Source organism: Lactobacillus sp. IBH004, from assembly GCF_026185255.2.
In the GTDB taxonomy this organism is placed as follows: domain Bacteria; phylum Bacillota; class Bacilli; order Lactobacillales; family Lactobacillaceae; genus Lactobacillus; species Lactobacillus melliventris.
In genome coordinates this window covers 573,528-631,198 of the sequence record NZ_CP110217.2, presented here as the reverse complement: position 1 = coordinate 631,198, position 57,671 = coordinate 573,528, and the positions used below count along the sequence as shown (strand labels likewise).

Here is a 57,671-nt window from a genome sequence, read left to right as displayed (position 1 = left end):
TTAGAGCTTGCGGCTTTAACCAAATAGTAGCTGTATTGTCGTTGGGATGAATAGCGATTCTCGATTGTTGACTAAAGAGTCAAGGTAAAACGGTATTTCATGCTCAGGATTGTTTAACAAACCTAAAGTTGTGACTGAGCCAAGCTCTATGCTCAATTTTTTAAATCAAGCGGCGAGGCAAAACTAAGTCTGCGTGTGCCATTTTCCTCACGAAATTGCTCTAAGTTGACTCTTTTATCGCCCTTAATCGTCAAAAGGTAGTAGTCACGTTTCTTGTCATCCCTCACAAACAGATTTTTAGCATCAGCTTCAGTGTGTGGCAGAGCAATTTTTTCCATTTCTGCCATATTATAAACAGCCCGGTGCTCTACTATTTCATATTTAATTCCGAATTGTTCAAGGTAATATAATGTTTCGCTTTTGTTCATTTGGTGTTATTTTCTTAAAAGACGCTATTTTTAATCTTACTTCATAACTTACCAGTAGAAAGTTCCTTATGATTGGTGATAGTTACCATCCTTAAACGCTTTTTGGCATCCACCTGATAATAAATTACTAGTAAATCATTAAGAACATGAAATTCGTGGTATTCACTCCAGAGTTTTTTCAAAACTTTATGAACAGTATATTTTTTCAATAGCTAGGATTTCAAAAACATACCTAATTATCATCCTTGCATCTATTGTATCAACAGTAGATTGATTAAAAATACTTTGTAAATTATCCATCCTTTTTACAAGGGTTTTTCAAAACGTACTTCATATTTTAATTTCTGTCCACCGCTTTTTCCAATCATCTAGATTATCTACTTTAATACTACTATCCTTAATCAATCCTAACTCTTCAGCTTTAGCTATTACTATAGCCTTTTCAACTTCGGAAGGTAAATTTGTATCTGATATATTATCCTCTTTACGATTTACAGGATAACTAAATCCTTTATCATGGTTAAACTGAGAGATAAGCATTTTAACTGCCGTAGCAGCCGTCAAGCCGATTTGCTTGGCATTATCATCTAATTCTTGCTTTTCTTTCTTATCTAATCTAATTCCAAATTGTATAGTCGACATAGTATCACCTTATCTGTAAAGCAATAACGATAAATCAGTTAACATAAAGGTTGTTTAATCTTTATCAGTATAAAATGATTTCAACCGATACGTAGTCACAGGCTCCACGTAATAATTATATTTTGCTACCAGGTCACAGATTTCCTCACCATCAATCAAAGTGATAATTCTTGTGCCCTGACGTGCTGTCTTAATTGCACCGCGAGTAAAATCAGAATTCGTAATAAAAATACCAAATTCCGCGTTGTATTTATCCATTGCTCCGCGAAACTTATCTATTTCAGGAGCGGGCACATTGGATTGCCAGCGCTTTGCCTGCAATGCCACTCTGGTAGTACGGTAATCATTTGAACGAACATAGCCAAAACCATCAAGGCCACCATCAGCAATATAGTTAACGCCTACCGTCTTATCAACGTCGATTCCCATTTTTGTAAGTAAACCGCGACAAAAGAGTTCAAACTTTTTCGGACTCATTTTCATCAGAGCATCTAGCAAATCTTGTCTCCACTGATCTTCTTCTGTGACTTCATCCGTAGTATCTTTAGCAGAGTCAATTTCGGCCAAGTTCTTTTTCTTCAATTCCTGAGAATTATTATCTTCTAAAAAGGGACGAACATCCTTTTCCGGATCAAAAGTATCAAGATCAACTTTACGACCTTTTTCAGATAATTCTACTTGATGATCATCTTCAGTTAAAAAACCAGTTCTTACTAAATACATAACTGCATAATTAAACGTATAGTCAAAAGGTTTATATTTATTACCAGTTTTTTTAGACACCTTAATTTCATTCACTTCTTTTTCAGAAATTGCAGTGGAATTGTCACGAATATCTGAACAAATTTCACGCCTTGTTACCTGACCACCCAAACGACGCATTGCAATCAGAATTTCTTTCATAGTTAGATTTTCAATATTAATTTGTCGATTAGCCATTTAAATACTCACCTGTTTTTAGTTATTATTGTTTCATACACTTTAATTTAATTTTAGCAAAATTTTTTGATTCAAGAAAACATAGCAGATAAAATTAATTGCTATCTTGGTTCCATAAGAGCTGTATTAATCATCTGCTGCCATCAACTCTGCCTGCTCAACGACAGTGTCAACTGCTGCTGGAGCTATATCCGGTGGGTAACCGTATTTTCTTAATAAGTGTTTGACCGCAACTCTCATTTTTGCTTGGATATTTCTACGTTTTTCCCAATCAACACCAGCCTCTTTTTTAACTAGTTTAACAAGTTCTTGAGCAATTAAATGTAATTTTTCTTCTCCTAAAACTTCAACTGCCTTCTTATGATCAGCCAAAGCATCATAAAATGCAATTTCTTCCTGACTAAGTCCAAGATCTTTTCCTCTTTCTTGTTCAGCATTAATTTTCTTGGCCATTTCAATAAGCTTTCGGATTACCAGTTCACTAGTAATACCCCGCTTATTGTATTCATCAATGGCTTTTTGAAGCATTTCTTGAAATCTTGCTGACATTACCTTATTAGTTTTCATCATCGCTTTTACTTTACCTTTAAGTAACTTTTCTAATAAAGTGATCGCAATATCTTTTTCAGGCATGCTTTTGACTTTTTGCAAAAATTCATCAGAAATAAGATCAACACTTTGTCTTTTGATACCCAATTCATTGTAAATATCGATATCTGGTTCAGAAATAATTGATTGATCAAGCAACTGTTGCATTTGATATTTAATATCCTTATGGTTATTAAAGTTTGTTGAATTATCAGGCGCTTTTAATTTCATAATAAAAACTTTAACAGTTTTAAAAAAAGCAATTTCTTTACCATAAGCTTGTGCTTGAGGCTGCGTTGCAGTTAAAGCATAGGCTTTTTCTAACTCAGTAACCACGTCTAAAAACTTTTTCTGGCGTTGTTCATCCTCATGCAAAATTTCATTTGCGACTTTTTGCGTGACTTTCAGTCTAACTGCACCATTAGAAGAATTAAAGTCAGAATAGTCAATTCCATAAAGATAATCATTAGTAATAATGTCATATTTTTCTTTTAATACCGCAAGCGCTTTATCCATATTAATAGCAACTTGTCCTTGATCATCTGTAGAATAAACCTTTAAAGCATCCTTTAGATTTTCTGCAATACCAATATAATCAACTATTAAGCCACTGTCTTTATCTTTGAATACGCGATTAACCCGTGCGATTGCTTGAATTAAATTATGACCTTTCATCGGCTTATCAATGTACATAGTATTCAATGAAGGAACATCAAAACCAGTCAGCCACATGTCAACGACTATCACTATTTGTAATTCATCGTTATCGTCTTTCATTCGTTGCTGCAAGATTCGTCTTTCGGATTTATTTGTTTGAAACTTGGACATCTCTGGACCATCCGCAGCTGAAGACGTCATTACTAGTTTAATTTTGCCTTTTTTTAAATCATTACTCTCCCAATCTGGACGCAATTTTATTATTTCTTCATACAATCTAACCGCGTTACGACGTGACATCTCGACAATCATTGATTTGCCAAACGTTTCTTCTTGACGAGTTTCAAAATGATTCACAAAATGCTTTGCAATGCTTTTTAAACGTGGTTGTGCTCCTGCCAAAGCTTCTAAACGCGAAAACTCACGATTTCGTCTGGCATTATCTTCATTAGTAGGGTCATCATCTAAGTCAACTTGTTGTATAAGCCTTTGATATTTTTTATCCGCATCATTTTTTAACTTAAGGGGAAACACATGACTTTCATAATAAATTTTTACGGTTGCATGATCATTAACAGCCTGCGTAATGTCATATACATCGATGTAATTACCGAAAACAGCCACTGTTGACTTATCTGCTGTTGACAAAGGGGTGCCAGTAAAGCCTATAAATGACGCATTAGGCAGTGCATCTCTTAGATACTCAGCAAAGCCATATCTCAAACCATTACTAGTAAACTTGGGCTTTAAACCATATTGACTCCTATGGGCCTCATCAGCAATAACAATAATGTCGTTTCTTTTTGTCAATACAGGCATCTTAGTTTCACCACTATTAAAATCAGGCGAAAATTTTTGAATAGTAGAGAAAACTATCCCACCCGCTTGTTTTTTCAGCGTTGAACGTAATTCATCGCCAGATTCAACATGCTCAGGATTTTGACGCAAATATTCATGTGCTGCAGCAAAGGTATCAAATAGTTGATCATCAAGATCATTACGATCATTAATTACCACAAACGTAGGATTGTTTAATTTACGAGCAGCTATACTAGTAAAAAAGACCATTGATAAGCTCTTACCTGAACCAGTTGTATGCCAAACGACCCCAATTCTCTTATCATCGTGACTTTTAATTGCCTTGTTAGCAGCTTTAATTGCTTTATTTACCATATAGTATTGGTGATAGGCTGCAAGAATTTTGATTGTTTTGTCGCCGTCTGTTTCAAAAATTATGAAGTTTTCAATGATATTAAGTAAATCTTTTGGCCTGAGCATGAACTTTATCATTGTTACTAATTCCAGTTCATCTTCAGATTCACTATTCTTAGGAGCTCTCCATCTCATAAAACGATCAAATCCGGCAGTTAATGATCCAGCTCTTGCATTAATACCATCAGAAGTAATCAGGATTTCGTTATATTTCATATAGTCAGAAATATCAGATTTATAGGTTTGTAATTGCTGGTAACCACTTTCTATACCAACATGTATATTCCCAGCGTCCTTAAATTCAAAGGTAACTACAGGAATACCATTGATAAACAGTGTTGCATCAGGTCTACGTTCTCTCTTACCTGCAAAAGTAAATTGATTGGTAGCTATAAATTCATTAGCATCAAATTTTTCAAAATCTATCGGATATAGTGTATCTGTATGATTCTCTCCGTTTAAAGTGGTTCTTACTTTGATACCTTCAATCAATAACTTATGAAAGTAATGGTTGTTTATCATCATATCCGGATTATCAGCTAATCGAATTATTTGTCTAAATGCGTCTTTATAAATTTCTTCTTCGTAGCCAGGATTAAGTCTCCTGAGAGCTTTATTTAAGTTATCAAATAATATTGCTGAAGTATGATCATTGTCACGTGCAGCATCAATAATTGGATTAGGACCACTTGAAGTGGGACTTTTAAACACCTTATATCCTACAGTCTGTAGGGTATTTAAGGCTAAATTTTCAACATCTGATTCTAAAAGATATCCTTTTGACATATTAATTTCACTCCTTTCTATACAGATATTGGTTAATTAAATGATAATTTACTCGAATTAATGGATAACTTGTTTTATAACTTTTTTCCACAAATAAATGTTGGTAATGATCTAATAGGTTCTTTTATACAAAATTATGACAGATTTAGGAAACCACTTTCAAAAAAGCAAAGATCTGCAATATCAGGTAAATATAGATATATCGGAGCTGCATCAGTCATGGACTATATAAATAAATACAATTTTGACGGTATTTATTTACTTTTAGGCGAAGACGGAACCGTAGTAGATAATAAAGGTTATCCAATATTACAATATGTTTTTGGAAAATTTTGGCCTAATAACCATACTCATGTTCTAAAAGGAAAAAATATTTCTACAGAATGGTTATATTTATTTTTTAGACAAAGAAAAGTTTTAAATATTGTAACAGGTGCAGTTCAAAAAAAGATTTCACAAAAAAATCTAAATTCGCTAGAGTTTAGTTACCCAAATAAAGAGGATTATTTAAAATTTAACGAAATAATACAACCATTGTTCAGAGATATAAGAATACGAATAAAGGAAAACAAGAGGTTGCGCCAATTAAAGCAAGAATTGTTAAAGCAATATTTTTAAACAACTAAATTATCATTTATTCTTCCATTAATATGGATTTTCTTATCTAAAAATTGAAAAATACTTCCTATTTTGTTTTGCAACTCTATATTAGGTAGTTCAACTTCAATCTTTCTAAGATCTTTTTGCTTAATACCAACAACTGTAGTCCCTGTGGCTCTTAAAAGTAATTGATTTTTAAAGCTTTGCGAATTCATAAAAGCATACATATACCAAGGATTAACTATCTTTTTATTGAATCGTAATAGAAACAATCTTTGACTTAAAATAGCTTTAATTGGCTTAGAAACTAAATATACTTCGCCCAAAGGAGCCTCTGATGTCATTAAAATATCACCAGGTTCAATGTCTCCATCTTTCATCCAATGCTTATACAAAAGTTCGCTACCATAGTGACTTTTATCAATATTAACAATTTTATTATCTTTTATATTTTTAGCACTTAATGCAATAATATCTTTTTGACTTTCTGTCCAATTCATTCCTAATTTTTTGGGTGTTTTCCCTCGATAATCCATAATGAGTTGAACTATTTCATCTATTTTATACCTCATCAACCTATATACTTCCTATGCGCAATTTTCACATTTTGCTGTTTTACCATTGCGTAATGCAGTGTTGTGTCTATCCTTTTATGCCCTAAAAGCTGTTGTAATTGTTCAATTGGCATACCTTTATCAATTGCTTTCGTAGCCAATGTTCTTCTAAACTTATGTGGATAAACTTTTGCTATTCCAATCTTTTGACCTAACTTCTTTAACCTTGATTCGACACCACTTATAGTTAATCGTTCATGTTCTGCTCTCAAAGAAACAAATAAGGCTTCATGGTTATCATGTCGCTCATTCAAATATTTTCTTAAATGCAACTTCGCTCTAGCGTCAAAATAAGCGATCCGTTCTTTATTACCCTTACCAAAAACAATACACTCACGTTCTTGAAAGTTGATATCACTGCGGTTAAGTAAAACCAGTTCCCCAACACGCATACCAGTTGAGGCCAAGAAGTCTATCATTGCTAAGTCTCTGACATTTGTACAACTATCACGTAATTTTTCAAGTTCTTCATCCGAATAAGTTTCTTTTACTGTAGTAGCGACTTTTACCTTATGTATTCGCCTTATAGGACTTTTAATAATGTAATCTTCATCTTCGAGCCAATTAAAAAAACTAGATAAAATTCTACGAATATTATCAATTGTCACTTTACTAGAGCAATGAACTTCCTGATATGTCATTAAATAGTCCCGCAATTCATCGGTACTTACTTCTCTGGCATTTTTATTAATTTCAATTAACGCCTTTGTAATTGTTACTTTGTAATATTTAAGAGACTTTTCCGAACAACCTTCGGCTCTTTTAGCGGCAAAATACTTCTTAAGCAAGTTTTTATTATCATATTTTGATTTAAATTCGGTTTTTGTCGTAACTAAATTATTTAAAATAGTTTTTAGTCTCATTAAGTTTAGATTGTTAAGATACGGCAACATTTCGCGAATTATTGTTTCTGATTCATCTTTTCTCATTGTAAAATCTCCGTTTTTAGAAAATCATACAATAAAAACCGTATTTACAGAAATAAATGATAATTTAATGCTTCAAAAATACTTTTCTAATAAATTTTCCTTAATTTTAAATAATAAAATATTTTCTTTTTCCTTAATCCAAATAAGATCAAATAATGATAAATTTTCTGCATCAAATTTATTTATTTCATTAGCATCAGGTATTTTAATTTTTAATTTTCTTAAATACGGTACAGTTATTTGTTGCTGAGTTGAGCCATATCCTTGTATATTTAATGATCGGACCAGTAAGTATAAAAAGTTAATAGGTACAGATTTATAAGTTAAATAGACTAAGCGTACTATCGGTACAAATGGCTTATTATGAAGTACAGTGAACCCTATTGTTCCTCTTGCAGATACAGTTACAGCTCTTTCGTTAACTTTTGCCTTATTAGTAAATCCAAAAAGCCCCTTTTTTGATACACCATTTGAATAAACTGGAACAGAATACTCGTTTGTTTTTACTTTAGAGAATTTTTTAGGTTTATTACCGCCTGAATGTATAATGGCAATATTATGTAATGTAGTATCAGTTAACTTACTACTTGAAATAAATTGTTTAAATCTGGTATCTAACAACTCAAGTAAATTATCATTTATCTGGTTATTTACATAAATTTTAGACGAAATTGTTTCAATTTTTCTTACAATTAATTTTTGCTCAAATAAAGGAGGTAAATTTATTTCAATGTTAGCCATAGTACCTTCAAACGTAATCTGAGGAAAAGTGCCCGATCTAGATTCAGCTTCACTTTGTAAATACCTCAGCATTATTGGAGAGGTGAGATAAAAGTAAAAATAACTTGTATCTAAAATATTTGGATTACAATTTCTTAAAACCATTAACTTAGTTGAAACAACATAGTTCTCAGCTTTAATATTATTAACCATAGCAAATCTTTTGTTTTTGGGACGTATTTCAGAAAATAAGATATCACCATTTTTTAAGCTTTTTTTTGCTTGTCCCGGTAGATTTTGTGGTTTTATCTTTGTTCCCGATATATGACCATCATAAATATCACTTGTATTTAAAAATATAACGCTGTTTTTTCCATCAAAATTGAATTTACTGGAAATTGATTGTATTAGATCTTTTATTTTATATTTCATATCCAAGCTCCTTTAAAACGTCTTTTATTTGAGCTTGAAGTTTATCACTTTCAGCAAATTCCTTTTTTAATTCGCCAGTAAGGCGTGCCATTTTAACTTCATAAGGTTCACCATCATTTTCTTGTTTGGCTAAACCTACATAACGCCCTGGGGTCAAAACATAATCGTTTTTTGCAATCTCATCTAAAGAAGCTATTTTGCAAAAGCCTGCAACATCTTCATATTTTTGCTTGTTAGTTCCACGATAAGCATGATAAGTATCAGCTACCTTAGCAATATCGTCTTTAGAAAATTCTCGGTGAGTACGATCCACCATTTCACCAAGATTACGTGCATCAATAAATAACGTTTCGCCTTTACGAACCCGTTCTCCTTGAGAAGCTTTATCCATGTCAATAAACCATAATGAAACTGGAATTCCTGTAGAATAGAACATCTTATCAGGCAAAGCTACAATAGCATCAATTTTATCGTCTTCTAAAATTGCTTTACGAATAGCGTATTCATCTTTTGTAGAAGTCGATAACGCTCCGTTTGCCAAAACAAAACCTGCCTTGCCATTAGGCGCTAATTTACTAATTATGTGCTCTATCCATGCATAATTAGCATTACCGGTTGGGGGAACTCCATATTTCCAACGTGCATCTTCTCTTAGCTTTTCTCCATTCCAGTTTTTAACATTGAATGGTGGATTAGCCAGAATAAAATCAAATCTTTCACCTTTATGTAGATCGTTGAGAAAAGTATCACCCTGATGAGGTCCAAGATTATTATCAATACCACGAATAGCTAAATTCATCTTAGCCAATTTCCAAGTTGTAGGGTTTGATTCTTCTCCATATACCGAAAGATCATTAATTTTTCCTTGATGTTCCTGCACAAATTTATCTGATTGAACAAACATCCCACCAGAACCGCAACAAGGATCATAAATTCTGCCTTTATAAGGTTCGATCATTTCTACTAGTATTCGTACAATAGACCGAGGAGTATAAAACTCCCCTCCCTTTTTTCCTTCCTGCGAAGCAAACTCATTTAAAAAATACTCATAGACACGTCCCAGCACATCAGATTGCTTAGCTTTTTCGTTTCCTAAACTGATATCGGAGATTAAATCAACGACTTCGCCCAACCGGGTTTTATCTAAGTCAGGCGAGGCGTAATTCTTACTCAATACACCGCGCAAAGAATCATTATTTTTTTCTAAAGCATCCATGGCATTATCAATAATTTCGCCTATTTTAGGTGATTTAGCAGAATCTTTAATTAATTCCCAACGTGCTTTTTTCGGTACCCAAAAAATATTTTCAGAAAGGTACATATCCGGATCTTCTGCATCTTCTGGAAATTCTGTTTTTAATAATTCATTTCGTCTAGCTTCGAAAGCATCGGAAACATATTTTAAAAAAATCAATCCTAAAACTACATTACGATATTCAGAGGCATCCATACTTCCTCTTAATGCATTTGCAGTTCCCCACAGTTTATTTTCTATATTTAGTTCTTTTGTATTTGCTGCCATATAATAAATTTCCTTTTGTCTTCAACTTTAATCATTATGTTAAAAACCTTAATTAAATTATACACTTTGAATATATACGTGTGTTTAGATTATTTTTATTTTTTAAAATAGCAGGTATTCAATAACAGTTTTTTTGATTTAATTTATGTTTTTATTATTTGTATCCGCTTAATTGTTTATGGTATTAATATTTTTAAAACTAAACATTTTAGTTTTAAAATATTAAAATTTGCTTTTCTAAATACAATTAAATACTATTTCGTATTTATTAAGTCATAAAAAAAGAGCAGATGATTAATATCATTGCTCTAAATATAGTTTTTATTTGTTTAAAAATTATATTTTCCTATTTTCCCAAACTAAAGCCAAAGAAAAGACTATTTCAATTCCCATCATTGTCAAAGCCAAAATTGCTGGCTCAAAGTTTAGTCCAATGATTAAAGCCAAAAAGGTTATTAAAATCGACCAAGTAAAATAAACTCTTGACTTATAAAGCCAACTATATGGCAATAAGTGTGCTCCAAAAATAATTGCTAAAATCATAAGCATTTTCTCTGGTATAGTTGGATAAATCCACATCGCAATTAGCAATTACAGTACTTGGTTAACAGAAAAGAGTATCCCTAACTCAGTTAATGGATTTCCTCTGTTTTGAAAATCAACCTTATTTAACTTAGAGACAAAATAAGATAAAGGCAATAAAACTGCAGCGCAAACAAAAGTAAAAAGATTTTTCGTTAATATTGGCATAGACGAAAAGTGAATAATTGAATAGCTAGCCAAATAATAATTGAAGCCAGTATTATATGCAGTCCTCTTTTTTGTTTAAGTGCACAATCTAACCTTAATTCATTAATTTCTTGCATTCTCTTCATCCTTTGTTGGGTAATTTAAGTAAAACAACTTTTCTTTAAATTATACTTTAGTATATTCATGCACTCAAACCCTCTTTTAATTATAAAAGCTAAATTTGAACCTGAAACACAAATTTTATAACCATTAATGACATTTATTCCACCATTTGCAGTAATCTGGGATAAAAATGAAATTCATCTACTATACTTATTTACAGAAAGGAGCGCTGGGAATGAAAATAAATTGTCACGTCGACCCCAATATTAGCGAAGAACACGGTGAATTATGGATCAAAAAAATGACACCAGCAATTAATGAATTTTTGCAAAAATTATCACGGTCCGAAAATTCATTATGGTGCCATTATCAGTCTCAAATTTATCCGATTAATTTTGAAGATATTTATTCACTTGAAGTTGCTAATAGAGATATTAACGTTTATACAGAAAAGCAGCAACTTACATATAATGATCGTTTATCAAATTTGAAAGCAGATCTACCGAACTATTTTATTGAAGCTTCACGCAGCGCTATATTTAATTATCAACACATCGATCACCTTGAATTACTTAATAATGGGTTAATCGATGTTGTTCTGACTAATAAGCATCGCGTACAAATATCAAGAAGAAATATTAAGAACCTGAAAGAGAGGTTAGGAATATGAAAAACACAAAGAGATTTATCAATTATTTGTTTAATTTTGCCGTTAGAGGCATCTTCATTGGCTTAATGATTTCTATCTTTTGCAGTTATGCATCACATAGCTCAGTTTACGTTCCATCCAGTCCATCTTTTACGACAAAATTTAGTAATTTGCTCAATGCTTTTAGTGTCTCAATTATTCTCTGGGCGGTCACTGGAATTTTTTTCGGTCTTGGCAGTTTTATCTTCACTATTAACCAATGGTCATTATTAAAGAAGACGGTTATAAATTTCTTTACCTACTATTTTGGCTTTGTTCTTTTAGCCCTTTTAGCTGGTTGGGTTTCTTTAAGCTTAATTAACTTAACAAAATTTACTGTAATTTTCGTCATCATCTATTTAATTTGCTGGTATTATAATTACCATAAAATTGTAAAGGAGATTGCAAGTATTAATCATAAAATCAAAACAAAGTAATCTAATTACAATGGCAAAATAAAAAGTTGAGCATTCATATCAATGTGCTCAACTTTTTACTTGTGTTTCTTAATAAAGAAATTTATGAAAATGTCATCATTCAATGTTAGTCTTCGGCTTTTAGTAAACTAAACTCAATATAAATCTATTCCTTTTTGGTGCAAATTATCCAAACAACTTTGTAAATATGCATCGTCGTGCTCTGGGTAAATTGGATCAGTCCACGGAATAGCTGGTAAATTTTCGTACTTATGACAATATTGTCCTCTATAATAAGGATCAAACCATTTAATATCTGGATGATAATGGCGCCGTTGCATTTCAGCTAATACTAACAAATGAAATTGATACAATTTATAGGGTGAATGTTGAAAAACATAGTTAACGGTAGCGTGGGGCTTGCCCCAGCCACGTCCGCGCAAAGCGGCAATTTCTCGATGTTGCCCCAATAACTGTTGCCTAGGCAATCGCCAAATTAAGTCTTGATGCCATAATCTCATAATTTTGCTTCGTTCTCCTGAATTAAACGTGAGTTTAATAAATAAGAAACTTGATACTTTTCAGCTAAACGACTTAAAAATGGACCCAATTCATCTTCTGCTGGTGATAATTCTTGCAATAAATGTAAGTAAGTTTGTTTTTCCTCTTCCGTACAAATTTTCTTAAAGTAGCCCCAGACATGCTGATAAGAGTTGGTTAAAGTTTTAACTGTTGGAGTTTGACTGGCCGCTTTTTCTAATAAGTTCTTGAATTCAATATTCTTTTGTTCCGACCATTCGTTGTCTTTAGCTAGCAGCCTAATCTGCTCATAGCACTGTTGCGAATGAGCCATCACCCAATATTTATTATGGGCCCACTCTTCTTGCCATTTATCCATTTTCATTTGTCCTATTTTTAGTGCATTTAAATGCATAGTTTTATTAATAATAAATTCTACCTAACTAAATTTTATTACTAAATAATATTTTACAACAAACGAATGAAACTAAATTTATTAAAACAACTTATCCAAAGTCAACAGCTATTTCATGTATCGTTTTTGAACAGTTTTATTCTTAGATTTACCCTGAAGTTGCTGTAAACCACCAGTAACAACTTTTCTTTGCCCAAATTCAATATCTAACACATCATAATTTTCATTAACAAAATCTTCAAAGTGCATTTCATGAATAAATTTTGGAAAATCATCAGTAAAGGAATCTAGCCAAATTTTAGTATTATTATTTTGATATGCTTTTTGCATTGGTGTTTTTTCACCCATAAAGTAAAGTTTCAAATCATATAACAAGTAATCAATGCGATCGTGATAAATTTGATAGCGATAAGTATTTATTGTTGGAACTTTGTGCTGAGGCCATATGAAATGTAACTTTACACTTGATCTGATTTTGGCATAGTTTGATAAAAATACTGGCATAGTTGACCCAAAATCTTTTAAACTTTTAACACCACAAACAATATCTGCTGACATTTTTATCTTTTGCTTATTGACGCCAACAAATAAATTACATTTCTTGCGCTTTAAATTATATTTAAGAGCTAGATCTTTGTATAATTCAACATCACAATCATCTGGATCTTCATATAGAGCATCTTCAACATTTTTGACCATTTTAGGATCATTAGTTTCCAACCAACTGTAATAATCACTTTGATAGAAATTTTTTAAACGTTCAATGTTTTTTAAGTATACTTGCAAAAATCATTCATTCTCCTGACTCTATTAGCCATTAACCATCCAGTCATGGAAATCCGGTGATTTTTTAGGGTCAAAATAACCATTTTCACCGATTTTGACATCCTCAACTGGAATTTGCTTAACCAAATTAGACCAATCTAATGCCGTTGGTAATTTTTTGATAGTGATTTCACCATTTTTTAGCTCGAATGACACTTTGCTTCCCTTTTTCAAACCTAAAGCTTTCCTGATTTGTATTGGAATAACTACTTGTCCTTTTTTTGAAACTTTACGAGTAAAAACGCAGTCCATAACAATTCCTCCTTGTAAAGAGTCTCTTGATTCAACCTCAAAATCATAAAGTTGATTTAGGATAAGAACTCTTATTTCAAATATTTTTTAATATAATTCATTTGATTAAGTATTAGCCGTAGACCACTGCATATGGGAATTGAATATTTGTTCAAACATTTGTAAGTATTGAGATCATAGTTAGTTGGTACAAAGTCGTTATAACTTAAAGCCCAATATTTGCTTGGTGAAATTCATCGTGATTCCAATAGAGTAATTTTAGAGGTGTTTTACCTGAAGTAAAATGTAAGTGATTAAAGAACTTTTGATAGCTTGATAGATATGGATTCTTGTTAACAGTTTCTTCATTTTTCTGCAAATTTAGTACATGACATTCTTTATTTGCAAAGTTTTTTAGTACCCTGAATCTGATCATTGCTTCGTCTTTATCTGTCATTGCCAATTTTTCAAGCCTAGAAGCTTCATTCACCATATAGTCTATCCGTTCTTGTAATTCTTCTTTGGTTGTATTATCGGATGGAATAATAGTTTCCATATTGTGTCTCCTACTTATATTTTCCAATTACTATGTCCTTTACTTCTTGAAGATAGTCGTCTGTATACTCAGGAACTAATAACTGACCGTCAATGGCATCAAGCATAATTTTTTCTTTATCCTTTAATTTTTTATAGACTGTATTATCAATGAAGCCTGTATGAGCAACATCACCTTTAGTCATTAAATAATAATATCGTGTATATTGATCAGCTGGTAACCCTAAACGATTAATACGATCTCTTGATTGCAGCATGAAGGTTAAATTGAAGTTATATTCGAAATAAACTGCATCATGAACTGTTTGATGCAAAGAAATAGACTCACCTAAAGTATTAGGATTGGAAACTAGTACTTGTACATCACCACTTCGGAAATCTTCAATCATTCCTTCACGATCCTGCTTAGGAGTTGCGCCGTAGACCAAAATTGTTTTGATACCTATACCATTGAGAGTATCAGTGATCTTCTTCATAGTGCCAATAAACATTCCCCAAACAAGTACCTTTTTCCCTTGACTGACTAATTTTTTGATCAAATCAATCCCTATCTCGAATTTTGGCGATTTCATTTTAGCTAGATCATACTTTTTATAAGTTTCTCCACTGCTAATATTTTCTTTTTCAATTTTTGACTCTTGTTTATTCCAGACACCAGAATCTATATCAATCAGTCCCAATTCTTTATAGTTAATTTTTGTTTTTAACAATTCGGGATTAGTCGATGCCTGTAACAATCTAATGAAAGTAGCTAAAGTCCCATTTTCATTTTCATATATAGCATGGGCCAAAACTAGTTGATTCTTTGAGGGTTCAACTTGTTCAATAATATCTGGATCTGGCTTGGGTACATGCAAATCTTTTTTATTAGTTCGCCAAAAGAAAGGCGATAATTTATGATTAACTTCTTTAGAATCGAGACCATTTAGTGTTGTCAAATCCCAGGAAAAAAATGAAGAGTACTCATTGGCGTACATGAGATGCAAGAAATTGTAAATATCTCTAAAGCCATTAGGAATTGGTGTCCCAGTTAATACATAACGATAGTACGGTACGTTACTTAAACTCAAGGCTGCCCTTGCGCGTTGACCTCCGATAGCTTTTACCCGATGGACCTCATCAAACACCAACATCGTTTTCAAATCTACCAAATCATTGATAATATTCAGCTTGCTTTGTAATGATTCATAATTGATATTGATTACATTTGCTTGAATCCAATCATGCGTAATAGCACCATAATTATTATTGTACTTTTTATCTCGCAAATTTAAGTAGTGTAATCCACGTTTCGGACCAAATACAGCTTTAAATTCAGTCCGCCAAGCCGCAAAAGCATTCAGAGGTGAGACAACTAATAATTTATCTATTTTATCTACTTTTGGACTAGATAAAAAAGCATAGGTTCCGTACATCATTGCTGTTTTTCCAGCACCAGGAACTGAGAAGTTTGCTGCACGTTTCATGATAGTCATAAAGAAACTAGCTTTTTCTTGTTCTACTTTTAATGGCCGAGTAATTTCTTGACTAACAATTGTTTTGAATATTTCAAATTCTTCATGCCAACGAGGATCCCCATCTTTAATTGTTAAACCAGCATGACTTTGTTTTTTAATATAATACTTCCGCTGTTGCACAAAATGATCAAAATTTTTGCTAGTCTGTATTTGAGGTAGCCCTTTTCTTTTCAAACGTTGATTAAGCTTGTTAACTAACTCCAACAACTGTACATATGTTAAATCTCTTTTAAAAGTTCTTTTTTCAAAATTTTCAAAATATGGAGAAAAGATAGCCAACCCACGCTTAGCAGTTTTTGTTTCCAAAGTACGGACTTTATCATCTAAAAGTTGAAATAACCCATTTTCATTCTTAATGATTATTGGACTGTTTGATTTCATTTCCATACTTATTGAACAACTCCTTACTTAGCTGATTCAAATCACGCATATATTTCTGTAAAGTTTTCAGTTGACCTTCACTTACTTCGCTATAGCGTAAATTTCCGAATAAGCCATTATTTTCATTCAAATCATGGTAGTACTTTACATTTTGCTTTATGTTTCGAATAAACTTATCTACAGACTCACTATTAAGAGCATTCTGCTTGTATGCCTCAAAAGTATCACCTATGGATTCAACTGTTTTATCTTCATCCGTCAAGCTTTGCATTAAATCGGAAGTTGTATTGATATCATTATTTTGTAGTGCATCAGACAAATCATCAACCATATTTGTTATACTATTATTAAATTTTCTATTATTATCACTGTTGTTAACCACATTTCTACCATATTGTCGAATATGTGTTCGAGCTGTATTTCCAATAACACCAACATGAATTTGATAAAGTATCACACCAAAATATGAATTCATAGTTTCATTTTTATGAACTTGAGAATCCGGACTGTTTCCAAAATTCTTAGAAAGTGATTTCCCCATTTCGTAAAATAAAGACCAAACCTTGCTTTCTTTCACTATATTATAGGCATTTTCTGGTGCTCCAATAAACTGAAGAAATTTTCGCATATAAACAGCACCATCATAGTACTTTTTAACCTCATTTAAACGCATATGGGAATCGGCAGCGTAATCAGCTTGAGTCATTATAGGATAATTACCACTAGTAGTTTGGTAAATATCCACAGCTAAATCAACTGGATCATAATCTTTCCGTTCCTCAACCCCCATCTGAAGAGCTAGTTCTAGTTTCTTAATTTTGACTCGTTCGGCTTTTTTGTTATATGAAAAAGGTAAAACAACGGCTTCAAAATAAACTGTTTTCCCTGTTGATTGCTTAATATCTCGCAAAGCGGTAAAACGGCGATTACCATCTACAATACGACCATCATCTAACACATAACCATATACTTGTTGTCCAGATGCAGCTATTGATTTCTCAGTTCTTTTAAGTGCAGCTAAATTATCTTTTTTAATCAAATTAGCTACAAAATTGTTATATTGAGGAGCATCTTGATCATTAGCAGGATTTAATTCATCTTGATATTGCGATATTCCTGTCGCTATCCGTCCATTTTTATCATTGTAATACAGATATTCGAGCGGAATTTTATAAACATCTAAGGTTTCAGAACTAACACCATTAACCTTGATTGGCAATTTTGGTTTGGCACCAGTTTTTTCTAATTTTCCTTCATTTGCTAGTTTAATTAATGATATCATCTTGGTTTAACTTCCTATTTTCCAGCTTATTAATCATTTGCTGTACTTTTTCCTCGCTCGTTGCCATATAATAGTAAACCCCTGTCTCTTTTAATTGATCAAAATACTTTTGCTGGATGATACGAATTTGTTCATCACCAAGTCGCATATTTTCAGCCTTAGTTTCAATCACCAAATAGGTTGGCTTTTTATTACCATTTTCAATCTTAAAAATAAAGTCAGGTGTTGTTGTTCCGTTATCAAAACGTGGAATTTTAATAGCTTGCTTTGGTAGTTTGCCAAAGACACTAATTTTTGGCCCATATGAACGTTGCAAAATTTTTAGCTCTGGATCTGCACTGTCATAACGTAAAGGTGGTCTATCATATAAATAAGAGGGATCTGAAGTAGAATTTGATTGATAAACTCCAATAGCATTCGCTGGAACTGAGTCAACAAATTCATGTTTCTTTGCATTATAAATTGATGTCGAACCCGAGAAATCAAGGGACTCATAACTATAGGATGTTTTTATGCGCTCATTAAATTGCTCATTAAAAGTCTGAACTAAATTATCTAATGTTTTTTTATTAATATAATTAGTGTTACCTTTTAAACGCTTAATGGCTTTAATCATAAGGTTATTAAGCAAATTAACTGGTAAATCCGTCTGCTTTGCTAAGATTTTAAGAAACTTGCCATAATTCATTGTCAGGTATCCACTTTTAAAATTAGACTTTGATCCACTAAATGAGGCATTATTTTTACCAGTTAATACTTCTTGATGATACATTTGTGGTCGTTCCAGAACAAAAATCTCATTATCACTATCATTAAAAACATTTCGTGCAACAATTTCTGCATTTTGATTAACTAAAGGATCAAACTTAATCATTTGCCGCCTAGACAGCTGTAGCCAAAGATCACTAAGTTGCTGCCAATTTTGTTTACGTAATTTAACTTTGGTACTTTCTTTTGAATTTTTATCTCGAATTTTTCCCTTTGTAATCTTTGATCGTTGTTCTAATTCTGGGTAGAAATAGCATAAAGCTTCATAACCAGACATTTTTTGATTTTCAATTTGCACCTGCTGATTAAACTCGTTTGATCGGTCAATCACGTTATGTGCCTCTAAATCAATAAGCAACTGATTACTATCAAATTTGGGATCAGTTTTGCTTCTTTCTTCCACAATTAGACTTATCATTTCTTTCGTAAGCTCTTTATGGTTTAGTCTGACTGGTGAGTCAGCATTAATTTCTCCCACCAGTTTTTCAGCAAAATCTCGTTCGTCATAGCCAATTAAAAAAGAGAGTCGGCTTTGCCATTCATCTTGATTTAAGCGATGGCCAGTTTCATCGACTGGTAGACGTAAACCACGACCAACTTCCTGAATTTTGCTAATTTCTGATCCAGAAGTCCTCAATTTTGCAATAGTAAATACATTAGGATTATCCCAACCTTCACGTAGAGTCCATTTTGAGAATAAAAAACGCCTAGTGATCCACTTTCCATTTTTGTCCTTAAAGCTCAACAATTTTTCTTTGTTACTTAATATATCTTTAACTTCGGCCTGAATATCTGCATCTGAACTTCCTAAATCCTCGCTAAAGTATCCAGCATAAACATCTTGATGTTCAGATTGCAAACTTCTTAAAGTTGCTTGTAAGAAAGAGTAGTATTCTTGCTCGCGATCGTCAATAGCCATTTCATAACGACTAATCAAGTTTTTTAATTTTTGCGTTAAAAGTTTCTCAAAGTGTTTGGCTAGCCAACCTCTTTTATTATTTTCGCCACGAAAACTAGTAATGCTATCAATGAAGAACAAAGATAGAGTTTTGATCCTTGGCGGATTATTACCTGAATTGGGCCTTAAAAAATTTTCTTCTTCTGCTTTAAAATGACAGTCTAAAGCTTGTGAAATGATTTCATCTTGGTAATTTTCCGCAAAAGTTCCTGGAATTAATTTCATGTCTTTAGATAGAGCTAATCCATTTGATAATTCACAATTAGTCCCGCCATCATAAGTAATATTACCCTCAAATTCGGAGTCAATATCTGCTAACTTTTCACCAACTTTAAGAGAATACTCCTTATTACCTTTAGAAAGAACTAATTCCCTTGCTTTAGCTTGCTTTACCTTATATAGGTTATTTGCTTGTTCTTTAGGCAAGTCAGGAAAATAAATGTCAACTCCCTTAACTAGACCCTGATTAAAACTGTCAATAGCATCAAGGTTAAATTGCGGTTTACCACGGTAATAATCCACTTTAGTTATCTTATTTTTACCACGACCCGTAGTACTTTCTGGAAAAGTAGCTCCAAAACGAATAATTAGCTGTGGCTCCATTTCTTCAATGTCATCATAAAACTTTTTGCCACGTGGAAAGCGTTGAGGTTCATCTATAATCAGTACAGGTCTAGTAGCGGCTATGGCCTTAATTGGTGAAGTTTCACCGCCCAGTAAAGTCTGGTCATAATCTGCACGATGCATTGATCTGGAATGGAGCATTCCTTGATTGACCAAAAGAACTTCAATTTGATTAGTATTTTGCCTAGTAGCTTCAACAAACTCAGATAATTGAGCCGGAAAATTGCGCCTACCTGAGCGTGAACTAAAATCACCAGCATTAATTACATTCAATTGTATCCGAGTGTTTTCATAAAATTCACTAAAATGCTGTTTAGCATAGTCACTATTAATGAAGCTTCGTGTTCCTTCTTTAATACTCGGACTTGGCACTGCAATGACAAACTTAAACAACCCATACTTTTGATGAAAATCGTACATCATTCTTGTATAAACATAGGTCTTACCTGTCCCAGTTTCCATTTTTATATCAATATTAGCTTTGTCTTTAAAACGATATCTAATTAATGGATTAGCATAGATATAATTAGCATTCGGATCATTACTCATGATATCCATGCCATAAAATGCTTCGTTAATTGCACAGAGAGCTTCAGTTTGATGTTTTAAAGTTTCAAGATTTATCTTCATGGTTTAGTACCTCTTTAATAAAATAACTTTACTATCTAGCTGCTTCAGGCCATTTTCAAGCTCGCGCAATTCCATAATATTAAATGAATAACCAAAAATAACCACACTTTGAATATTCAATTTATGACTACCAAGTTGGTTCAATAATTTCTTTGTCTCGCTGCTTCTCCAGCCCTCGCTAATCAAGTAAAGGCGATTATCTTCAACTTTATGAGCTGTGTAATCATTAAACTTAACTTCGTCAACTTTAGCATCAAAAGGATAGCCATCCTTAACAAGCCAAGTTGTGAGTATGGTTTCTTCACCAGTTGCTTCACCCTTTATACCTAAATTTTCACTTGAAAAATCATCAACCATATTAGTAAATAAGTTAATATTGTTTGGATCAAAAGAATTAATGTTTGCAAGAGTTTTTTTCGTTGGCTTTACAACTCTATAGTGTTTAAAACTGTCGTCGAAGTCTTTAGGTAAAGTTAATCTATTTTCTTGTTCAATTTTTTTTGCTGCGCGACGAATACGTTCACGGGAAATTTGATCGATAGACATAAATCCCGCGGTATAAGCTGCTTTACCACCCTTTGTAGGAATCTTATTGCCATCTTTATTTAACTTAGGTAAACCAGTCTCTTTGTCTACTTCATAAGTCTTTTCAGGTATCTGAACCATAATAAATTGACGATGACCGCAATCTTCAGCATTTAATTGCATTACTGCATCAGCAGTTGTTGAAGAGCCTGCAAAAAAATCCAGAACAATAGAATCATTATTTGTACCCAGATCAGTTATCCTTTTAATATAGCTAGTGGGTTTTGCAGTACTAAAAATTTTCTCCCCAAACAAATGTTGAATTTCTTGGGTACCATTAGTTGCCGTTCCCACATCATCCCATATAGATTTTGGCGTCTGTCCCTTATCTCTTACTTCGAAAAGAAATCTTTTCAACTGAGGTTTTGTTTTACCATATTTACCAAATACAATTCTATTTTCATTTAATAACTTTTTATACTCAGCTGGACCTGTTCTCCAACAACGTCCATTTGGTGGAAGAAAAGCTTCACCTGTATTTGGATTTATAATTTTAAAAGTTAAATTAGGTCTGATTCCAGGCGAATCGAATGGATCCGCTCTCCAGGGTCCCCTTTTATCATTATCAGGATTAGTGAATCCCTTATCATTTATACGTAATTTAAAGTTTGATTTGTTATTATTAAATGCCCTTATTTGTCTTGTATAGACAAGCAAACTATTATGATTTAATGAAACAACTGCATCATTTGAAACGGATTTTCTTGAATTCCAAATGATGTTGCTGATAAAGTTACTTTCACCAAAAATTTCATCACAAATTTCTCTTAGATTAGAAAGTTCATTATCATCAATAGAAATAAAAATTACACCACTATCTTTTAGTAACTGCTTAGCCAATTTCAATCTAGGATACATATATGTTAACCAAGCTGAGTGACTAGAATTACCTTGAATGCTCTTTAAATGTTGTAATTGATCATCATCTAATCCAAACATATCTTGAATTTCGCTATCCTTATATTCAAACTTATCAGGGTAAATAAAATCACCATTCCCTGTGTTATAAGGAGGATCAATATAAATCATATCAATTTTATTTTGGTAATTACTCTGCAAATGGCGTAAAACTTCTAGATTATCCCCAGTAAAAAAGAGATTGTCTGACCCAGCTCCAGCTCCTCTATTTTGTTTTTTATCTGGAACAATCACACTATTTGGCATCTCACCAGCCTGACGACGTGCATAGTCCTTTCCAATAAATTCTAATTGATAGCCCTCTCTAAGTTCATTAATATTTTTTCTTTTCAACTGATTCTTAAACTTGTCAAGATCAAAGGATCCATCTTTATTTATAAATTCTGGAAGCTTTTCTTTTAATTCATTTAGAAAAGCAGTATTTGGCTGCACAGCCTCATTATATTTTTCATTGTCTGTTTTCATTGATTATTCTCCTACTTTATGTTTTTACCCGTTTCACAAATATCTTAATACTTAAATTTTATTTAAATTATAATATGACTTTCAGTCTTTTTAAAATTCATAATCCTTATATTCTTTTATAACACATTTAAATTTAATTTTATAGTACTATAGTAGTTTCATATCTAATATATGTTTAAATAGATCTAATATTAATTAGAAATGCCGCAAACATTACTTCACCCGGTCCAGCACCGTCACTGCCTCAACATGTGGCGTTTGTGGAAACATGTCAACGGGATCGATTTGATTAAAGGTGTAGCCTTCATTCATAAATTCCTGCAGGTCACGAATCATGGTTGCGGGGTTACATGAAATATAGACAATCTTCTTCGGACCAGTTTTTACTGCTGCCTCAATAAATTCTGGTGTTAATCCTTTTCTTGGCGGGTCGACAAAGATGACATCAGCTTTCATCCCCTTAGCAGCCCATCTTGGCATCACTTCTTCTGCCTTACCAGTCACATATTTGGCATTATTGATACCATTCAACTTAGCATTATTATTGGCATCTTTCACCGCGTCAGACACGCTTTCAATTCCGTGAACAGATTTGACGTGCTTGGCAACGCTTAAACCAATAGTTCCAATACCAGAATATGCATCAACCATGATATCGTCCGCCTTTAAATCAGCTTTTTTAATGGCTAAATCATATAAGCGAGGTGTTTGCAGTGAATTAATTTGAAAGAAACTTTCAGGGGAAATCTTAAACTTTACATCACCTATTTGATCCGTAATTTGTGGCTTACCAAAGATTAAGTAATCAACTTTACCTAAAATAACGTTGGTCTTCTTCGGGTTATAGTTCAGGACTAGGCTAGTTACGCCTTCAATTTGCTTAATTGCCTCTGCTACTTTAGGTAGTTGCGGAAAATCCTTGTGCAGGCAAACCAAGATGACCATAATTTCGCCGGTGGCTTTACTGCGGCGAATGTCTAAATACCTGACTTCACCCTCATTATTAATCTCATCGTAAGCTGGAACACGATACTGCCTTAAAATGTCACGCACAGCCACTAAAACGCGGTCAATTTCAGGATCAGTTGTAAAGAAATTAGTCAGAGGCACTAAGTCGTGTGAATGTTTTCTGAAAAAGCCAATTTCAAGCTGGCCTTTAACTTCACGAACAGGCACTTGTGCCTTGTTACGGTAGCCCGTTTCTTCAGGACTAGGCAGGGTCTCGCCTACTTTTACATCATCCAAATGTGCTTTCTGCAGTAAATTTACTACTTGATTACGTTTAAATTCTAGCTGCTTATCATATTTGATGTGTGCTAAAGATGCTAAGCCTGTTTGAACCCACTGGTTAAGTTTAATGTTAACCCGGTCAGGGCTTTCCTTAATGATTTGCTCGATTTTAGCAAAAGCAAAGTGCTTTTTGACTTTTAAAATCTTAGCTTCTACCGTTTCACCCGATAAGGCATTATTGACAAATACTGTCATGCCCTCATAATGAGCTACTCCCATAGCTTCATATGATAAATCTGTAATTTCAAGTTTGATAATTTGATTCTTTTCCATATTTTGTCCTTTTTTACAAACATAATTAATATCTCTATTTTACTAAAAATCCTAGCAAAAGTAATGCACAAGTCGGTTTCTTAATATTGGATTAATTTCAACTTTATCCCTTCACACTTATTGTTGTCTGTGTTACTTTTAATACTAATAACTTAAAGAAAGGACGTTTTTCATGAACAATTATGATACTAATTCAGACAGGCGCCAAATCCACACCATCTCCGAAACCAATACTTTTTTAACTAAAATGTATGCCTTGATGGCTGGTGCGGTACTTGTTTCTGCGTTAGCAGCCTACTTAACAATGACTGTCTTCAGAAGCGCTGTGATGAACATGCCAGTGGCCATGATGTGGCTCATTTTATTTGTCCCATTTGGCTTGTCAATGGGTATTAGTTTTAAAGCTGATCGCAATCCAGTTGCCAGTCTAGTAATGTTAACGATATTATCAGCAATTTACGGTTTTGAATTTGCCTTAATTGCCGGCTTTTACACTGGTACGCAAATCACTTCTGCCTTTGTTTCAGCGGCAGCGGTGTTCATTGCGATGGCTTTATTTGGCACTTTTACTAAAAGAGATATGACTAACTGGAACTCTTACTTGAGTGCCGCTTTACTTGGCTTTGTTGTTGCCTTGATAGTTAATATGTTTTTACGTAACCCGGCCGTTACTTATGTCTTCTCATTTATTGGGGTCATTCTTTTTACAGGTTTAGTTGCCAGTGATGCTAACAAGATGAAAGCAATATACGTCAATTACGGTAATCAAGTTTCAGCCAACGGCTTGGCAGTTCTCGGTGCATTGCAACTCTACCTTGATTTCATTAACATTTTTATGTTCTTACTAGAAATCTTTGGTGGCAGTGGCAATAGTCGCAACTAACTGATTTTGTTACTAAACTAAAGAAGCAATTACTCGTGAAAGTAGTTGCTTCTTTTTATGCTTTATTTATTCACCAACGAAAAATTCAATTCGTTGTTGTAAATTTTTAAAAATAACAGGACAATAATCGCCAATTTCACCATCAAGGTTAACCGGCAACTTCTCGCCTTTGCTTTTACCCATTAATTCAATCTTTAAACTACGCGTCTTAGTGTAAATAATGTCGGGATCATCAACGTGCTTGCCGTTTAAAGCTAAAGCCATTAATTTTAACAACTTTACTGGATCTGATGGCTTAACAATTATTAATTGGAATAAGCCATCACTTAACTCAGCATCAGGCATAATTTGTTCAAAACCACCAATAGAATTAGTCATTCCGAGCAATAGCATAGACAGTTTGCCTTCGTATACGCCCTCATCATAGGTAAGACGAAGTTCGTTTTCAGTAAGATGAGGCAGCATTTCCGCACCCTTAATTAAGTAGGCAGTATAGCCAAGTGCAGACTTTACTTCCGACGGAACACCATATGTCAGTTCAGTCAATGAACCACAAGCAGCAATATTAACAAAATACTGAATATCCTTGGCAAAAGTTGCCTCACCAATATCCATTTTACGGGTTTTATTTTTGAGAATAACCTTTGTTGCTTCAGCAATATCATCTCGCGGTATATGCAGAGCACGAGCATAATCGTTAGTAGTACCGGCAGGAATAATTGCCATCTTTGGTCTTTTTTCCAAATTCGCAATACCGTTGACCACTTCATTAATGGTGCCATCACCGCCAGCGGCAACAATCAAATCAAAGCCTTCATTAGCTACCCGAGTTGCTTCTTTTTGCGCACTCTGCTTTTCTGGCTTGGTTCGAAATGCACTTGCCTCATACCCAGCTTGTTCCAAAACGTCCAATATATCCGCGACATTTTTAGGCATCTGTTCGTGACCAGATACAGGATTATAGATCAATCTTGCTTTTTCAGTCATAATTTCTACCCTTATTACTTCAAAAATTACTTAACGCTTCTGCAATTCTTCATTCAGCAACTTATTAATTATCTTTGGATTGGCCTTGCCCCTGGTTTGTTTCATCAACTGTCCGACAAGATAACCAATTGCCCGATCCTTACCGTTCTTAAAGTCTTCTACCGATTGTGGGTTGTTATCAACAACCTCTTTAACCATAGGTGCCAAGACGCTGGTATCAGATAACTGCACCATACCTTTGTCTTCAACGTATTTCTTAGGGTCTGTACCATTAGCGATTGTCTCTGCAAAGACCTTTTTAGCTATCTTAGAAGAAATCGTACCATCTTTAATCAATTTAATCATGGCAGCTAAATGCTCCGGTGTCAACTTAATATCAGCCAGTTCAACTCGATTATCATTCAAATAGCCATTAACCTGAGTGTTCATCCAATTAGCAGCAAGTTGCGGATCAGCTCCAGCAGCAACAGTTTGATCAAAGAAGTCTGAACTCTCTTTGGTTTGCAAAAGAACATTTGCGTCATATTCTTTCAGACCAAATTCATTCACATACTGGTTGTAACGTTCTTCAGCTGAACGCGGTAAAGTTGACTTGATTTCATCAATCCACTCTTGACTGATATGATCAGGTGCGATATCAGGTTCAGGGAAGTAACGGTAATCAGCATCGCCTTCTTTGACACGCTCCAAAACTGTTTTACCAGTTGCTTCATCAAAACGGCGAGTAGAAAGTTGCACGCGACCACCAGAAAGGAGAACCTGAGCTTGACGCTTTTCTTCATATGCCAAAGACTTACGCACATGTTCAAAAGAGTTCAAGTTTTTCATTTCAACTTTGGTACCCAGTTCCTTTTGACCGGCAGGTCTAATGGAAATGTTGGTATCAACACGCATTGATCCCTCTTCCATCTTAACATCGGAAGCACCGGTAAATTGCACTATCTTACGCAATTTTTCAAGGTAAGCATAGCCTTCATCCGGATCAGCAATTTCGGGCTCAGAAACAACTTCAAGTAGAGGAACACCCTGCCGGTTTAAGTCAACGTAAGAATAACCGTTGGTACCGTGAGTATTCTTGCCGGCATCTTCCTCAATATGCATTTCATGAATTCCAATGCGCTTTTTCTTACCGTGAGATTCAATTTCAACATAACCATCACGAGCTAGTGGTTGGAAAAATTGGGTAATCTGGTAAGCCTTAGGGCTATCTGGGTAGTAGTAATTTTTCCGGTCAAAATGAGTTGTTGGCAAAATATGAGCATGTGTGGCCAGTGCGACCATAATGCCTAAACGGTAAACGTCCTTGTTAACGTAAGGTAAAACACCCGGCATCGCCCAATCAATGACATTAGTTTCCGTGTTGGGTTTAGCACCATAACTTACTGGCGAAGGTGAAAAAATCTTACTTTTAGTTTTTAATTCAAAGTGAACTTCGAACCCAATCGTTGATTTAAAATTCATCAGTTAATCCTCCATTCCAGTTGGTGTTTTTTCATAAAACTTATTGCTTCGCTCAATAAAATCAGCAACTTGGAAAATACTGCCTTCATCAAAGCGTTTGGCCATAATCTGCAGTCCTACAGGCATTCCGTCAACTAAACCAGCAGGAACGCTGGCAGCAGGAATACCTGCTAAGTTGGCCGAGATCGTCAAGATATCATTGTTGTACATTTTAATTGGGTCAGAAATTTCACTACCGATGCCGAAAGCAGGAGTGGTGGTGGTTGGGCCCACAATCACATCATTCTCAGCAAAAATCTGATCGAATTCGTCACAAATTAACGTTCTGACTTTAGATGCTTGTCTAAAGAAACGATCATAAGAGCCAGCCGAAAGTGCAAAAGAGCCCAACATAATCCGCCGTTTAACTTCTTCGCCAAAGCCTTCTGAACGAGACTTAACGTAAACATCTAATAGATTCTTAGTATCTTGAGCACGGTAGCCGTAGCGAATACCATCAAATCTTTGCAAGTTTGATGAAGCCTCACTTGAAGCAATAATGTAATAGTCTGGAACTACATACTTGGTTAAAGGTAAAGATACCTCAGTGATAATTGCTCCAGCATTTTCCAAAGCATCAATTTGTTCTTGAATTGCGTTGCGCATATCACCATTAACAGCAGCCATATATTCTTTAACTACCGCTACATGCATACCCTTAACATCTTGACCAATGTACTTGGTAAAATCAGGCACTGCTCTAGTCGAAAGAGTAGAGTCGTGCTCGTCACTACCTGCAATAACATTCAGAACTTCAGCTGAGGTCTTTGCCCGCTTACTCATCACACCGATTTCATCTAATGAAGAAGCAAAAGCAATTAAGCCCCAACGTGAAACGCGACCATATGTCGGCTTAATACCAAAAATGCCGTTAAATGCGGAAGGCTGCCTGATCGAACCACCAGTGTCTGAACCCAAAGCAGCAACGACTTGGCCCGAGGCAACAGCAACAGCTGAACCACCAGATGAACCGCCCGGTACTTTATCCAAATTCCACGGATTGTGGGTAATGCCAAAGTATGAATGTTCCGTAGAAGAACCCATCGCAAATTCATCCATGTTGGTTTTACCCACAAAAGTCACTTGCGCCTTTTTTAATCTTTCAATGACAGTCGCATCATATACCGGAATGTAATTATCTAGAATATGACTAGCTGCCGTTGTTTTAACACCATCAGTAATAATGTTGTCTTTAATGGCAACCGGAATGCCAGCAAGTTTATTATGAGCAAAGTCTAAATCATTTTGTGGCTTTGCAACTTCTTGAACAGTAATCCAAGCGTTCAACTTGTCATCTGTCTTTTTAATATTATCAATTGTATCTTGCGCTAATTTGTCGGCTGACAATGTCTTGTGGGCAAGTTTTTCATTTAAAGAGTCAATATCTTCATTTAAGTAATTCATTACTCGTCCTCATCCTTATTAATAATTACCGGAACCTTAATGAAGCCATTGGCCTGTTCAGGAACATTTTTCATTAATTCAGCTCGATCTTGCCAGTGTTCAGGCTCATCTTCTCTAAAGACAGTATCACGATCAACAACCTGAACGGTTTCTTTCACACCAGCAGTATTAACTTCTGATAATTGATCAGCCATATTAATAATTGAACTCATTTGTTCAGTTACCTTGCTGATATCTTTTTCATCAATCTCAAGTCGCGACAAAGTCGCAACGTGTTTAATTGTATCTTCTGTAATTTCCACGCAAATATACCTCCTTATTCGCCACCATAAATATGGACTTGATAACTACTATCCCCTGTTTCTTTAGCAACTAAAGCCTGGATATCATTAACGGAACCAATCTTAATTTCGATGGGCACGTTATTAGCCAAATACTTCTTTGCGGTTGATAAAACCAGCCTGGTAAAACTTTGAATTTGCTCATACCCATAAAACTGGGTAGTAATTGTAATATTTTCTTGAGCTAACTTACCATTTTCATAGCGTAAAGTTGCTGTTACACCACTGATATTAGGGAAATAATTTTGAATAGATTCTTTAAAACTATTGAAACTGGAAGCATCACTGCTATTAATTGCTTTTTTACCACCAACCGTTGGTAAAACTTCCGCTTGAGTATTAATAGTTTTCCATTTAGTTATTTTACTACTATTAGCGGCCGCTGTCCCGCTCAAAAAGTAAGTTCCAGCCACTAAAGAGTCCTTGCTTTCTTTGGCAAAAAGCCCAACCGTAATTGGAACGCTCTTTAAAGCTTTCTTTTTCCGTAAACGATCCACTACTTTTTGAGCTGCAGCTTGTCCATACTGCTTTTGCTGCGTACGTGAAATTTGTGCCTGGTATTCAGGACCATCTTTTTTCTTTTGATAATAGTCAATTGAATTAAGAGCAAGCCCAATACTAATACCACCTATGTGGTAATTTGAACCGGATCCAGTCAAAAAATCTTGTTCAATTATTTCTTCTAAATAAATTGGTTGGTAATTTTTCTTAGTTCCTATTTTGGGATTAAGGCCAGTGGGATTTGACTTTGACTTTCGCCGCAGCCATTGATTGGCTACAGTGGCAGAAATGTACTGGCCTTCCTGAAAGACATATGAATTTGTTGAATAAACACCTTTAGAAATCTGGACCAAGCCTCGTTCTAATTCTCTGGTGTCAACAGAATTATCATTATCAGTCGCTGTCAGGCCAGATATTGGGCTTGTTACATAATGCCCGTTTTTAAGCAAAACAGTATACCCATTATTACCAGTATCAGTAGTTTGATATGTTTTAGGGCTTGAATTCGATGATGTTTTAGCGTTATTCGCCAAGTTGGAATTTTTCAAGTTGCCGCAAGCCGTCAAACTCAATGATATTCCCAAAAGCGTTAATATTTGCAAGTATTTTTTCACTTTAAAAGTTCCTTTATTTAACTTGAGCAATTGCTTCTTCCTCAGTCAATAACGGTACACCGAGCCTCTGCGCTTTAGTGTATTTGGAACCAGCGTCCTGACCATAAATTACATAATCGGTTTTCCTTGAAACTGAACCAGTTACCTTAGCACCAAGTGCTTGTAATTTCTTGGTAAACTCACTTCTAGTGTAATGCGCCAGAGTTCCTGTTAAAACGACAGTTTTACCTTTAAAGTAATTGTCAGAGATTGCTGCAGTGTCTTCAGGTTCTGCACCTAGATAATCCATGTTAACACCACTATTTTTAAGTTCATTAACTAGATCTTTAACTTCATCTTGAGCAAAATAAGTGGTTAAAGATTCTGCAATTGTCCTTCCTATTGTAGCGATAGCAGCTACATCTTGCACGTCTGCAGTTATAATCTTTGCCATATTTTTAAACTTTTGTGCAATTAATCTGGCAGCCTTTGCACCGACATGATCAATTCCAAGTCCAGTTAACAATAATTCAACGGAATTTCTTTTTGAATTATTGATGGCGTTTAATAAATTGCTGATAGATTTATCTTTAAAATGATCCAGTTTTTCCAAATCAGCAGCGGTTAAATGATACAAATCAGCTACATTATGAACTAGACCATTCTTAATTAACTGCCGCACGATTTTAGGTCCTAGGCCGTCAATATTCATAGCCGGTCTGGAAGCAAAATGAGTTATACCCTCTTCAATTTGAGCAGGACACGATGGATTAACACAGCGCAATGCTACTTCATCTTTTAGATGAATCAATTTTTCTCCACACGACGGGCAAGTTGTTGGAATCGGATAAGGTTGAGCATCCTTCGGCCTTTTAGCTAATACCACTTCTGAAATCTCAGGTATAATATCGCCCGCTTTATGTAACATAACGGTATCGCCAATACGGACATCTTTTTGTTGCAATAAATCGGCGTTATGCAAAACAGCATGAGAAACTGTAGTACCAGCTAACTGGACAGGATCCATAATCGCAGTTGGCGTTACAACTCCAGTACGACCGACCGTCCACTTAATTTCATGAACCACAGTTTCCTGCTCTTCAGGAGGAAATTTATACGCTATTTCCCAACGGGGTACTTTGACGGTATTTCCTAGTTCTTGTTGCAAATCCAAATCGTCAACTTTTAAAACGATCCCGTCAATACCGTAATCTAGCGAATTTCTTTTAGCAGTATACTCGTCAATAAAAGCAAAAATATCGGCCATTTTCGCAATTCTGCGACCGGTTTGATTAGTATGAAAACCCAGCTGCGTCATCTTTTCAATGGCTTGGTGTTGGCTGGTAATTTCTGCTGGCGGATTAACCCAAGTATAAATAAATGTGCTCAAGTGCCTTTGTTTGGTAATACTTGCATCTAATTGCCGTAAAGAGCCGGCTGCAGCGTTACGTGGATTGGCAAAAGTTGTTTCGCCGTTTTCATCACGTTCCGCATTGAGTTTAGCAAATGGTTCTTTACCCATGTAACATTCACCCCGGACTTCCATGGTCAATTTTGCGGGCAAGGTTTGCGGTATATCAGAAATATAGCGCGCATTAGGAGTAACGTCTTCACCTACTTGACCATTTCCCCTGGTAGAAGCCCTGGTTAATTTACCGTCAGTATACTCTAAGGCAATAGACAGACCATCTATCTTTAATTCGACATTATAAGCAACTTCGTGACCTATTTGTTTTTGCACTCTGTCATCAAATTCCTGCAGTTCTTCTTTAGAAAAAACATCTCCCATTGATAACATCGGAATTTCATGAGAAACCTTAGTAAACTGATTGTCAATCTGTCCCCCTACTTTTTGAGTAATGGAATCTTGTGACACCAGTTGTGGAAATTCCTGCTCAAGTTCAACTAAACGATTATAGTTTTTATCGTACACATTATCTTCAACTTCAGGTGTGTCTTTTGTATAGTAGGCATTTGCCCATTCGTCTAGTTTATCTCTTAGAGCTGCGACTTCTTTTCTGGCCTCATCAAGAGTTAAATCTGCCATTTTCTTCCTCCTGATTTAAAACTATTTTTTTATTTCTGCTTTTATTATACCTTTTTAATTGGTGCAAATGCTGCTAGAAGCCGCTTGATTCCCTTACCACTAAAAGCAATATCAAGTTCCATGTCTTCGCCTTTGCCGTTAACTTTAGTTACAACGCCTCTGCCCCAGGACTTATGCTCTACCTGGTCGCCGACATTCCAGCCTTTTTCTCTGCTCCCACTGCACCAGCCGGTTTAACTTTGGGAGTATAAACTTGTGCACGTGCCCGTTCATCACTGTTAGCAAAAGGTGCAGTTTCAGCTTGAAAGTTAGCACTAGTCAAGGTAATTGGGACGGAGTTTTCAATATTCAGATCGTCTTGATCAATTTCTGCCAAAAATCTGGAAGGAGGATTATTTTGCATTCTGCCATACATCATACGTGAGTAGGCATTGGTTAAAAACAGTTCGCGCTTAGCTCGGGTAATACCCACATAAGCCAATCTGCGCTCTTCTTCCAGCTGATCATCTTCCATCAAAGCGCGTGACAAAGGAAAAAGTCCATCTTCCATTCCCACTAAAAAGACTACTGGAAATTCCAGCCCCTTTGCGGCGTGTAATGTCATTAACGCAACTTGATCATCATTATTGGCCAAATCATCTTGGTCACTTAAAAGAGAAACCTCGGACAAAAAGTCACTCAATGCATTTTCAGCGTCATCGTTTTCTTCATATTCATCGTCAAAACGCTTAGTAACAGACAAAAATTCATCCAGGTTTTCTAATCTAGTCTCTGCTTCAATTGTATGTTCAGCTTTCAGGGCAGCAGTATAGCCAAAATCTTGCAGTATTTTTTCAGTCAGACCAGTAACTGTATGATCTTTAGCAAAGTTAATCGCATCGCGTAATTTAGCGCCAAAATCACTCAGTCTGGCGCCTGCCCGAGCAGTAACGCCCGACATACTAATGTGATCAAAGGCTCCTAAAATTGATAAACCGTTATCACGGGCAAAGTCCATAAAACGCCGCACACTAACTGGTCCAATACCGCGCTTAGGGGTGTTAATAATCCGGTTGAAACTCATGGAATCACTGGGATTAGCTACTAACTTTAAATAAGCCATAATATCCATGATTTCTTTTCTATCATAGAATTTATGCCCACCAACAATTTGGTAAGGAACATTTGACTTAACAAAGGACTCCTCAACTGTTCTGGATTGCGCATTAGTGCGGTATAATACCGCAAAATCGTGGTAAGAGCGCTTTTTCTCTTTTACCTCTTCTTGAATTTTGGCAATAAGAAAGTGCGCTTCATCGTCGCCACTTTGGGCGCGATAATAAGTTACTTTTGCACCTTCACCTTGGTCCGTCCACAGCTTTTTGGCTTTGCGGTTACGATTATTCTTAATTACGGCATTAGCAGCTGCTAAAATATGACCAGTTGAACGGTAATTTTGCTCCAGTTTGACAGTTTGCACGCCATCATCATGATAGTCCTGCTCAAAATTCATAATGTTTTCCATGTTGGCACCGCGCCAGCCATAGATTGACTGATCAGCATCACCGACAACACAGATATTTTTATATTGTGCAGCTAAAGCATGACACAGTTCGTATTGTGCCTGGTTGGTATCCTGGTATTCATCTACCAGTAAATAACGAAATTTATTTTGATAATAATGTAAAACTGTCGGAGCCTTTTTGAATAAAACCAGAGTTTGCATAATCAAATCATCAAAGTCCATAATTTGATCATTCTTTAGGCGTTTTTGATACTCCTGATACACTTGAGCAGTTATTTTTTCAAAAGGTGAGGCAGCGCTGGCTGAAAATGCATTTGGAGTAAGTAAATCATTTTTGCCATTGGAAATGGCAGACAAAATCCTCCGTGGTTCATACATTTTGGGATTAATATTTTGCTCTTTTTGAATATGTTTAATTAAAGTGAGCTGTTCAGCTGAATCAGCAATCGAAAAATTACTGCTATAACCAATTTTTTCAGCATCCCGTCTTAATATGCGGACACAAAGAGCATGAAAAGTCGACATCCAGATACCGTCAGCCTGCTGTCCCAATAACTTATATTCACGCTCTTTCATTTCAGTAGCAGCTTTATTGGTAAAAGTAATAGCCAAAATATTCCAAGGCGCGATCCCTTTTTCAGCAACTAGATAAGCAATTCGCCGCGTTAGCACGGACGTTTTCCCAGAACCCGCTCCAGCAACGACTAACAAAGGCCCTTCTGTAATCTGTACTGCTTTTTTTTGCTGTGGATTTAAACCCTTTAAAATTGATTCTACGCTCATTCTGAATCCTCTCACCCCAAATTTTATAACTCTTCTATTGTACCAAAAATCGTAGCCTTATTTGTTACCCTGTGCATTCTATTTATCAAAACGGTCAAGATTGTATTCTTCAATTAATTTAATCAGTTTGTCCGCATAATCAGGGTCGGTGGCATAGCCGTCTTTGACTAAAGCATGAGCCTGAGCCTCATAATTTTTGGCTGCCAGAACGTGCCGGTACTGCTTGGCATCCCAAGTTGTCCCTTTTTGGAACAAGCGCGCATGTGCCCTGATTGAAGCTTCATAAGAGTCATAAATTTGAAAACGAGCTTTAATTTCAATCCATTTACCTTTTTCAAATTCTTTGGTTTTTAAGACAGCAGAAGTATTAGGGTTATTGCCTTTGACGCCAAAGAGGTTATTGTATTTTTGGGAAAGATCGCTTTTACCATAATCACTTTCGAGACAGGCTTGAGCAATTGTGATACTAGGTAAAAGATCAAAAGATTTATCCACTTCTTTAGCTATCGGGCCAATTTCGCGGATAAAGGCCTTATGCTGTCTGATAATCTTTTGCCTTGCCTCTTCACGCGCAAGCTGCTCTTGTCTAATCTGTTCAGACTGAATTGCCTGCCTACGATAATAACGAAAAGCCACAAAAGCAATTATTAACAAAAATAAAATAATAAAAGTGCGCATAATGATTGCTGTATTAGATAACTTCTTGCTTCTTCGTTTTCTCGCCATTTGTTTTCCCTTGCTTTAAAAAATCTCTTCTTAAGTATAACCTCTCTTAATTATAAAACTATGCAACATAATTAATTTTTAAAATAAAGTTAGTTGGTTGCAAAATAAATCTGCTCAAAAATAAATTAAGCACAAAAAAATGGAGCCAAAGCTCCATTAAAGCAAATGCGGGCAAGAAGACTCGAACTTCCACGATCTAAAAGCGATCACAAGATCCTTAGTCTTGCGCGTCTGCCATTCCGCCATGCCCGCAACACATTCAATACTATAACCCAAAATTGAATTTAGCACAAGAGTTTTCTTAATCATTTTTATTTAAAAGCGGTTAATTTACCATCTGCTCGGTGACATACTTAGCGTATAAACTATGCTTTTGCATCAATTCGTGGTGGGTTCCATGGCCTGTAACCTTACCGTGTTCTATAAAATATATTTGATCGGCATTAACAATCGTCGCCAGTCGGTGCGCAATTACCAAAGTAGTTCTGTTAACCATCAGTTTATCGAGTGCTTGTTGCACTTTTCCCTCTGATTCTGAATCGAGACTCGCAGTAGCTTCATCCAGCATTAAAATCTTGGGATCACGTAAAAAAGCTCGGGCAATAGCTAAGCGTTGCTTTTGACCACCAGAGAGCTTAATTCCGCGCTCACCTATTTCAGTCTCCATCTGATCAGGAAATTCACGGACAAATTGGTCCGCATAAGCCAAAGAAAGTCCATGCCAAAGATCTTCATCGGTCATCTTTTTAGTTAAACCATAAACCAGGTTTTCCCGAATTGTACCAGAAAAAATAGCACTATTTTGAGAAACATAGCCTATTTGGCAGCGCCAATTTGCCAGGTCAATATCTTGGATATCCTGCTTCCCAATAGTAATTTTGCCACTATCCGGTTGGTAAAACCGCTCTAGTAATGCAAAAATAGTTGACTTCCCGCCACCGCTGGGACCAGCAAAAGCAATCACAGAATTGGGTCGTGAAACAAATGAAATTGACTGTAAAACTGGTTCATTTTTCACATAGCTGAAATTCAGATTTTGTGCAGTTAAAGTTTTATTAGTTAAATCGCAGGTCTGTTGACCCAAATTCTTTTCGGGCTCTATTCGTAAAATTTCTTGGATACGTTCAGTTGAGCCTAAGGCTTTTTGAATCTGGGAGAAAAAGGTGGCAAAATTGGCAACAGGGCCAATAACATTAAATAAGTACAGTAAAAAGGCCACTAATGAACCACTTGTTAAAGAACCTTGACCAACGCGAATAATGCCAAAAGCCAAAATGCCGGCAAAAGCAGCCATCATCAAGGTCATAATGATTGGCTGTAAAACAGCTTCGACGCGTGCGTCTAAAACTCCAATGGTGAAAATTTTATTGATTCGGTGATTACCAGCTTCCTGCTCATGTTTTTCGCCGTTACTGGATTTAATTAAGCGGACCTCAGATAGTTTTTCACTGACCTCACCATTAAATTTGGCTGTTTCCGCTTGTAGTTTCCGACCTAGTCTCACCATTATGCGACCAACCGGTAATAAAATTACTACCACAATAGGAACTACGACAAACATTAAGGTGGCCATTTCCCAATCCATCACAAATAAAATGATTAATGAGAAAAATAATTGGATTGCGCCGGTAATAAAATTAGGAAACTGTGAAGCCAGTAAATCTTTTATTATTCCAGTATCATTGACTAGTCGCGAGCTGCTTTCACCCACTTTATTAGCATCAAAATAAGTAACAGGTAATTTTAACAGGTGAGCCCATAAGCGTTCACGCAGGGTCTTGACTACGCTTTCACCAAAATAGCGCAGTACATATCCGCCCAAAGTTCCTAAAACTAGCTGCAACACAAAAACTACAATGATAATAATTAAACTTGAATAATTAAAGTTATCCCATTTACTAGTGTCCACCAGCTGCCTGGTTAATAAAGGTAATGCTAAATTGGCTGCACTTGTGACAAGACTAAGTAGTAAACCAATTATGAACAAAGACTTTTTCACATTTAAACTTTTTAGCAGGTCTAAAAAGTCACTAATTTTAACATTTTGCTTTCCATCTTTACGTGACCCAAATGCCATAAAAGATACCGGCTTTCCTTATTTAGACTAAATAAAAAAGTTTTTCAATAATTGAAAAACTTTAATCATGTTGCTAATTATAAATCTTCATCTTCATTATGCCAAAATTTTCGCCAAAAGTCGCGGTCATAACCGTGCATCTTATCATAATTGCAATAATTTCTGTTAAAATCTTCGCGAGGGCAGTCATGATGGTAGTGATGCCGTTCATGCATATGATGACACATAGCGCGCATATCTGATCTTGAAAAATGATGCTCAGCAGCATATTCACGCCATTTTTTAATTCTTTCCATTCGATAGGCCGGATCAACAAAAGAACTGGCTTTATCCTTAAAATCATCATCCCAGCCCGCAGCAATTTTTGCTAAATACTGACCGAATTGGTCTTGCTCTTCCGCAGTCAAACCAGCAAAAAACGGTGCAGTATCTTGCTTGGCCTTTTGTTCGGCTAACTTTGCGGCCTTTTCTTTGCCATTTTCTGTAAGGTAAACTCGTTTAACCCGTTTATCCTGCTCATCAACTTTACGTCGAATATCGCCTTTTAACTCCATTTTTTTCAATAATTCTGCTAAAGACCCGGGTTTCAAAGCCAAAATTTCAGCTAAATAATTTTGGGTTAGGCCGTCTTCCAACTTTAAGATTGCTAAAACTCGTTTTTGACCAGATATCGGCTCTTTATTCTGAAACATGTAGTAGCGACTGGCACGCATAATAAAATGAAGTTGTTTCATTAATTGATCACTTGCTTGACTCATATTAAGCTCCTTTAATAAAATAATAAAAAGTTAGGTACCTAATATATTTTATAAGATAATTATAGTTTGGTACCTAACATTTTGTCAAACAAAAAAACTGAAAAATTGTTTTTAATTCATCTGTGGTTAACCAGCTTCAATTTACCTTTACAATGACCACACGCATATCGTCGTAAATCTAGCCAGCGAACTCGCCAATATTTTTGTCCGCAAACTGTGCAAACGTATAAGTATTTTGCTTTGCTTTTGCGTCTGAGACCAATATCCGGTGCATACCTTGAACCACCAACTTTATTAAGTAAAACTTTAAAATCATGGTCTTGATGACGATATCCTCTGTGATTTAAATGTAAGTGGTAATGCGTCAATTCGTGCTTAATTATGCCAATCAATTCTTGATAATATTGCGGCACTAAAAAATGCGCATTAATTTCAATGTGGTGATCATCTAAATGATACCGACCACCAGTTGTTGTCATGCGCTTATTAATTTTTACTTGGTGCTTAAACTGTCTGCCAAAATATTTAAGAGAAATTTCTTGCACCAGGTTCTGTAATTCTTCTTCAGTCAGATTATCTGAAAACTTTGGCATATAGTGCTGCCTCTTTTTTCGTTTTGATCCTGACTTTCAGAGCTGTCACTATTTTTCTTTTCAGTGGCTTAGCTCCTTCCATCCATGTTCCGGTAAAAACATGGATGGTCTTTGACTGCGCAGAAGGATTACAAAGTACGCCATCCGGATAAACGTGTATACCGGTCTGCAATTGCTGCTCCTTGTTATTAGGCTGAGCACCATATTTATTTTTTAAAATGTCAGATACGGAAACAGTATTAACTCCTGCTAATTGGTCTTGTTTGTCAAACGTAAAATTACGGTCATCATAATAAGAAAGCATGTCTTTAATCAGTGGGTGACCTTTTTCCGCTCCAAATACTGCTGTAAAAGGATTTTCCTTATTTTCAAAGCCGACAAAAGCTTTATTATTTAACAAATCGTGTAAATTATCCAAAACCAAAACATCCGTATCCAGATAGATACCGCCCATTTCATAGACTGCTTTAGCTCGAATGTAATCTGAAACAAAGGCCCATTTTTTAGCTTGATATGCTTGTTCTACATATTTATTTTCGTGAATATCAAAATTGTGTTCGTTCCATTCAATAATTTGATAATCCTGCAAGTGTTTTGACCAGGTCTTCATGCAACGCTGAATATTTTGTGGTTTAGGGTTACCCCCTACCCACACATAATGAATTATTTTGGGAATCATTTATTAACCTCTGGTAAAAAATTTTTTCAATAATAAAATTATGTCTTGGTTAAAATCGAGTTTTAATAAAAACATTAACGCGATATATAAAACAAACATAATGATCGATTTGCAGAGCATATTAAGAAATGCCGAAGCAAACATTTGGGGTAAAAGAAGACCCACTGCCAAAACAATAACGGCAATTATAAAATACTTAGGAATTTCACGAAAAGAGTATTTAAAATCATAACCATCCCGCACAATCCACAAACGCAAAAGTAAAACTATAAACTCGGTTATTAAAATTGCTATCATAGCACCTGTTGCACCATACAGTTGATCCAGAAAATAGCTTAATATTACTTCCAAGAAAGCACCAACTATGACTGGAATGGCATAATCGCGATCTCGATGATTGGCAAGCGCAAATTGATTAGCGAATACTCCGCCAGTTGGAATCATAATGATAGTGAGAGTAAAGAAAAACATCAATGGCGTCATAGGAATGAATTTATGACCGAAAAAGAAGGGTACAAATTCCTTGGTATTAGCCATAATAATAACTGCAAACAAAGTTCCCAGCATCACTGTCGCTTCAAGGGACTTTTTTAAAACTATCCGTTGTTCTTTTTTCCCCTCACCAGCCATTTTAGGCATGATTACCAAGGATATACTAGTGACGATCCCCAAAACCATGTTAGAAATTCTTTGGGAATTGTCATAAAAGGCAACCTGCGTCGAATTTTGAAAGAGACCCAAGATAGGTTTATCGAGAGAAGTATAAATTTGGGTAGCAATTTGCGGTATTAAAAGGGTAATGATTGCTTTAACAGTTGCGCGGTATTGATAGAAATGTCTGACCGGTCCACCAACATAGCGGTGAATGTCAAACCAAAAAACAAATGAACCCAGCATTGTTGAAACTGACATGATCAACATGTACTTCCAGAGATCGCCTGGATTTTTTACCCATAATAAGATCAGAATGACAGAAACCAGCTTAACCGCAGTATTTTTTAACACAACACGACCAAAATCAGCTAATCCCTGAAAAAACCACGAAATATCAACTTGAGCGGAAATAAGATATGGCACCATTAATAGTAAATATTGACCGTACTTAATCTTAAAAAAGCTGGTAACAGCAATTACTATCACTATTGTGACGAATCCAGCTATGGCCTGAAAATACCATAAGCCCCAAAAGGCCTTGGTTAAATCCTGCTCGCTGCCAAAGGCTCTAATCTGAGAAATTGTCCTCATCCCAATATAGGACACTGAAAGAGTACAGAAAATCATTAAAAACTGAACAATATTATTGACGTTGCTGTATATCCCATATGTTTTGGGACCTAAAATTCTTGAAAGATAGGGAACTGTTATTAACGGTACTAATACCAGAAAAATTTGGTAAACCGCATTATACAGAATGTTTAAAAAAGTTCTTTTCACAACTTACCCTCTAAATACTCTTTAACAACTGAACTACATTTGCGCAACTTGATTGGTCTTGAACCTGATTTGTTAATTCTAACCAGTAACGACGTTTCGCCCCGTAGCGATCGGGCCTTGTAAGCGCTTGCAAGAGTTCTTGCTGTGTCTTTACACATATTCCAGGTACAATTTCTTCATAAGGTCCCATTAAAAGGCCACGCTTTTCTTCGTATTGCCGTAAATAATTGGTTATAAATATTATCGGCTTATCAATATTTAAATAATCAAAATAAATTGAGGAAAAATCTGTAATCAGAAAAGCAGTATTACCCAAAAGCTCATAAAGGTCAATATCTTGCTGATATAAATAATCATTATTAAGAAAGGCAATATTAGAATAATCACTCTGCAAATGCTTAAAAAGTTTCATTTCATAAGGATGCAGCTTCACTACTAAATATTGGTGATTCTTTTTTAACGAATCATTTAACTGCTCAGTGTTAAAGTCAGACAGCGTTAAAAAATTACCCTGTTGAACCTGCTTCATAATTTGACTGTCTTCCATTTCATAACGAAATGTTGGCATATAAATACCAATTTGCGCCTCATCATCCTCGGTTTTAAATAAATCACCAAGTAGCTGTTTTTTACTAATAACTGGGTTTTTCAAAGCATCAATACGAGGAAAACCCGCTTTGTGATACTTATTAGATTCAATTCCGCAGCAGGCACTCATTAAGCTTTCATATAAATCGCTGCTTGAGCAAACTATATCAGCATTCTTTTGCCACAACTTAGCATTGCGCTGGTCAACCTTGGAACTAGTATTATTAGCCATGAAGCCCATGCGTTTAAGTGGTATACCATGCCAAAATTGGATATTAACCTGCCTGGCATGAACTTTGAACGGCTGATGTGTGGTGAACACAAATTTCGCTGCCCCAATTTTTCGCCAAGTTTTAAGTGGCAAATGTGACGATGGCCAAGGTTCTACAATAGTAACCTCATATTCGGGATGGCTTTTTTGTAAATATTTACCAAACAGATAGCCATTGGAGCCAGAACGACCTGCACCATTAAGAACAACCACTTTATTACTTTGTATTGGTGTAAAACGAGCAATTATTTTCATTGCCAACAAATATAAACGAAATAAAAAACTTTTCATTATTTAACTTCCCAATTTATTACCTAGTATAAGGGTACAGAAAAAGCCTGAGATAACTCAAGCTTTTTTACTTTATTTTTTAGTTTTTTAATGATTATTGCTTATAAGGACAATTAAAACTCGTTTTAATAAATTGCCAGGGGCTCTTTGTGTTCAGGCTTAGGATATGCCTTTTCTAAAATTTGCAAGTCTTCTGGGGTTAACTCAATATCTAACGCTTTCAGGTTGGATAATAAATGCTTTGAGCTACTGCTCTTTGGTATTGCCAAAACATCGGGCTGTTGCATGACCCAGGCAAGTAAAATTTGATAAGTACTTGCCTTGTGTTCCTCAGCAACTTGTAAAACAGCCTCGTTTTTCATCATTGTGCTGCCCATTTTTGGTCCACGTCCTAAAGGACTATAAGCAATTAGTGGAATGTGATGCTCTCTTTGCCAAGGTAAAAGACTATATTCAATTCCCCTGGTTTCTAAATTATATAAGTCCTCATTAACTACACAATTTTGGCCTTCCGGCAGTTGCCATAATTCTTCCATATCGTCTATATCAAAGTTCGATACGCCCCAAGAGCGAATTAGTCCCTCATTTTGTAAAGCTTGCAATTCAGAAACGGTCTCAGATAAAGGTACCATTCCCCGCCAATGATATAGATATAAATCCAGATAATCAGTTTGGAGCCTTTGCAAACTGTTTTGCAAACTTTGCCGCATTTTTGATCTAGACGCATTTTGCGGTAAAACTTTAGAAATCAAGAAGATTTTTGCGCGTTGATATGGTTTAATGGCTTCCCCCACCAACTCTTCAGAGCGACCATTTCCGTACATTTCAGCGGTGTCAATCACACTTAAGCCTGCATCAAGACCGGCTCTAATTGCTGCTATTTCTTCATCTCGAAGTTTAGGATCATCTCCTATTTCCCAAGTACCTATTCCCAGCGCTGGTAATACTTGACTATTAATTGTAACTTTTTTCATATAATGAACCTTCTTAATTAGTTAAATAAATATATTTTGAGATATAAAGTTGATGACTGCTGGTTTTAAATTTAATATAAAACAAATTAAAATACTGTTAGCTTCCAAAGATAATTGTAGCACTTAGCCAGAAAGTTTATTAATTTATAGGTTATTTTTGAATTTTAACGCAAGGCAATTTAGCTAAAAATTAAATTTACTTTGTGATGCTTTCACAAGCCAGCAAATTGTCTTTTGCAAAATAACAATATAAAATCAAAAACAAAAGGAAGAATAAACATGGTTAACAATTTAAATAGTTCATATAAATTATCTGGTAAAAAATGGCTGATAATATTGCTCTCAAATTTAATAGCATACTGCTGTTTGATTATGCCAGGTGTGCAAATCCCGGATTCTCTAATTTTTGACGAAAATCATCCCACTTTAATAGCAGCAGGCTTTCAAATCTTAGTAGTAACTGTCTTTCTGATAATTCAAATAATCGGAGTGCAAATTGCTACTGGGAGTAAATGGCAGCAATTATTTCATACTCCTCGTGCCAAAGAATGGCTTTGGGTTCTAGTCTTTTTCATTTTAGCTTATTTCGTATCCGTTGTTTCAGGAGCGATTTCTCAGAAGTTGTTTGGTGCTGTTTCCGGAAATGCAGCCGCAGGATTAACTATGAGTACACCCCACGTTTGGCTCATTTTCATTTATCAGCGCTTCAGCAGTGCGATTCAAATATTAGGTGAAGAGTTTTTAGCAATTATGCCACTGTTAGCTGTGACCCAATTAGCTGATTCTATGCACATGCCACACCCGCTTTTCTGGGGCAATATTGCTTCAGCTTTAATATTTGCTTTACTTCATTTGTCAACTTATGATTACAATTTGGGCTATGTTATTTTAGGATTAGCATTTACACGTCTGGTTTTAAACTGGGCTTTTATCAAAACCCACAATATTTGGGTAAGCTTCTTAGTCCATTTCTTGTTCGATACATTAGCTTTCCTAGTTTTATTATTAGTAACAAAGTAAAAATAATTATTGACTAACAAAAAAATGATAGCCGTTGAACGTAGTTCCAGCTATCATTTTTTATTTTGTAAAACATTAAAGCAAAAATTAATTTCTACTGCTGCAAATAATAAAAGTAAGGGTAAAACAATGAACATTAAAAAAATGGTCAGTACTTTCAGAGCAATGCTAATCTTTATGCTTTTAGTTACATTTATTTCAATGATCTTTGATATTTACGCAACTTTTTCAGCGCCCACTCATAATGACTGGAAGTATTTGCAATAAAGTACGTACCTAAAGCGTTTGTTCCGGTCCAGGGAAATACATTCTTTTGAAAAAGTTGATCGTCAGTAAAAGTATCAAGCAATGCCATTGTTTGCTTATGACTTTCTGCCAATAATTTTTCAGCTTCATCTAGCGGAGTAGATTGGTGCTTTTCCCAAAATTGCTGATTCATTTCACCATAATTGCGCCAATTGTACCCTTCTGGTAAAAATTCTTGTGCATGACCGGCCTGATTGTTTTTAACCCATTCCAGTAATAATCTCTGCCATTCATATAAATGGATCAACACGTCACGAACATTGCGATCTCTTTTCCAATGGGCTTCTTTTAATTTACTAGTATCAAAGTTGAAGCTACCTGTGCGAGCATCTTCCGGCAACTTAGAAATCAAAGCAACAATCTTTTGGTAAGATGCATTACTTGCATCTATTAATTCTTGTTTGGTTTTAGGACGAGGCATAAGTTCTCCCTTTTAAATTTAGTTTTTATCTTTATAGTATTTTAACATATATGATTATCTAATAATAAATATTTCTAGCAGCTTCTTAAATACTAAAAAAAGCACCTCACAATTAGTGAAATGCTTTAGATAATAAAACGATCTTCCTTTAAGACAAGTGCTTACCAATCACATTACCAATAATTGATAATGTAAAACAAACAGCAAAATATAAAACCGCAAGTGCAGCAAACATTGGTAAGATATAGTTTGCATCTTGTCCGTAAATAACTTGTGCATGTTGCATCATTTCAGGAACAACAATAATCGTTGCTAGAGATGTATCCTTAATGAGGGAAACAAACTGACTAATAATTGCAGGAACCATATTTTTATAAGCTTGTGGCAAAACAACATGCCATAGTGCTTGTACAAATGACATCCCTGTAGACCGTGCCCCTTCCATTTGACCAACAGAAACAGACTGAATACCTGAACGTACAATTTCAGCAATCATACTCGATTCGAAAACAGTCATGGCGATTATCGCTGCTGGAATTGTTTCTGGTCTTAAGCCAAAGTTAGGTAGTCCAAAGTAAGTAAAGAAGATAATTAGAAGTAACGGAATATTACGAATAATATCAATTACAAAACCAACAATCTGTGAAACATACTTTATTTTAGAATACCTGATTATGCCTAAAATTGAGCCAAAAATGAAACTTAAGATAACTGAAATTACTGAAATATAAATAGTTACCCAGAGGCCCATTAACAAAAAGCGCACATTAAGCCATGAAAAGGCATTAATCCAATTTTGCATTTTCTAATACCTCCTTCTAACCTAATTTCTTTTCTAAGTGTCGCATGTAGTAGCTAATTGGCAAAGTAACGATCAGGTATAAAACACCTACAACTAAATAACTGTTAATGGTGTCAAAAGTAGTAGACGCAATTGAGTTTGCCTGGTACATCAAATCAAACCCTGCAACAAAGGCTAAAACTGAAGAGTTTTTAACTAAGTTAACGAATTGATTACCTAAAGGCGGAATTACTATTTTAAATGCCTGAGGCAAAATAATGTAACGCATTGCCTGCCAATAGGTCATACCGGTTGATCTGGCTCCCTCCATTTGCCCGTTAGAGACCGATTGAATACCTGAACGAATTGTCTCCGCAATAAAGGCAGAAGTATAGAGTGTTAAGCCAATAGTTCCTGCAGTAAAGCCATTGATTTTGACAACATACATCGGAATTACTAAATAGAAAAACATAGTGATTACAAGCAAAGGAATGTTACGCATAATTTCTACATATGCATGGCCAATTACACGCATTACTTTACTTGGAAGAACTTCCATAATTGCAAAAATTGTTCCAATTATTAAACTGAAAAATAGAGCAATTACACTAGATAATACTGTCCAGCCTAAGCCTACAAATAGCTGGCTGCTGAATTTTGAAAAAATATTAATCATCGGCGATACAGCTCCTTATACTTAAATCCTGGAACGTCGCCAAACCACTTTTTAATTAAGCGATTATATTCACCGTTACGCTGCATTTCAAGTACTGCCTTGTCTACAGCTTCAGTAAATGAGGTTTGTCCCTTATTAACCGCAACACCGTAAGGTTCAACAGTAAAAGTGCCACCACGAACTTCGTAGCCCGGGTTCTGCACTGCCAAACCAAATAAAATTCCGTTATCAGTAGTAAGAGCATCTCCCTGATGTGACTTCAATGCATTCATTGCCTGAGCATAATCCTGCAATTCGATCACTTTAGCTTTGGGAGCTACCTTTTTTATGTTTGCAACCGAGTTGGCACCCACAACACCAATAACCGTCTTACCATTTAGATCTTTTGTACTTTTAATTGAAGAATCCTTAGGAACTAAAAGCGATTGACCAGCATCAAAGTATGACTTTGAAAAAGAAATAATCTTTTTACGCTCTGGCGTAATCGACATCGTAGCAATTACCGCATCCACGTTACCATTCTTCAAAAGTGGAATTCTGGATTGAGAGGTTGTAGTGACAAATTCTGCCTTACCCTGAGGACCTAAAATATGCTTCGTAATATGTTTAGCCATATCAACGTCAAAACCTTTTTGCTGGCCATCACGAACATCGATTAAGCCGAAAAGCTTAACGTCACCTTTAACACCCCAAACAATCGTATTAGATTGCTTAGCATTTTTTAAAACGGATTGATCATTAACGCTTTTACCACAGCCGGTTAACATTAAAATACATGCCAATAAAGGAAGTAGCCAAAATTTCTTTTTCATAATTGGCCTCCTTAGTGAGAAATAATTTTACTCAAAAATTGTTGTGCCCGCTCCGTCTTTGGCTGTTTAAAGAAGCTCTCGCTATCATCATCCTCAACAATCCGACCCTGATCCATGAAGATAACTCTATTAGCCACCTCTTTGGCAAAGCCCATTTCGTGAGTAACGATTAATGAAGTCATACCACTTTCGTTGGTAACTTTCTTCATAACTTGTAAAACATCATCAATCATTTCCGGATCAAGAGCAGAAGTTGGTTCATCATATAAGATAAGCTTTGGCTTCATTGCCAGAGTTCGTGCTATTGCAACACGCTGCTTTTGACCACCAGAAATCTGTGAAGGCATATTATGTGCCCATTTGCGTAACCCAACCATATCGAGCAAGTCTAACGCCTGTTTTTTATTTTCCTCTTCAGGAATATGACTTACTATTCTAGGTGCCAGCATAATATTTTCCAATACGTCTTTATTCTTGTACAAATTAAAGTGCTGGAAAACCATCCCAACATCACTACGTAAAATATTGAGATTAGTCTTTGGGTCAGAAAGATCGTGACCGTTAACTACCAACTTACCCTTCTGGATTGATTCAAGTCCATTAACGGTCCGTACAAGTGTACTTTTACCAGAACCGGATGGCCCGATCAGAACCACCGTTTCACCTTGATCAATCTGTAAATTAATGTCGTGCAGTGCATGAAAATGGCCATAAAATTTTTGCACGTTATGGAACTCTATCATCGACATTGTCATCGCCCCTTTCATAATCAATGCATGAAATAATAAGTTGTAGTTTCTATTTTACTATAACGGTTAAGAATTTTAAAAGTGATACAGTTTTTTTAATAAAAATTTAGACAAAGCTCTGTTTGATTCACGTCAAACTAAAAGTCTGTTAGTGCCTGCCATATAAGCAAACAATAAATAATGATGGCTATATTGTATGTTCAATACTAATATTTTTTTGTCAAAAAAAGCAATTATCATTAAAAATATCTGTGAGAAATTTATTTTGAATTACAGATTGGCACTTTTAAAAAGAGCTAAACTAGCTTACACTTTCATTAGGAGAATACTTATGGATAAAATAAAAGATTACAAGTTAATTTTGAAACAGGCTGATAATTTGCTCCAAAATGAGCATGATTTAATTGCCAATATGAGTAACATCAGTTCGCTGCTTTACAATAGCTTACCTGATGTTAGTTATGCAGGTTTCTATCGTTTTAAAGATAAAGAATTAATTTTAGGACCATTTCAGGGACCTATTGCTTGCATGCATATTCCAATCGGAAAGGGAGTTTGCGGTGTAGCTGCCAAAACTCAGCAAATTCAAATTGTGCCCAATGTTCACGAATTTTCCGGTCATATTGCGTGTGATGCTGCTACAAATTCTGAAATTGTCGTTCCGCTTATCAAAAATAACAGCTTACTTGCAGTTCTTGACCTTGACAGCAATAGTTTCAACAGATTTGATCAAATTGATGCTGAATATTTACCAAAAATAGCTAATCTTGTTTCAAAATAAACTAAAAAAGTTCCGCAATCTAAATTAAGATTACGGAGCTTTTTTATTATAGTTAGCTTTTTACTTTTTGCCTGCTAAACGTTGAAATGCTTTGACAATTTCAACTATCACGATCATACAGATTCCAGAACCTAAAACTATCAACCATTGTGTGGAATTCAATTCTGTGACATCAAAGAATTTTGTCATAAACGGCAATTCTACTGCCGCCATTACCACGGCAGAAATTAATATTGCCCAGTTAAACCATTTATTGGCAAATGTTCTTCTTGAAAAGATAGACTGGTGAATATACTTAGAATTGAAAGCATGAAACAGTTGAATTAAGCCTAGCGTAAGAAAGGCCATAGTTAATGCATCACCATGTTGTAAGTTAGCTTCATTCATATGAGGGCCAAAATTTAATCCTAACTGATAAGTAGTTAAAACAATAGCACCTTCTAAAATTCCCTGGTAAACAATCGAGCTTGCGACTCCACCACTGAAGAAGTTTGATTTTTTACCCCGTGGTGTCCGCTTCATGATACCCTTTTCAACTGGTTCAAGACCTAGAGCAATAGCTGGCAGCGTGTCCGTAACTAAGTTAATCCACAATAACTGAACAGGAGCTAAGATATCCCAGCCCAGCATGGTCATCATGAACACAGTTAGAACTTCACCAACGTTACAACTCATCAGGTAAAGGATGGCCTTTTGGATATTGCTAAAGACTTTACGTCCTTGTTTAACGGCTTCAACGATCGTAGCAAAGTTATCATCTGCCAAAACCATATCACTGGCCCCTTTTGAAACTTCGGTACCGGTAATCCCCATACCTATCCCAATATCAGCCTGCTTCAAACTAGGAGCGTCATTAACGCCATCGCCTGTCATAGCCACAATTTTGCCTTGTGCCTGCCAAGCCTTGACAATACGGACTTTATGTTCGGGTGAAACTCTGGCATAAACGTTAAAATCTGTTACGTGCTTTTCCAGATATTCATCACTAAATTCATCCAGTTGTGCACCGGTAACAACTCGTTCATCTTCGCCCGGTTTTAAAATCCCTAATCTTTCCGCAATCGCCTGTGCAGTTACCTGAAAGTCACCTGTAATCATAACGGTCCTAATTCCGGCATTATGGGCTTCAACAATGGCCTTTTTGGCTTCTGGCCGTTCCGGATCGATCATCCCCACTAAACCTGCAAAAATTAAACCTTGTTCAACATTGTCAGTTGAAGGATCATCGTATAGCTTTGCAATAGGTTTATATGCTAGCCCCAGAACTCGCAGCGCATTTTTAGCCATATTTTGATTAGCAAGCATAATTTCGTCTTTTTGCTTTTCACTAATTGCACTAACTTTGCCATCTAGTTCAATCTGCGTTACTAGTTTCAGCAGCTGATCCGGTGCTCCTTTAACTGCTACAAAGTAATTTCCATTGTCTTCATTGACGGTGCTCATCAGTTTACGGCCAGAATCAAACGGTACTTCCTGCAGTCTTTTATGACTTGCAAGTAGGTTATGCACATCGATCTTTTGATCAAGAGCGTATTGAATTAGGGCAGTTTCGGTAGGATCACCCAGCAACTGATTACTTTCATCAAGTTTAGAATCATTAGCTAAAACCATCGCCATTAAAGCATGATTATCATGACTAATACTGCTGGAAGATTTATGTGCTTGATTATCATAATAAATCTGCTCAACTGTCATTTTATTTTGGGTTAAGGTACCAGTTTTGTCGGAACAAATGATGTCTGTTGCGCCCAAGGTTTCAACTGCAGGTAACTTGCGCACAATAGAATTATGTTTCGCCATTACCTGCGTGCCTAATGCCAAAATAATAGTAACAATGGCCGGCAGTCCTTCTGGAATAGCTGCAACTGCAAGTGACACGGCAACTAAGAACATATCAATTGCTAATTTATCTGTTGGTTCTGTTCCCTTTTTGGTAAAAAAGCCTACTACGAATACCACAGCACAAATTAGCAGAATCATGATCGTCAGTGTCTTACCCAACTGGTTAAGGTTGCGCTTTAAAGGTGTATCCGTTTCATCGGTATTATTAAGCATTGTGGCAATTTTACCGACTTCAGTGTTCATTCCCGTTTCAGTAACTATACCTTCACCGCGACCATAGGTCACATTGGTATTGGCAAAAGCCATATTATCTTGGTCTGCCAGTGCCACCTTTTCGTCATTAATAGGCTCGACATTTTTGTCAACTGGAACTGATTCACCGGTTAAAGCAGATTCTTCAATTTTAAGGCTCTTAGTAACAGTTAAACGCAAATCCGCGGGAACCACATCGCCTGCCTCAAGTAAAACAACATCACCTGGCAGTAATTCTGGACTGGGAATTTCAACAATCTGACCATCTCGCCGAACATGAGCATTGGGAGTAGCCATTTTCTTTAATGCGTTAATTGCTTCTTCTGAGCGTGTTTCTTGGAAGACACCTAGAACCGCGTTCAAAATAACCACAATCATAATTATTGCAGCATCTGTCCATTCTTGTGCGACAAAACCTGAAAGTAGCGCTGCAACTATCAAAACGATGATCATGAAGTCTTTGAATTGCGCTAAAAAACGTTGCCAAATACTGGTTTTCTTTTTACTGGCCAAACTATTAGTGCCGTATTTTGCACGCAAGGCACTAATCTGACTGGTCTGCAAACCTTGACTAGTTGATGTTGACAACTCCTGAGCTACATTTTCAATCTTTTGGTTATAAAATTTCTGGGGCATTGTTACCTCCTACTAACAAAAAAGAGACCCATATGTTTAACACACACAAGTCTCACTATTTAAGATAAGTCCAGAAGTATTCCTTCGGGTGTTGGGCTTATCGCAAGTAATTGCTGTTACTCCCTCATGATGATATTTATTATAAATAAATTTTTTATTTTTAACAAGAATAAGACTATTAAAATTAGCTAAAGCAAAAAACAGTTTCTATTACTTAGAAACTGTCTGCGCCCGATATTTTTGTTAATTAAGACCAGTCCATTGCCATTCTGTAACTTCAGGCATATCTTTACCATTATCACGAATGTATTGGTGATGCTTAGCAAGTAATCTGTCCATTTCTGCTACAAAGCCGGCACTCTTTTCAGCGTAACGAGGAACACTTAAAATGGCATCTTTAGCCAAATGGAAGCGATCAAGTTCGTTAACTACCCGCATATCAAACGGTGTGGTAATGTCGCCTTCTTCTTCATAGCAGTGAATATGAACGTTACTGCGTTTGCGGCCGAACCAGATAGACTGCATCATAGCTTTGTAACCGTGCCATGCAAAAATCACTGGCACATCGCTTGGGAACAATTGTTCAAATTCTTCATCTGATATTGCTTCTGGATTATCCTTGGTATTCATCAACTTCATAACGTCAATGACGTTAATGTAACGAATTTTCAGATCAGGGAAATTCTTATGCAAAATATCGATTGCGGCAAGAGATTCCATTGTTGGTTCAGTTTCAGTTGAAGCAAACACAACATCAGGTTTAGCATTATGGTCAGTTGAAGCCCAATCAATGTAAGATAAACCGTGATTTGCAATACGAGTTGCTTCATCAATTGAGAACCATTGTGGTCTTTCCTGCTTAGAAGTAACCAGAATGTTGATACACTCACGATCTGTGAAAGCTTTTTGGGAAATTGCCAATAATGAGTTAGTATCGGCAGGCAGATACTCATGAACCAAATCAGGACGGTTCTTTTCATACATGTGAGTCAATACCCCTGGGTCTTGGTGGGTATAACCGTTATGGTCTTGCTGGAATACAGTTGAAGTTGCAATAAAGTTAAGTGATGGGTAATCCTTACGCCAATACTGCTCCTTAGCTTTTCTTAACCACTTCATATGCTGGGTCAGCATTGAATCTACAACCCGGCCAAATGATTCGTAGGTAGCAAAGAAGCCATGACGACCTGATAACACATAACCTTCAAGCCAGCCCTCATCCTGGTGTTCAGATAATTGAGAATCAATTAAACGACCACTTGGTGCTAAGTTTTCATCATTAGGAGTATGAACGGAACTTTCCCATTGCCGTTTTTGTTCATCAATGAACTTGAACAAGCGGTTAGACTTGGTCTCATCTGGACCAAAGCCACGGAAAGTATTTGGATTAAGTTCAGCGATTTCATTTAAGTACTTAGCCCATTCGGTCATGTCCTCGGCAGTAATAGAACCGGGTTGATCAAATTTCAAGGCATACTTACGATAATCTGGCAAACTAAGGCGTTTAGCTTTTTCTCCACCTGCATTAGTGATTGGGTTCATGGCCATTCGACTATCACCGGCAACATTATCAGCTGTGACCAAAGCAGTTGGCGCACCATTTTCGTCAAATAGTTCTTCCGGTTTATAGCTCTTAAGCCAGTCAACGAGCATATCTTTGTGCTCCATATTATCTTGAGCAACTGGAATTGGAATTTGGTGTGCTCTAAATGAGTTTTCAATTGGATTACCGTCAAGATCCTTCTTTGGATTAATCCATCCCTTAGGCACGCGGAAAATAATCATTGGCCAATGAGGCAAAGTTTCATCATTGTTTTCACGTGCATTCTTTTGGATGGCTTTAATCTCTTCAATTACGGTATCCATTAATTTAGCCATTTCTGCGTGAATTTGCATATGGTCTTTATAACCGTCAAATTCACCGCCATTATATGCAGAAATAATATAAGGATGCCAGCCCATACCTTCAAAGTATTTAGTCAGTTCTTCGTCTGACATTCTGGAAACGATCGTTGGATTGGAAATCTTAAAACCATTAATTTGCAAGATCGGCAGCACAGCGCCATCTTTAATAGGGTTAATAAATTTATCACTGAACCAACTTGCTGCGAGCGGACCAGTTTCAGCTTCACCATCACCGATTTCTACAGCGGCAATCACATCAGGATTATCTAATATTGCACCAGTACCATGAGAAAGCGAATAGCCTAATTCTCCACCTTCGTGCATTGATCCTGGAGTTTCAGGTGCAGCGTGCGAAGCGGAGCCACCCGGAAAACTGAAGCGTTTAAAGAGCTTAGCCATCCCCTTTTCGTCTTGTTGAATTTCAGGATAAAGTTCACTATACGAACCGTCAAGATATGAGTTTGAAACCATAACCTGACCACCATGACCTGAGCCTTCAATATAGAACATATTTAAACCATATTTTTTAATAACTCTGTTTAAATGAGCATAAATAAAGTTTTGCGGTGAAATAGTACCCCAGTGACCAATAGGCTTAGGTTTTACCTCACTTGCTTTTAAATCATGCTTTAATAATGGATTGCTCATTAAGAAAAGCTGACCGACTGATAAATAATTTGCAGCCCGCCAATGAGCATCAACGCTTTTAAGGAATTCTTTTGAATCATAATCAACTGCCATTTTAATTCTCCCTTAGTTGTTTAGCTTAATTTCATTTATAAACATATTATAGCAATTTTTGATAAAAGTTCAACCATTTTTAAAATTGGTTCGTCCCAATTTTATAAAAACGTGTTTGCTTAAAGTCAGTACAGGAAAAACACTATTATTACACTACTTTTTATTTACAGATCAGCATATTTATGCTCAAATACTGATAAGTGCTTATTTTTATAGCTAAATGCTGAAAAAGTAGTTAAACAATATTTGTTGTAGTGTTAATTTATTTAAAGGAGAAGTATGATGACACAGGAAGACCGTCTGTTAAAAATCAAGCAAATGCTTAAAAATGAAAAACATTTACGTACTCGCAACTTAGCACGCTTTTTCAATATTTCTTTTGACACTGCTCGACGAGATGTAGTTCGATTAACTTCAACCGGGCAAGCAATTAGAGTTCATGGCGGATTAATTGCCATTGACGAAAATGAGGTGCCCAATTTTCTTACGAGAAATCAAATTGATTCACCTATCAAAATTAAAATGGCTCAGATGGCTAGACGTTTTGTACATCCTAACCAATGCGATTTTATTGGTCCTTCAACTACTCTTAAAAAATTGTGTGAATTAATTTGTGGTACAGATTTGCAAATAGTCACTAATTCAATTGACAACTCACTAGCATTGATGCAAGCAAATTTACCAAGCGTAAGACTGTTGGGCGGGAAAATTGATAAAGAGCATAGGTTTAATTATTCTGTATCTTCACTTGATCTTTTACACAGGATAAGTTTTAACACTGCCTTCATTGGCACCTCCAACGTCAAAGATGACGGTATTTATTCAGCAAAAATGAGCGATTCGGAATTAATTAAAACCGCATGTTCCAGAGCAAAGCAAGTTATTGTTGTTGCAGAAAAATATAAGTTTGATAGTGAAAATTCTTCTCCTTACATGTCAATTCCACTTAATGAAATTGACGTTTTGATCACAGATTTGCCTTTGTCCGAAAAATTTCAGAAAAATTTTTCGCCGAAGACCCAAATCATTTCGGTTTTAAGGAAGTGAGGTTATGCGTAACTTTTTTGGTAGTTTGTTTTCAAAAAAGCAGCAACAACTAATCGAAGAAGTTTATCAGGATTTAGATCAGTTTTATCAGAGTTTTTACTCTAATATATATAATGAATTGAATATTAATAAATATAAGCAAATTCGTGACGCCATTGGTATGGTAATGCGCAAATTTGACAATCAAGACCATCCATTAGATTATGCTGGTAAATTAGTATTGTACATTCAAGCTTCTGTTGCGCTGCAGCATTTGCATCTAACAACTATGCAACAAAAGCTTCTACAGGATTTAAGTGACAAAACCAAAAAGATTAACTTAAATTTTGTTTATACTGGACGGCTCACGGATATGCAACAATTTAGCAATGTTTGATTTCCTTTTTTATATAGAATGTATCCAAAAAAAGCAGGCTTTCGCCTGTTTTTTATTTATTCAAATTAACAAAAGTATTAAAGCGCATGTATTGATAATGAATACGCATAGTTGACACTTCAAATGGAGTACCATCATCTAAAAAGAAAATACCTTCCATTACTCCAACTGGTTCAGTAGACTTCAAATTAAGCCTTGCTTGATCATCCCTATCAGATGGATCAACGGTGATGTTAAGAAAGGCTTTAGTGACCACCTTATTTTGTGAATCCTCTAAGTAATTAAAAAGGGACTTTTTTAAGTGCTCAGGTTTAAGCTCAGGAACTATTTTAATAGGTACATAGCCAGTTTCTATCAAAAAGGGCTGTTCATCCAAAAAACGAAGTCTTTTAAATTGGTAAACAAAGTCATTTTCTTTAAGAAACAAGTCTTGAGCTATTCCAGCGGGTGTTTTAATCACATTAAAAGAAAGTAGCTTAATACCCTGCTTTTTTCCCGGGACTTTAAGGCTATCGGTCAACCCTAAATTTGATCCTTCATAACGAAACAATGATTGGTTCTTTAAATATAGGGGATTGATGAAAGTACCACTACCCCTTTTTTTAAAAACAATGCCTTGTTGAGAAAGCAGCTCCATTGCCCTTTTCATTGATGAGCGACTTACTTGATAGTGTTCAGCTAGACTACGCTCGTCTGGAAGACGCATTCCTTCATATTTGTTATCCAAAATATTTTGTTTGATATCGCGCATCACAGTACGATAAACGAAATCTGCCATTATCTACCTCAATTATTTATTTCCTTGATAGCGGAAATTAACCACTCAGAAAATTGTCTACGGTCAATTTCTACACCAACTTGAACATTTGCTGGTTGACCAAAAAAGTTGTCAAAATCAATCATTGATGCGCCATAAGCACTAGGGCTTTTAGTATCGACCACGACATAAGCCGGTTTAAAAGTGTACATTTCCGGTTTTACCAACATTCCAGATGCCAACGCATCGTATACTTCTCGGCCATTAGTTCTAGTGTGATCTTGCAATTTGTCCATAATATGGTAAAGCATATTACCAGTTCTGCCTATTTTCTTAATTTGCATTAAGACTGCCGGAGTAATATAAGCTTGATGACCTAATTCCAGTGGCGCCAATAAAATTTTTATGCCACTTGCAAAAACAATTTGTGCTGCTTCAGGGTCACCCGCAACATTATATTCCGCATATGGCCCCCAATTGCCACGACCAATTGCACCACCCATAATTACTAGTTGCTCAATTTTAGGTAAATCTTCAGGAAACTGTCTAAAATAAAGGGCAAAATCAGTCGCTGGACCGATTTGCATTAAAGTTACCTTCTCGCTGCTATTAGCAACTACCTCGTGAATTGCTTCTGCAGCTAAACCTGGTTTTAATAAGCTGTAATCAGGTTCAGGAAAATCAAAACCGGCTAGGCCACTTTGGCCGTGAACGTCAGAAGCATCAATTTGGTCTCGTAACAATGGTCTTTGTGCTCCACTCACGACTGGCACTTTAGTTTGCAAAAAAGTTTCCAGTTTTAAGGTATTGTCCAAAGTGTTTTTAAGCGGAACATTGCCCCATGTTGCAGCAATCAATTTCACATCAAGTTCAGGAGCAAATAAGGCTGTTGTCAATGCTACTACATCATCAATTCCGGGATCGGTACTAATTATCAAAGGTTTTTTTAACATAAGAATCCTCTTTTAAAATGGTTATAGCAATATGATACCAAATTTAGCTTCCAGTTGCTCTTTAAAAAAGTTAGCCAAAAACAAAATCTTAGGCTAACTCGTAAAGTTATTTTTTGCGGTCTTCAATATTGCCATCAGCATGAGCAATAATAACTTCATTGCACATCCCTAAAAAAAGACCATGTTCAACCACACCAACGGTATGATCCAGATAATCAGCTAGGCCGCTGGGAACCGGAATAGGATCAATGTTTAAATCAATAATATAATTGCCATAATGAGTGACAAAACGCTTATTTCCAGTCAACCGCCACTTAGGATTCAGTCCTTCAGCCTGAAAAAGTTTGAAATTTTGCTCACACGAAATTGGCAAAACTTCAACTGGTAATGGAAAACCACTAAGATGGTCAACCATTTTAGA

Annotated in this window: 52 protein-coding genes, 1 tRNA gene and 1 pseudogene (1 of these 54 only partly in view); 8 read left to right on the top strand and 46 right to left on the bottom strand. The window is 35.7% G+C overall.

The window, feature by feature from the left end; all coding sequences use genetic code 11:
- Positions 1-152: 152 nt before the first annotated feature.
- The 5 genes from LDX54_RS03260 to LDX54_RS03240 all read right to left on the bottom strand — a co-directional run bounded on the left by LDX54_RS03260 (position 153) and on the right by LDX54_RS03240 (position 5,252).
- Positions 153-428, bottom strand: a complete 276-nt coding sequence (locus LDX54_RS03260) for a YbaK/EbsC family protein (protein ID WP_265666867.1) — start codon at positions 426-428, stop codon at positions 153-155.
- Positions 429-469: 41 nt separating this feature from the next.
- Positions 470-637: a type II toxin-antitoxin system YafQ family toxin gene (locus LDX54_RS03255; protein WP_174795300.1), complete on the bottom strand. Its 168-nt coding sequence runs from the start codon at positions 635-637 to the stop codon at positions 470-472.
- 121 nt (positions 638-758) lie between these two features.
- Positions 759-1,070, bottom strand: coding sequence for a hypothetical protein (locus tag LDX54_RS03250; RefSeq protein ID WP_265666868.1), 312 nt, complete (start codon positions 1,068-1,070; stop codon positions 759-761).
- A 54-nt stretch (positions 1,071-1,124) separates the two neighbouring features.
- On the bottom strand, positions 1,125-2,009 hold the full coding sequence (locus tag LDX54_RS03245; protein WP_265666869.1) for a restriction endonuclease: 885 nt from the start codon (positions 2,007-2,009) through the stop codon (positions 1,125-1,127).
- Positions 2,010-2,135: 126 nt separating this feature from the next.
- The gene (locus LDX54_RS03240) at positions 2,136-5,252 is read right to left on the bottom strand and encodes a type I restriction endonuclease subunit R (RefSeq protein WP_265666870.1); all 3,117 of its coding nucleotides are present in this window, start codon (positions 5,250-5,252) and stop codon (positions 2,136-2,138) included.
- Positions 5,253-5,312: 60 nt separating this feature from the next.
- Here LDX54_RS03240 and LDX54_RS03235 point away from each other — a divergent pair, with 60 nt between their 5' ends.
- Positions 5,313-5,870 carry a restriction endonuclease subunit S gene (locus LDX54_RS03235; protein WP_265666871.1) on the top strand — a complete coding sequence of 186 codons (558 nt, stop codon included), beginning with the start codon at positions 5,313-5,315 and terminating at the stop codon, positions 5,868-5,870.
- Here LDX54_RS03235 and LDX54_RS03230 read toward each other — a convergent pair.
- The 5 genes from LDX54_RS03230 to LDX54_RS03210 all read right to left on the bottom strand — a co-directional run bounded on the left by LDX54_RS03230 (position 5,867) and on the right by LDX54_RS03210 (position 10,612).
- A complete protein-coding gene (locus tag LDX54_RS03230; RefSeq protein WP_265666872.1) occupies positions 5,867-6,424 on the bottom strand; it encodes a restriction endonuclease subunit S in 558 nt (185 codons plus the stop codon). The two genes, LDX54_RS03235 and LDX54_RS03230, sit on opposite strands and share 4 nt — an antisense overlap.
- Positions 6,424-7,395, bottom strand: coding sequence for a site-specific tyrosine recombinase/integron integrase (xerA, locus tag LDX54_RS03225; RefSeq protein ID WP_265666873.1), 972 nt, complete (start codon positions 7,393-7,395; stop codon positions 6,424-6,426). Before xerA ends, LDX54_RS03230 begins: the two co-directional genes overlap by 1 nt.
- A gap of 72 nt (positions 7,396-7,467) precedes the next feature.
- Entirely contained in the window at positions 7,468-8,547 is a 1,080-nt protein-coding gene (locus tag LDX54_RS03220; RefSeq protein ID WP_265666874.1) for a restriction endonuclease subunit S, read from the bottom strand.
- The gene (locus LDX54_RS03215) at positions 8,537-10,069 is read right to left on the bottom strand and encodes a class I SAM-dependent DNA methyltransferase (RefSeq protein ID WP_265666875.1); all 1,533 of its coding nucleotides are present in this window, start codon (positions 10,067-10,069) and stop codon (positions 8,537-8,539) included. Before LDX54_RS03215 ends, LDX54_RS03220 begins: the two co-directional genes overlap by 11 nt.
- 336 nt (positions 10,070-10,405) lie before the next feature.
- Complete coding sequence (locus LDX54_RS03210) at positions 10,406-10,612, bottom strand: hypothetical protein (protein ID WP_265666876.1); 207 nt, start codon at positions 10,610-10,612, stop codon at positions 10,406-10,408.
- Between the two features lie 544 nt (positions 10,613-11,156).
- Between LDX54_RS03210 and LDX54_RS03205 the strand changes: the two genes are divergently transcribed.
- Entirely contained in the window at positions 11,157-11,591 is a 435-nt protein-coding gene (locus tag LDX54_RS03205; RefSeq protein ID WP_265666877.1) for a LytTR family DNA-binding domain-containing protein, read from the top strand.
- Complete coding sequence (locus tag LDX54_RS03200) at positions 11,588-12,046, top strand: DUF3021 domain-containing protein (protein ID WP_265666878.1); 459 nt, start codon at positions 11,588-11,590, stop codon at positions 12,044-12,046. Before LDX54_RS03205 ends, LDX54_RS03200 begins: the two co-directional genes overlap by 4 nt.
- A 134-nt stretch (positions 12,047-12,180) precedes the next feature.
- On the opposite strand, the gene LDX54_RS03195 is transcribed toward LDX54_RS03200, so the two are convergent.
- From LDX54_RS03195 to rlmD, 10 genes are all read right to left on the bottom strand, one after another.
- Positions 12,181-12,546, bottom strand: coding sequence for a TIGR02328 family protein (locus LDX54_RS03195; protein ID WP_265666879.1), 366 nt, complete (start codon positions 12,544-12,546; stop codon positions 12,181-12,183).
- Positions 12,543-12,923 (bottom strand): YbgA family protein, encoded by a 381-nt coding sequence (locus LDX54_RS03190; protein WP_265666880.1) that lies wholly within the window; start codon positions 12,921-12,923, stop codon positions 12,543-12,545. Before LDX54_RS03190 ends, LDX54_RS03195 begins: the two co-directional genes overlap by 4 nt.
- Positions 12,924-13,067: 144 nt before the next feature.
- Positions 13,068-13,745 carry a hypothetical protein gene (locus LDX54_RS03185; protein ID WP_265666881.1) on the bottom strand — a complete coding sequence of 226 codons (678 nt, stop codon included), beginning with the start codon at positions 13,743-13,745 and terminating at the stop codon, positions 13,068-13,070.
- 24 nt (positions 13,746-13,769) lie between these two features.
- Positions 13,770-14,036, bottom strand: coding sequence for an AbrB/MazE/SpoVT family DNA-binding domain-containing protein (locus LDX54_RS03180; protein ID WP_265666882.1), 267 nt, complete (start codon positions 14,034-14,036; stop codon positions 13,770-13,772).
- Positions 14,037-14,241: 205 nt separating this feature from the next.
- Positions 14,242-14,571: a hypothetical protein gene (locus LDX54_RS03175; protein WP_265666883.1), complete on the bottom strand. Its 330-nt coding sequence runs from the start codon at positions 14,569-14,571 to the stop codon at positions 14,242-14,244.
- Between the two features lie 10 nt (positions 14,572-14,581).
- Positions 14,582-16,474, bottom strand: a complete 1,893-nt coding sequence (locus tag LDX54_RS03170; RefSeq protein WP_265666884.1) for a DEAD/DEAH box helicase — start codon at positions 16,472-16,474, stop codon at positions 14,582-14,584.
- Positions 16,440-17,750, bottom strand: a complete 1,311-nt coding sequence (locus LDX54_RS03165) for a hypothetical protein (RefSeq protein WP_265666885.1) — start codon at positions 17,748-17,750, stop codon at positions 16,440-16,442. Before LDX54_RS03165 ends, LDX54_RS03170 begins: the two co-directional genes overlap by 35 nt.
- Positions 17,734-20,730, bottom strand: coding sequence for a type III restriction-modification system endonuclease (locus LDX54_RS03160; protein ID WP_265666886.1), 2,997 nt, complete (start codon positions 20,728-20,730; stop codon positions 17,734-17,736). The genes LDX54_RS03165 and LDX54_RS03160 overlap by 17 nt, the downstream gene beginning before the upstream one ends.
- Before the next feature lie 3 nt (positions 20,731-20,733).
- Complete coding sequence (locus LDX54_RS03155) at positions 20,734-22,698, bottom strand: site-specific DNA-methyltransferase (RefSeq protein WP_265666887.1); 1,965 nt, start codon at positions 22,696-22,698, stop codon at positions 20,734-20,736.
- A 213-nt stretch (positions 22,699-22,911) separates the two neighbouring features.
- Positions 22,912-24,261, bottom strand: coding sequence for a 23S rRNA (uracil(1939)-C(5))-methyltransferase RlmD (gene rlmD / locus LDX54_RS03150; protein WP_265666888.1), 1,350 nt, complete (start codon positions 24,259-24,261; stop codon positions 22,912-22,914).
- A 172-nt stretch (positions 24,262-24,433) separates the two neighbouring features.
- Here rlmD and LDX54_RS03145 point away from each other — a divergent pair, with 172 nt between their 5' ends.
- Positions 24,434-25,144, top strand: a complete 711-nt coding sequence (locus tag LDX54_RS03145; RefSeq protein WP_265666889.1) for a Bax inhibitor-1/YccA family protein — start codon at positions 24,434-24,436, stop codon at positions 25,142-25,144.
- Between the two features lie 66 nt (positions 25,145-25,210).
- On the opposite strand, the gene LDX54_RS03140 is transcribed toward LDX54_RS03145, so the two are convergent.
- From LDX54_RS03140 to LDX54_RS03065, 16 genes and pseudogenes are all read right to left on the bottom strand, one after another.
- Entirely contained in the window at positions 25,211-26,131 is a 921-nt protein-coding gene (locus tag LDX54_RS03140) for a diacylglycerol kinase family lipid kinase (RefSeq protein ID WP_265666890.1), read from the bottom strand.
- Between the two features lie 30 nt (positions 26,132-26,161).
- The gene (gene gatB, locus LDX54_RS03135) at positions 26,162-27,592 is read right to left on the bottom strand and encodes an Asp-tRNA(Asn)/Glu-tRNA(Gln) amidotransferase subunit GatB (protein ID WP_046324529.1); all 1,431 of its coding nucleotides are present in this window, start codon (positions 27,590-27,592) and stop codon (positions 26,162-26,164) included.
- A gap of 3 nt (positions 27,593-27,595) precedes the next feature.
- Positions 27,596-29,035 carry an Asp-tRNA(Asn)/Glu-tRNA(Gln) amidotransferase subunit GatA gene (gene gatA, locus LDX54_RS03130; protein WP_265666891.1) on the bottom strand — a complete coding sequence of 480 codons (1,440 nt, stop codon included), beginning with the start codon at positions 29,033-29,035 and terminating at the stop codon, positions 27,596-27,598.
- Complete coding sequence (gene gatC, locus LDX54_RS03125) at positions 29,035-29,337, bottom strand: Asp-tRNA(Asn)/Glu-tRNA(Gln) amidotransferase subunit GatC (protein WP_046324527.1); 303 nt, start codon at positions 29,335-29,337, stop codon at positions 29,035-29,037. Before gatC ends, gatA begins: the two co-directional genes overlap by 1 nt.
- A 14-nt stretch (positions 29,338-29,351) precedes the next feature.
- Positions 29,352-30,491, bottom strand: a complete 1,140-nt coding sequence (locus LDX54_RS03120) for a CamS family sex pheromone protein (RefSeq protein WP_265666892.1) — start codon at positions 30,489-30,491, stop codon at positions 29,352-29,354.
- A 13-nt stretch (positions 30,492-30,504) separates the two neighbouring features.
- Positions 30,505-32,517, bottom strand: a complete 2,013-nt coding sequence (ligA, locus tag LDX54_RS03115; protein ID WP_265666893.1) for an NAD-dependent DNA ligase LigA — start codon at positions 32,515-32,517, stop codon at positions 30,505-30,507.
- Between the two features lie 44 nt (positions 32,518-32,561).
- A pseudogene (gene pcrA, locus LDX54_RS03110) lies at positions 32,562-34,804 on the bottom strand (DNA helicase PcrA).
- A 78-nt stretch (positions 34,805-34,882) separates the two neighbouring features.
- On the bottom strand, positions 34,883-35,530 hold the full coding sequence (locus LDX54_RS03105; protein WP_110445793.1) for a glycoside hydrolase family 73 protein: 648 nt from the start codon (positions 35,528-35,530) through the stop codon (positions 34,883-34,885).
- A gap of 166 nt (positions 35,531-35,696) precedes the next feature.
- Positions 35,697-35,782, bottom strand: a tRNA-Leu gene (locus LDX54_RS03100).
- 73 nt (positions 35,783-35,855) lie between these two features.
- On the bottom strand, positions 35,856-37,607 hold the full coding sequence (locus tag LDX54_RS03095) for an ABC transporter ATP-binding protein (RefSeq protein ID WP_265666894.1): 1,752 nt from the start codon (positions 37,605-37,607) through the stop codon (positions 35,856-35,858).
- Positions 37,608-37,684: 77 nt separating this feature from the next.
- The gene (locus tag LDX54_RS03090) at positions 37,685-38,365 is read right to left on the bottom strand and encodes a MarR family transcriptional regulator (protein ID WP_265666895.1); all 681 of its coding nucleotides are present in this window, start codon (positions 38,363-38,365) and stop codon (positions 37,685-37,687) included.
- Positions 38,366-38,481: 116 nt separating this feature from the next.
- On the bottom strand, positions 38,482-38,937 hold the full coding sequence (locus LDX54_RS03085) for a SprT family protein (RefSeq protein WP_198202875.1): 456 nt from the start codon (positions 38,935-38,937) through the stop codon (positions 38,482-38,484).
- Position 38,938: 1 nt separating this feature from the next.
- The gene (locus LDX54_RS03080; protein ID WP_198202797.1) at positions 38,939-39,637 is read right to left on the bottom strand and encodes a glycosyltransferase; all 699 of its coding nucleotides are present in this window, start codon (positions 39,635-39,637) and stop codon (positions 38,939-38,941) included.
- Positions 39,638-39,640: 3 nt separating this feature from the next.
- Positions 39,641-41,071: an oligosaccharide flippase family protein gene (locus LDX54_RS03075; RefSeq protein ID WP_265666896.1), complete on the bottom strand. Its 1,431-nt coding sequence runs from the start codon at positions 41,069-41,071 to the stop codon at positions 39,641-39,643.
- 10 nt (positions 41,072-41,081) lie between these two features.
- Positions 41,082-42,221 (bottom strand): CDP-glycerol glycerophosphotransferase family protein, encoded by a 1,140-nt coding sequence (locus LDX54_RS03070; protein WP_265666898.1) that lies wholly within the window; start codon positions 42,219-42,221, stop codon positions 41,082-41,084.
- Between the two features lie 125 nt (positions 42,222-42,346).
- A complete protein-coding gene (locus tag LDX54_RS03065; RefSeq protein WP_265666899.1) occupies positions 42,347-43,195 on the bottom strand; it encodes an aldo/keto reductase in 849 nt (282 codons plus the stop codon).
- Between the two features lie 279 nt (positions 43,196-43,474).
- Between LDX54_RS03065 and LDX54_RS03060 the strand changes: the two genes are divergently transcribed.
- Positions 43,475-44,215, top strand: a complete 741-nt coding sequence (locus LDX54_RS03060; protein WP_265666900.1) for a type II CAAX endopeptidase family protein — start codon at positions 43,475-43,477, stop codon at positions 44,213-44,215.
- 193 nt (positions 44,216-44,408) lie between these two features.
- Here the strand turns inward: LDX54_RS03060 and LDX54_RS03055 are convergent, their stop codons facing one another.
- From LDX54_RS03055 to LDX54_RS03035, 5 genes are all read right to left on the bottom strand, one after another.
- Complete coding sequence (locus LDX54_RS03055) at positions 44,409-44,942, bottom strand: ClbS/DfsB family four-helix bundle protein (protein WP_046324516.1); 534 nt, start codon at positions 44,940-44,942, stop codon at positions 44,409-44,411.
- Positions 44,943-45,090: 148 nt separating this feature from the next.
- Entirely contained in the window at positions 45,091-45,744 is a 654-nt protein-coding gene (locus LDX54_RS03050; protein ID WP_122025784.1) for an amino acid ABC transporter permease, read from the bottom strand.
- Between the two features lie 16 nt (positions 45,745-45,760).
- The gene (locus LDX54_RS03045) at positions 45,761-46,399 is read right to left on the bottom strand and encodes an amino acid ABC transporter permease (protein WP_046324514.1); all 639 of its coding nucleotides are present in this window, start codon (positions 46,397-46,399) and stop codon (positions 45,761-45,763) included.
- A complete protein-coding gene (locus LDX54_RS03040; RefSeq protein WP_265666901.1) occupies positions 46,396-47,211 on the bottom strand; it encodes a glutamate ABC transporter substrate-binding protein in 816 nt (271 codons plus the stop codon). The genes LDX54_RS03045 and LDX54_RS03040 overlap by 4 nt, the downstream gene beginning before the upstream one ends.
- A gap of 11 nt (positions 47,212-47,222) precedes the next feature.
- Positions 47,223-47,960 carry an amino acid ABC transporter ATP-binding protein gene (locus LDX54_RS03035; protein WP_122025782.1) on the bottom strand — a complete coding sequence of 246 codons (738 nt, stop codon included), beginning with the start codon at positions 47,958-47,960 and terminating at the stop codon, positions 47,223-47,225.
- Between the two features lie 331 nt (positions 47,961-48,291).
- Here LDX54_RS03035 and LDX54_RS03030 point away from each other — a divergent pair, with 331 nt between their 5' ends.
- Positions 48,292-48,741 carry a GAF domain-containing protein gene (locus tag LDX54_RS03030; RefSeq protein WP_265666902.1) on the top strand — a complete coding sequence of 150 codons (450 nt, stop codon included), beginning with the start codon at positions 48,292-48,294 and terminating at the stop codon, positions 48,739-48,741.
- Between the two features lie 60 nt (positions 48,742-48,801).
- On the opposite strand, the gene LDX54_RS03025 is transcribed toward LDX54_RS03030, so the two are convergent.
- Both LDX54_RS03025 and LDX54_RS03020 read right to left on the bottom strand, forming a co-directional pair.
- Positions 48,802-51,471 carry a calcium-translocating P-type ATPase, PMCA-type gene (locus tag LDX54_RS03025; protein WP_265666903.1) on the bottom strand — a complete coding sequence of 890 codons (2,670 nt, stop codon included), beginning with the start codon at positions 51,469-51,471 and terminating at the stop codon, positions 48,802-48,804.
- A gap of 243 nt (positions 51,472-51,714) precedes the next feature.
- Positions 51,715-54,117 carry a phosphoketolase family protein gene (locus LDX54_RS03020; protein WP_265666904.1) on the bottom strand — a complete coding sequence of 801 codons (2,403 nt, stop codon included), beginning with the start codon at positions 54,115-54,117 and terminating at the stop codon, positions 51,715-51,717.
- Positions 54,118-54,399: 282 nt separating this feature from the next.
- Here LDX54_RS03020 and LDX54_RS03015 point away from each other — a divergent pair, with 282 nt between their 5' ends.
- Positions 54,400-55,164: a DeoR/GlpR family DNA-binding transcription regulator gene (locus LDX54_RS03015; protein WP_187156418.1), complete on the top strand. Its 765-nt coding sequence runs from the start codon at positions 54,400-54,402 to the stop codon at positions 55,162-55,164.
- 4 nt (positions 55,165-55,168) lie between these two features.
- The gene (locus LDX54_RS03010) at positions 55,169-55,540 is read left to right on the top strand and encodes a bacteriocin immunity protein (RefSeq protein WP_265666905.1); all 372 of its coding nucleotides are present in this window, start codon (positions 55,169-55,171) and stop codon (positions 55,538-55,540) included.
- Between the two features lie 52 nt (positions 55,541-55,592).
- Here LDX54_RS03010 and LDX54_RS03005 read toward each other — a convergent pair whose 3' ends face one another.
- From LDX54_RS03005 to rpiA, 3 genes are all read right to left on the bottom strand, one after another.
- Positions 55,593-56,318 carry a GntR family transcriptional regulator gene (locus LDX54_RS03005; protein WP_046324505.1) on the bottom strand — a complete coding sequence of 242 codons (726 nt, stop codon included), beginning with the start codon at positions 56,316-56,318 and terminating at the stop codon, positions 55,593-55,595.
- Between the two features lie 8 nt (positions 56,319-56,326).
- A complete protein-coding gene (locus tag LDX54_RS03000) occupies positions 56,327-57,250 on the bottom strand; it encodes a nucleoside hydrolase (RefSeq protein ID WP_110445778.1) in 924 nt (307 codons plus the stop codon).
- A gap of 106 nt (positions 57,251-57,356) precedes the next feature.
- A protein-coding gene (gene rpiA, locus LDX54_RS02995; protein ID WP_265666906.1) for a ribose-5-phosphate isomerase RpiA crosses the window boundary here: on the bottom strand, positions 57,357-57,671 show its final stretch. The gene runs 378 nt beyond the window's last position; 315 of the gene's 693 nt are visible here — the last part of the coding sequence; the start codon falls outside the window, past its right edge; the stop codon is at positions 57,357-57,359.

Excerpts from the sequence above, each read along its gene's own strand:
- LDX54_RS03260 (WP_265666867.1), bottom strand. The coding sequence starts at position 428 with ATGAACAAAAGCGAAACATTATATTACCTTGAACAATTCGGAATTAAA.
- LDX54_RS03250 (WP_265666868.1), bottom strand. The coding sequence starts at position 1,070 with ATGTCGACTATACAATTTGGAATTAGATTAGATAAGAAAGAAAAGCAA.
- LDX54_RS03245 (WP_265666869.1), bottom strand. The coding sequence starts at position 2,009 with ATGGCTAATCGACAAATTAATATTGAAAATCTAACTATGAAAGAAATT.
- LDX54_RS03240 (WP_265666870.1), bottom strand. The coding sequence starts at position 5,252 with ATGTCAAAAGGATATCTTTTAGAATCAGATGTTGAAAATTTAGCCTTA.
- LDX54_RS03235 (WP_265666871.1), top strand. The coding sequence starts at position 5,313 with ATGGATAACTTGTTTTATAACTTTTTTCCACAAATAAATGTTGGTAAT.
- LDX54_RS03230 (WP_265666872.1), bottom strand. The coding sequence starts at position 6,424 with ATGAGGTATAAAATAGATGAAATAGTTCAACTCATTATGGATTATCGA.
- xerA (WP_265666873.1), bottom strand. The coding sequence starts at position 7,395 with ATGAGAAAAGATGAATCAGAAACAATAATTCGCGAAATGTTGCCGTAT.
- LDX54_RS03220 (WP_265666874.1), bottom strand. The coding sequence starts at position 8,547 with ATGAAATATAAAATAAAAGATCTAATACAATCAATTTCCAGTAAATTC.
- LDX54_RS03215 (WP_265666875.1), bottom strand. The coding sequence starts at position 10,069 with ATGGCAGCAAATACAAAAGAACTAAATATAGAAAATAAACTGTGGGGA.
- LDX54_RS03210 (WP_265666876.1), bottom strand. The coding sequence starts at position 10,612 with ATGATTTTAGCAATTATTTTTGGAGCACACTTATTGCCATATAGTTGG.
- LDX54_RS03205 (WP_265666877.1), top strand. The coding sequence starts at position 11,157 with ATGAAAATAAATTGTCACGTCGACCCCAATATTAGCGAAGAACACGGT.
- LDX54_RS03200 (WP_265666878.1), top strand. The coding sequence starts at position 11,588 with ATGAAAAACACAAAGAGATTTATCAATTATTTGTTTAATTTTGCCGTT.
- LDX54_RS03195 (WP_265666879.1), bottom strand. The coding sequence starts at position 12,546 with ATGAGATTATGGCATCAAGACTTAATTTGGCGATTGCCTAGGCAACAG.
- LDX54_RS03190 (WP_265666880.1), bottom strand. The coding sequence starts at position 12,923 with ATGGATAAATGGCAAGAAGAGTGGGCCCATAATAAATATTGGGTGATG.
- LDX54_RS03180 (WP_265666882.1), bottom strand. The coding sequence starts at position 14,036 with ATGGACTGCGTTTTTACTCGTAAAGTTTCAAAAAAAGGACAAGTAGTT.
- LDX54_RS03175 (WP_265666883.1), bottom strand. The coding sequence starts at position 14,571 with ATGGAAACTATTATTCCATCCGATAATACAACCAAAGAAGAATTACAA.
- LDX54_RS03170 (WP_265666884.1), bottom strand. The coding sequence starts at position 16,474 with ATGGAAATGAAATCAAACAGTCCAATAATCATTAAGAATGAAAATGGG.
- LDX54_RS03165 (WP_265666885.1), bottom strand. The coding sequence starts at position 17,750 with ATGATATCATTAATTAAACTAGCAAATGAAGGAAAATTAGAAAAAACT.
- LDX54_RS03160 (WP_265666886.1), bottom strand. The coding sequence starts at position 20,730 with ATGAAGATAAATCTTGAAACTTTAAAACATCAAACTGAAGCTCTCTGT.
- LDX54_RS03155 (WP_265666887.1), bottom strand. The coding sequence starts at position 22,698 with ATGAAAACAGACAATGAAAAATATAATGAGGCTGTGCAGCCAAATACT.
- rlmD (WP_265666888.1), bottom strand. The coding sequence starts at position 24,261 with ATGGAAAAGAATCAAATTATCAAACTTGAAATTACAGATTTATCATAT.
- LDX54_RS03145 (WP_265666889.1), top strand. The coding sequence starts at position 24,434 with ATGAACAATTATGATACTAATTCAGACAGGCGCCAAATCCACACCATC.
- LDX54_RS03140 (WP_265666890.1), bottom strand. The coding sequence starts at position 26,131 with ATGACTGAAAAAGCAAGATTGATCTATAATCCTGTATCTGGTCACGAA.
- gatB (WP_046324529.1), bottom strand. The coding sequence starts at position 27,592 with ATGAATTTTAAATCAACGATTGGGTTCGAAGTTCACTTTGAATTAAAA.
- gatA (WP_265666891.1), bottom strand. The coding sequence starts at position 29,035 with ATGAATTACTTAAATGAAGATATTGACTCTTTAAATGAAAAACTTGCC.
- ligA (WP_265666893.1), bottom strand. The coding sequence starts at position 32,517 with ATGGCAGATTTAACTCTTGATGAGGCCAGAAAAGAAGTCGCAGCTCTA.
- LDX54_RS03105 (WP_110445793.1), bottom strand. The coding sequence starts at position 35,530 with ATGGCGAGAAAACGAAGAAGCAAGAAGTTATCTAATACAGCAATCATT.
- LDX54_RS03095 (WP_265666894.1), bottom strand. The coding sequence starts at position 37,607 with ATGGCATTTGGGTCACGTAAAGATGGAAAGCAAAATGTTAAAATTAGT.
- LDX54_RS03090 (WP_265666895.1), bottom strand. The coding sequence starts at position 38,365 with ATGAGTCAAGCAAGTGATCAATTAATGAAACAACTTCATTTTATTATG.
- LDX54_RS03080 (WP_198202797.1), bottom strand. The coding sequence starts at position 39,637 with ATGATTCCCAAAATAATTCATTATGTGTGGGTAGGGGGTAACCCTAAA.
- LDX54_RS03070 (WP_265666898.1), bottom strand. The coding sequence starts at position 42,221 with ATGAAAAGTTTTTTATTTCGTTTATATTTGTTGGCAATGAAAATAATT.
- LDX54_RS03065 (WP_265666899.1), bottom strand. The coding sequence starts at position 43,195 with ATGAAAAAAGTTACAATTAATAGTCAAGTATTACCAGCGCTGGGAATA.
- LDX54_RS03060 (WP_265666900.1), top strand. The coding sequence starts at position 43,475 with ATGGTTAACAATTTAAATAGTTCATATAAATTATCTGGTAAAAAATGG.
- LDX54_RS03055 (WP_046324516.1), bottom strand. The coding sequence starts at position 44,942 with ATGCCTCGTCCTAAAACCAAACAAGAATTAATAGATGCAAGTAATGCA.
- LDX54_RS03050 (WP_122025784.1), bottom strand. The coding sequence starts at position 45,744 with ATGCAAAATTGGATTAATGCCTTTTCATGGCTTAATGTGCGCTTTTTG.
- LDX54_RS03045 (WP_046324514.1), bottom strand. The coding sequence starts at position 46,399 with ATGATTAATATTTTTTCAAAATTCAGCAGCCAGCTATTTGTAGGCTTA.
- LDX54_RS03040 (WP_265666901.1), bottom strand. The coding sequence starts at position 47,211 with ATGAAAAAGAAATTTTGGCTACTTCCTTTATTGGCATGTATTTTAATG.
- LDX54_RS03035 (WP_122025782.1), bottom strand. The coding sequence starts at position 47,960 with ATGTCGATGATAGAGTTCCATAACGTGCAAAAATTTTATGGCCATTTT.
- LDX54_RS03030 (WP_265666902.1), top strand. The coding sequence starts at position 48,292 with ATGGATAAAATAAAAGATTACAAGTTAATTTTGAAACAGGCTGATAAT.
- LDX54_RS03025 (WP_265666903.1), bottom strand. The coding sequence starts at position 51,471 with ATGCCCCAGAAATTTTATAACCAAAAGATTGAAAATGTAGCTCAGGAG.
- LDX54_RS03020 (WP_265666904.1), bottom strand. The coding sequence starts at position 54,117 with ATGGCAGTTGATTATGATTCAAAAGAATTCCTTAAAAGCGTTGATGCT.
- LDX54_RS03015 (WP_187156418.1), top strand. The coding sequence starts at position 54,400 with ATGACACAGGAAGACCGTCTGTTAAAAATCAAGCAAATGCTTAAAAAT.
- LDX54_RS03010 (WP_265666905.1), top strand. The coding sequence starts at position 55,169 with ATGCGTAACTTTTTTGGTAGTTTGTTTTCAAAAAAGCAGCAACAACTA.
- LDX54_RS03005 (WP_046324505.1), bottom strand. The coding sequence starts at position 56,318 with ATGGCAGATTTCGTTTATCGTACTGTGATGCGCGATATCAAACAAAAT.
- LDX54_RS03000 (WP_110445778.1), bottom strand. The coding sequence starts at position 57,250 with ATGTTAAAAAAACCTTTGATAATTAGTACCGATCCCGGAATTGATGAT.